The organism is Rhizobium sp. No.120 (assembly GCF_054558365.1).
In genome coordinates, this window is sequence record NZ_BAAJNQ010000004.1 from 519045 (window position 1) to 575685 (window position 56641).

At 58.7% G+C, this 56641-nt stretch carries 52 protein-coding genes (2 of these 52 only partly in view); 29 read left to right on the top strand and 23 right to left on the bottom strand.

Annotated elements, in window-relative coordinates; genetic code table 11:
• Nucleotides 1-1062, top strand: partial view of a cytochrome P450 gene (locus ACYJRZ_RS16270; RefSeq protein WP_459460474.1) — the 3' portion only. It extends 420 nt beyond the left edge of the window; 1062 of the gene's 1482 nt are visible here — the last part of the coding sequence; its start codon lies off the left edge, out of view; its stop codon occupies nt 1060-1062.
• A complete protein-coding gene (locus ACYJRZ_RS16275) occupies nt 1059-2054 on the top strand; it encodes a lysophospholipid acyltransferase family protein (RefSeq protein WP_459460476.1) in 996 nt (331 codons plus the stop codon). Before ACYJRZ_RS16270 ends, ACYJRZ_RS16275 begins: the two co-directional genes overlap by 4 nt.
• Nucleotides 2055-3130: 1076 nt before the next feature.
• Here ACYJRZ_RS16275 and ACYJRZ_RS16280 read toward each other — a convergent pair.
• From ACYJRZ_RS16280 to ACYJRZ_RS16310, 7 genes are all read right to left on the bottom strand, one after another.
• Nucleotides 3131-4873: a glycerol-3-phosphate dehydrogenase/oxidase gene (locus ACYJRZ_RS16280; protein WP_459460478.1), complete on the bottom strand. Its 1743-nt coding sequence runs from the start codon at nt 4871-4873 to the stop codon at nt 3131-3133.
• A 69-nt stretch (nt 4874-4942) separates the two neighbouring features.
• A complete protein-coding gene (locus ACYJRZ_RS16285; RefSeq protein WP_459460480.1) occupies nt 4943-6463 on the bottom strand; it encodes an FGGY-family carbohydrate kinase in 1521 nt (506 codons plus the stop codon).
• A 46-nt stretch (nt 6464-6509) separates the two neighbouring features.
• The gene (locus ACYJRZ_RS16290) at nt 6510-7358 is read right to left on the bottom strand and encodes a DeoR/GlpR family DNA-binding transcription regulator (protein ID WP_459460482.1); all 849 of its coding nucleotides are present in this window, start codon (nt 7356-7358) and stop codon (nt 6510-6512) included.
• Between the two features lie 183 nt (nt 7359-7541).
• A complete protein-coding gene (locus ACYJRZ_RS16295; RefSeq protein ID WP_015343135.1) occupies nt 7542-8489 on the bottom strand; it encodes a D-ribose ABC transporter substrate-binding protein in 948 nt (315 codons plus the stop codon).
• 102 nt (nt 8490-8591) lie between these two features.
• On the bottom strand, nt 8592-9644 hold the full coding sequence (locus ACYJRZ_RS16300) for an ABC transporter permease (RefSeq protein ID WP_459460484.1): 1053 nt from the start codon (nt 9642-9644) through the stop codon (nt 8592-8594).
• A gap of 22 nt (nt 9645-9666) precedes the next feature.
• Complete coding sequence (locus ACYJRZ_RS16305; RefSeq protein ID WP_459460486.1) at nt 9667-11211, bottom strand: sugar ABC transporter ATP-binding protein; 1545 nt, start codon at nt 11209-11211, stop codon at nt 9667-9669.
• A complete protein-coding gene (locus ACYJRZ_RS16310) occupies nt 11208-11864 on the bottom strand; it encodes a DUF2291 domain-containing protein (RefSeq protein WP_459460488.1) in 657 nt (218 codons plus the stop codon). The genes ACYJRZ_RS16305 and ACYJRZ_RS16310 overlap by 4 nt, the downstream gene beginning before the upstream one ends.
• Before the next feature lie 859 nt (nt 11865-12723).
• Between ACYJRZ_RS16310 and ACYJRZ_RS16315 the strand changes: the two genes are divergently transcribed.
• The 7 genes from ACYJRZ_RS16315 (at nt 12724) to derI (ending at nt 20019) form a co-directional block, all read left to right on the top strand.
• Complete coding sequence (locus tag ACYJRZ_RS16315; protein WP_459460490.1) at nt 12724-14274, top strand: FGGY family carbohydrate kinase; 1551 nt, start codon at nt 12724-12726, stop codon at nt 14272-14274.
• Between the two features lie 75 nt (nt 14275-14349).
• A complete protein-coding gene (locus ACYJRZ_RS16320; RefSeq protein WP_459460492.1) occupies nt 14350-15861 on the top strand; it encodes a glycerol-3-phosphate dehydrogenase in 1512 nt (503 codons plus the stop codon).
• A gap of 27 nt (nt 15862-15888) precedes the next feature.
• Complete coding sequence (locus ACYJRZ_RS16325; protein ID WP_459460494.1) at nt 15889-16821, top strand: sugar phosphate isomerase/epimerase family protein; 933 nt, start codon at nt 15889-15891, stop codon at nt 16819-16821.
• A gap of 127 nt (nt 16822-16948) precedes the next feature.
• A complete protein-coding gene (locus ACYJRZ_RS16330) occupies nt 16949-17893 on the top strand; it encodes a sugar-binding transcriptional regulator (RefSeq protein ID WP_459460496.1) in 945 nt (314 codons plus the stop codon).
• 116 nt (nt 17894-18009) lie between these two features.
• The gene (locus ACYJRZ_RS16335; protein WP_459460498.1) at nt 18010-18786 is read left to right on the top strand and encodes a DeoR/GlpR family DNA-binding transcription regulator; all 777 of its coding nucleotides are present in this window, start codon (nt 18010-18012) and stop codon (nt 18784-18786) included.
• Nucleotides 18783-19553, top strand: coding sequence for a triose-phosphate isomerase (locus tag ACYJRZ_RS16340; RefSeq protein ID WP_459460500.1), 771 nt, complete (start codon nt 18783-18785; stop codon nt 19551-19553). The genes ACYJRZ_RS16335 and ACYJRZ_RS16340 overlap by 4 nt, the downstream gene beginning before the upstream one ends.
• A gap of 10 nt (nt 19554-19563) precedes the next feature.
• On the top strand, nt 19564-20019 hold the full coding sequence (gene derI, locus ACYJRZ_RS16345; protein ID WP_069615612.1) for a D-erythrulose-4-phosphate isomerase: 456 nt from the start codon (nt 19564-19566) through the stop codon (nt 20017-20019).
• Nucleotides 20020-20372: 353 nt separating this feature from the next.
• On the opposite strand, the gene ACYJRZ_RS16350 is transcribed toward derI, so the two are convergent.
• Nucleotides 20373-21032 carry a cell envelope integrity TolA family protein gene (locus tag ACYJRZ_RS16350; RefSeq protein ID WP_459460503.1) on the bottom strand — a complete coding sequence of 220 codons (660 nt, stop codon included), beginning with the start codon at nt 21030-21032 and terminating at the stop codon, nt 20373-20375.
• A 252-nt stretch (nt 21033-21284) separates the two neighbouring features.
• Here ACYJRZ_RS16350 and ACYJRZ_RS16355 point away from each other — a divergent pair, with 252 nt between their 5' ends.
• Complete coding sequence (locus ACYJRZ_RS16355; protein ID WP_459460505.1) at nt 21285-22100, top strand: DUF4946 domain-containing protein; 816 nt, start codon at nt 21285-21287, stop codon at nt 22098-22100.
• A 127-nt stretch (nt 22101-22227) separates the two neighbouring features.
• Here ACYJRZ_RS16355 and ACYJRZ_RS16360 read toward each other — a convergent pair whose 3' ends face one another.
• From ACYJRZ_RS16360 to ACYJRZ_RS16370, 3 genes are all read right to left on the bottom strand, one after another.
• Nucleotides 22228-23241, bottom strand: coding sequence for a polysaccharide pyruvyl transferase family protein (locus ACYJRZ_RS16360; RefSeq protein WP_459460507.1), 1014 nt, complete (start codon nt 23239-23241; stop codon nt 22228-22230).
• Nucleotides 23242-23296: 55 nt separating this feature from the next.
• Complete coding sequence (locus ACYJRZ_RS16365; protein ID WP_459460509.1) at nt 23297-24781, bottom strand: lipopolysaccharide biosynthesis protein; 1485 nt, start codon at nt 24779-24781, stop codon at nt 23297-23299.
• A gap of 410 nt (nt 24782-25191) precedes the next feature.
• Entirely contained in the window at nt 25192-26064 is an 873-nt protein-coding gene (locus tag ACYJRZ_RS16370; protein WP_459460511.1) for a glycerophosphodiester phosphodiesterase family protein, read from the bottom strand.
• A 218-nt stretch (nt 26065-26282) separates the two neighbouring features.
• Between ACYJRZ_RS16370 and ACYJRZ_RS16375 the strand changes: the two genes are divergently transcribed.
• Both ACYJRZ_RS16375 and ACYJRZ_RS16380 read left to right on the top strand, forming a co-directional pair.
• On the top strand, nt 26283-27410 hold the full coding sequence (locus ACYJRZ_RS16375; RefSeq protein WP_459460513.1) for an ROK family protein: 1128 nt from the start codon (nt 26283-26285) through the stop codon (nt 27408-27410).
• Between the two features lie 126 nt (nt 27411-27536).
• A complete protein-coding gene (locus tag ACYJRZ_RS16380; protein WP_459460515.1) occupies nt 27537-28151 on the top strand; it encodes a hypothetical protein in 615 nt (204 codons plus the stop codon).
• Between the two features lie 35 nt (nt 28152-28186).
• Here ACYJRZ_RS16380 and ACYJRZ_RS16385 read toward each other — a convergent pair whose 3' ends face one another.
• A complete protein-coding gene (locus tag ACYJRZ_RS16385) occupies nt 28187-29164 on the bottom strand; it encodes a DUF1402 family protein (protein ID WP_459460517.1) in 978 nt (325 codons plus the stop codon).
• 202 nt (nt 29165-29366) lie between these two features.
• On the opposite strand from ACYJRZ_RS16385, the gene ACYJRZ_RS16390 reads away from it, so the two are divergent.
• Nucleotides 29367-29702 (top strand): hypothetical protein, encoded by a 336-nt coding sequence (locus ACYJRZ_RS16390; protein WP_459460519.1) that lies wholly within the window; start codon nt 29367-29369, stop codon nt 29700-29702.
• On the opposite strand, the gene ACYJRZ_RS16395 is transcribed toward ACYJRZ_RS16390, so the two are convergent.
• A complete protein-coding gene (locus tag ACYJRZ_RS16395; RefSeq protein ID WP_459460521.1) occupies nt 29690-30364 on the bottom strand; it encodes a transglutaminase-like cysteine peptidase in 675 nt (224 codons plus the stop codon). The two genes, ACYJRZ_RS16390 and ACYJRZ_RS16395, sit on opposite strands and share 13 nt — an antisense overlap.
• 325 nt (nt 30365-30689) lie before the next feature.
• Between ACYJRZ_RS16395 and ACYJRZ_RS16400 the strand changes: the two genes are divergently transcribed.
• Nucleotides 30690-33161, top strand: a complete 2472-nt coding sequence (locus ACYJRZ_RS16400; RefSeq protein ID WP_459460523.1) for a glycoside hydrolase family 3 C-terminal domain-containing protein — start codon at nt 30690-30692, stop codon at nt 33159-33161.
• Between the two features lie 102 nt (nt 33162-33263).
• Here the strand turns inward: ACYJRZ_RS16400 and ACYJRZ_RS16405 are convergent, their stop codons facing one another.
• A complete protein-coding gene (locus tag ACYJRZ_RS16405; protein WP_459460525.1) occupies nt 33264-35342 on the bottom strand; it encodes a putative bifunctional diguanylate cyclase/phosphodiesterase in 2079 nt (692 codons plus the stop codon).
• 479 nt (nt 35343-35821) lie between these two features.
• Here ACYJRZ_RS16405 and ACYJRZ_RS16410 point away from each other — a divergent pair, with 479 nt between their 5' ends.
• Nucleotides 35822-37114, top strand: coding sequence for a TadE/TadG family type IV pilus assembly protein (locus ACYJRZ_RS16410; RefSeq protein WP_459460624.1), 1293 nt, complete (start codon nt 35822-35824; stop codon nt 37112-37114).
• A 40-nt stretch (nt 37115-37154) separates the two neighbouring features.
• On the opposite strand, the gene ACYJRZ_RS16415 is transcribed toward ACYJRZ_RS16410, so the two are convergent.
• Both ACYJRZ_RS16415 and ACYJRZ_RS16420 read right to left on the bottom strand, forming a co-directional pair.
• A complete protein-coding gene (locus tag ACYJRZ_RS16415; protein WP_459460527.1) occupies nt 37155-37562 on the bottom strand; it encodes a helix-turn-helix domain-containing protein in 408 nt (135 codons plus the stop codon).
• A 242-nt stretch (nt 37563-37804) separates the two neighbouring features.
• Nucleotides 37805-38716 carry a LysR family transcriptional regulator gene (locus tag ACYJRZ_RS16420; RefSeq protein ID WP_459460529.1) on the bottom strand — a complete coding sequence of 304 codons (912 nt, stop codon included), beginning with the start codon at nt 38714-38716 and terminating at the stop codon, nt 37805-37807.
• Nucleotides 38717-38856: 140 nt separating this feature from the next.
• Here ACYJRZ_RS16420 and ACYJRZ_RS16425 point away from each other — a divergent pair, with 140 nt between their 5' ends.
• From ACYJRZ_RS16425 to queE, 4 genes are all read left to right on the top strand, one after another.
• Nucleotides 38857-39963 carry an aldo/keto reductase gene (locus ACYJRZ_RS16425; protein WP_459460530.1) on the top strand — a complete coding sequence of 369 codons (1107 nt, stop codon included), beginning with the start codon at nt 38857-38859 and terminating at the stop codon, nt 39961-39963.
• A gap of 165 nt (nt 39964-40128) precedes the next feature.
• Nucleotides 40129-40839 carry a 7-cyano-7-deazaguanine synthase QueC gene (queC, locus tag ACYJRZ_RS16430; protein WP_459460532.1) on the top strand — a complete coding sequence of 237 codons (711 nt, stop codon included), beginning with the start codon at nt 40129-40131 and terminating at the stop codon, nt 40837-40839.
• Nucleotides 40839-41195, top strand: coding sequence for a 6-carboxytetrahydropterin synthase QueD (gene queD, locus ACYJRZ_RS16435; protein WP_459460534.1), 357 nt, complete (start codon nt 40839-40841; stop codon nt 41193-41195). The genes queC and queD overlap by 1 nt, the downstream gene beginning before the upstream one ends.
• Nucleotides 41192-41920, top strand: a complete 729-nt coding sequence (gene queE, locus ACYJRZ_RS16440) for a 7-carboxy-7-deazaguanine synthase QueE (protein WP_459460536.1) — start codon at nt 41192-41194, stop codon at nt 41918-41920. Before queD ends, queE begins: the two co-directional genes overlap by 4 nt.
• 82 nt (nt 41921-42002) lie before the next feature.
• Here queE and nrcR read toward each other — a convergent pair whose 3' ends face one another.
• Nucleotides 42003-42362 (bottom strand): transcriptional regulator NrcR, encoded by a 360-nt coding sequence (gene nrcR, locus ACYJRZ_RS16445; RefSeq protein ID WP_459460538.1) that lies wholly within the window; start codon nt 42360-42362, stop codon nt 42003-42005.
• A gap of 327 nt (nt 42363-42689) precedes the next feature.
• On the opposite strand from nrcR, the gene ACYJRZ_RS16450 reads away from it, so the two are divergent.
• Nucleotides 42690-42893: a hypothetical protein gene (locus ACYJRZ_RS16450; RefSeq protein WP_459460540.1), complete on the top strand. Its 204-nt coding sequence runs from the start codon at nt 42690-42692 to the stop codon at nt 42891-42893.
• Between the two features lie 126 nt (nt 42894-43019).
• On the opposite strand, the gene ACYJRZ_RS16455 is transcribed toward ACYJRZ_RS16450, so the two are convergent.
• Nucleotides 43020-43910 carry an SMP-30/gluconolactonase/LRE family protein gene (locus ACYJRZ_RS16455; protein ID WP_459460542.1) on the bottom strand — a complete coding sequence of 297 codons (891 nt, stop codon included), beginning with the start codon at nt 43908-43910 and terminating at the stop codon, nt 43020-43022.
• Nucleotides 43911-43998: 88 nt separating this feature from the next.
• Between ACYJRZ_RS16455 and ACYJRZ_RS16460 the strand changes: the two genes are divergently transcribed.
• Nucleotides 43999-44418, top strand: coding sequence for a GlcG/HbpS family heme-binding protein (locus tag ACYJRZ_RS16460; RefSeq protein ID WP_459460544.1), 420 nt, complete (start codon nt 43999-44001; stop codon nt 44416-44418).
• Nucleotides 44419-44478: 60 nt separating this feature from the next.
• Here the strand turns inward: ACYJRZ_RS16460 and ACYJRZ_RS16465 are convergent, their stop codons facing one another.
• Both ACYJRZ_RS16465 and ACYJRZ_RS16470 read right to left on the bottom strand, forming a co-directional pair.
• A complete protein-coding gene (locus tag ACYJRZ_RS16465; protein ID WP_459460546.1) occupies nt 44479-45510 on the bottom strand; it encodes an L-idonate 5-dehydrogenase in 1032 nt (343 codons plus the stop codon).
• A gap of 10 nt (nt 45511-45520) precedes the next feature.
• Nucleotides 45521-46468, bottom strand: a complete 948-nt coding sequence (locus ACYJRZ_RS16470) for a 2-hydroxyacid dehydrogenase (protein WP_459460547.1) — start codon at nt 46466-46468, stop codon at nt 45521-45523.
• Between the two features lie 85 nt (nt 46469-46553).
• Here ACYJRZ_RS16470 and ACYJRZ_RS16475 point away from each other — a divergent pair, with 85 nt between their 5' ends.
• The 5 genes from ACYJRZ_RS16475 to ACYJRZ_RS16495 all read left to right on the top strand — a co-directional run bounded on the left by ACYJRZ_RS16475 (nt 46554) and on the right by ACYJRZ_RS16495 (nt 50190).
• Nucleotides 46554-47312 (top strand): SDR family oxidoreductase, encoded by a 759-nt coding sequence (locus ACYJRZ_RS16475; protein WP_459460549.1) that lies wholly within the window; start codon nt 46554-46556, stop codon nt 47310-47312.
• Nucleotides 47281-47823: a gluconokinase gene (locus ACYJRZ_RS16480; protein ID WP_459460551.1), complete on the top strand. Its 543-nt coding sequence runs from the start codon at nt 47281-47283 to the stop codon at nt 47821-47823. The genes ACYJRZ_RS16475 and ACYJRZ_RS16480 overlap by 32 nt, the downstream gene beginning before the upstream one ends.
• Nucleotides 47820-48707 (top strand): NAD(P)-dependent oxidoreductase, encoded by an 888-nt coding sequence (locus ACYJRZ_RS16485; protein ID WP_459460553.1) that lies wholly within the window; start codon nt 47820-47822, stop codon nt 48705-48707. Before ACYJRZ_RS16480 ends, ACYJRZ_RS16485 begins: the two co-directional genes overlap by 4 nt.
• Nucleotides 48704-49036, top strand: coding sequence for a hypothetical protein (locus ACYJRZ_RS16490; RefSeq protein WP_113332781.1), 333 nt, complete (start codon nt 48704-48706; stop codon nt 49034-49036). Before ACYJRZ_RS16485 ends, ACYJRZ_RS16490 begins: the two co-directional genes overlap by 4 nt.
• A 134-nt stretch (nt 49037-49170) precedes the next feature.
• On the top strand, nt 49171-50190 hold the full coding sequence (locus tag ACYJRZ_RS16495; protein WP_459460556.1) for a LacI family DNA-binding transcriptional regulator: 1020 nt from the start codon (nt 49171-49173) through the stop codon (nt 50188-50190).
• A 58-nt stretch (nt 50191-50248) separates the two neighbouring features.
• Here the strand turns inward: ACYJRZ_RS16495 and ACYJRZ_RS16500 are convergent, their stop codons facing one another.
• From ACYJRZ_RS16500 to ACYJRZ_RS16510, 3 genes are read right to left on the bottom strand one after another with little or no spacing between them, the layout of a single operon-like run.
• Nucleotides 50249-51343 carry an ABC transporter substrate-binding protein gene (locus tag ACYJRZ_RS16500; protein ID WP_459460558.1) on the bottom strand — a complete coding sequence of 365 codons (1095 nt, stop codon included), beginning with the start codon at nt 51341-51343 and terminating at the stop codon, nt 50249-50251.
• A gap of 40 nt (nt 51344-51383) precedes the next feature.
• The gene (locus ACYJRZ_RS16505) at nt 51384-52454 is read right to left on the bottom strand and encodes an ABC transporter permease (protein WP_459460560.1); all 1071 of its coding nucleotides are present in this window, start codon (nt 52452-52454) and stop codon (nt 51384-51386) included.
• A 16-nt stretch (nt 52455-52470) separates the two neighbouring features.
• The gene (locus ACYJRZ_RS16510) at nt 52471-53967 is read right to left on the bottom strand and encodes a sugar ABC transporter ATP-binding protein (RefSeq protein ID WP_459460562.1); all 1497 of its coding nucleotides are present in this window, start codon (nt 53965-53967) and stop codon (nt 52471-52473) included.
• Between the two features lie 437 nt (nt 53968-54404).
• On the opposite strand from ACYJRZ_RS16510, the gene ACYJRZ_RS16515 reads away from it, so the two are divergent.
• The 3 genes from ACYJRZ_RS16515 to ACYJRZ_RS16525 form a co-directional block, all read left to right on the top strand.
• Nucleotides 54405-55325 (top strand): AraC family transcriptional regulator, encoded by a 921-nt coding sequence (locus ACYJRZ_RS16515; protein ID WP_459460626.1) that lies wholly within the window; start codon nt 54405-54407, stop codon nt 55323-55325.
• 292 nt (nt 55326-55617) lie between these two features.
• Nucleotides 55618-56139 (top strand): NADPH-dependent FMN reductase, encoded by a 522-nt coding sequence (locus tag ACYJRZ_RS16520; RefSeq protein WP_459460564.1) that lies wholly within the window; start codon nt 55618-55620, stop codon nt 56137-56139.
• Nucleotides 56140-56258: 119 nt separating this feature from the next.
• Nucleotides 56259-56641, top strand: the 5' portion of a protein-coding gene (locus tag ACYJRZ_RS16525; RefSeq protein WP_459460566.1) for a FadR/GntR family transcriptional regulator. 334 nt of this gene lie beyond the right edge of the window; only the first 383 of its 717 coding nucleotides appear in the window; its start codon is at nt 56259-56261; the stop codon falls past the right edge of the window.

Below are 56641 nucleotides of genomic sequence, written 5' to 3' on the forward strand. Positions count from 1 at the left end.
CGCCGGCCGCTGGTATCCGATATCGTGCATAAAAATCGCGTGCCGGCTTTTGGCGCGATCATGCAGAGCACGGCGAGCGAGCTTGCCGACAGATGGGAGAGTCTGGGCGAGGGCGTCGAAGTCAATGCGTTGTTCGAGATGGCCGGACTGACGGCCGAGATCATTTCCCGCAGCGTCTTCGGCAATGATCTCGGCGAAGAAAGCGCCAACGCGGTGACCGAGGGGTTTGCGAGCTACCAGTCGCTGGTCGATTCCGTCAATTTCGGCTATTTCCTCGGCTTCGATGAGGGGCTGCCGATCCTCAGGACGCCGAGCTTGAGCCGGTCGGTGAAGCGCATTCACCGGATTATCGATCAGGTGATCGAAGATCATCTGGCCGGCAAGGGTGATAACAGTTCCATGGTCGAACTGCTGATCCGTCGGCAGCAGCGCAATCCCGAGCTGAAACTCGATGTCGTGGCGCTTCGCAATGAGGCCGCCACCATCTTCATGGCCGGCCACGAAACGACCGCAGCGACCCTGACCTGGGCCTGGTATCTGCTCGCAGGGGCACCATGGGTGGAAGAGGCGGTTCATGCGGAAATCGAGGCTGTCTGTGGCGATCGGGTTCCCTCGATCGATGATGTCGCGAAACTAGACTGGTGTCGTGCGGTTATCGAAGAGACGCTGCGCCTCTATCCCCCTGTGCCGATTTTGGCCAGGCAGGCGGCAGAGGCCGACCAGATCGGCGACGTGAAGGTGCGCAAGGCGGCATTGGTGCTGATCGTACCATGGATCCTGCATCGGACGGATTCGCTCTTCCCCGAGCCGCATCGCTTTCACCCAGAGCGTTTCCTCGGCGAAGCACGGCCGACGCCCTATAGCTATATTCCCTTCGCCGCCGGTCCTCGTGTCTGCCCCGGTCTGCAATTTGGCCTTACCGAGGCAATTCTCTGCCTCGCGATCCTGGCTCGGCGTTTTCGCGTTCGGATTAAGGATGGACACAAGGTCCAGCCACAATGCCGCCTGACGCTGCGCCCGCGAGGCGGCATGCCCGTGACATTGCATCGGCGGCGAGGATGATGGCAGGGGACGAAGGCGACGAAAGAGTTGTCGCGTCAAAGCGCAAGGCTTGGACCTATGAGCCCCCCAAGGCCCCGCCCTTGGCCGATTTCGCAGCCGGCGGTAACCGCCGCAAGGCATTTCTGCGCTACTGGGTCTTCGAGAACATCGACAATGCCGTCGATCTCTTCCTCTATTTTGCCTTCAAGCTGCTGCCGGCCAGCGTCTGCTCCGATCTTGGCGGCTGGCTCGGGCGCCTGCTGGCGCCGCGCTTTCACAAGGGTGCCTACGCGCGGGCGGCCGCCAATCTCAAGATGATAAGGCCCGAACTGACCGATATCGAGCTTCAGCAGCTTCTCGAGGCCTATGCCGATTCTCAAGGCCGGCAGATGGCGGAATATTCCGTCGTGCCGAGACTGGCGCGACGACGTGTCCGCATGATCGGCACCGAAGGACTGCTTGAACGTTGCAGCCAGGGGCCGGTGATCTTCATCGCTCCGCACATCAGCAACTGGGAGGTTCTCTGGCATTGTCTTCTCGACATGGGGCTTGATGTCACCATGAATTATGATCCGCCCAAACGCCGCTCACGCCACTACATCGTCAACCGCTTGCGCAAGGGAGCCGGCCTCGGAATCCTGAAGCCCGGGCGCAGCTTCGTTCGTCCGGCGCTGAGGATCCTGGAAAATGGCGGCAATCTGCTTATGTTCTGTGACGAGGGATTTAACGGACACATCCGAGCGCCATTTTTTGGTCGGCCAGCTCATTTGGAGGGCAACTATGTGGTTGTTGCTCGTATGGCGAGAAAGACGAATGCGTTGATCTATCCAATTTACATCGTTCGGGAGACGGGAGCGCGATTTGCGCTAACGGCTCTAAAGCCTTTCATGCTCCCGCAGAAATCCGGCGTTGAGCAACACCTTGTTCAGGACGTCGCACAATTGAATGCCGTGATAGAACCGATGGTGCGCTCGCATGCCGAGCAATGGTATTTTGTCGATAACCGGCTGTAACCGGGAGTGGTGATTTAATCTCAGTATTTCGCAGGTGGCCTACTCGCCGGCGGATCGGGAACACGGCTCTGCCCGCTGACACTTTAGCAGACGCCGAAACTTTTGGCTGACCGATTGGATTCGAAGGCCGCTCAGGCCGGGCCTTTGCGGTCTTGAGGCTGACGGAAGGCTTAACTTGTCCAACCCCATTGCCGCTTCACCCGCAGATCTTCGTTTAGGCTCAAGCAGACTTCTCATTCAGCGCAATCAGGAATAACGCATCGCGATCTGCCGGAGCGTGGTCATGTCCGATGCACTGCCTGCCTTATTCGCCCAATCCAGCAAGGCGGATGCGGCAGGCGACCTTTTCGGGGTGATGCTGGCTGATGTCGGAAAAGCGATGGTCAAGGAAAGGATTTAAGAAGCGATCGAGCGTCGCTGCGATATAGGCTTTTGCCTTTCCCCCATGTCGTTTGCGGCAAAGCCGGGCAGCACTTCGCTTCCTAGAGGGTGTCGAGCCTGGATCGCATGTCTTTGTCGGCCAGTATGGCGCGCACGGTTTCATCCGCCGGCCGATCTTCGCGCTGCCAGATTTCGGTAAGAAATGTATGTCCAAGGTTGGGTATATGCAGTTTCAAGCGCTCGTAGGGTTCGAGATCGTCGGTCAGTACAATGCGTGGCTGTTCGCATGGCGCTCTGACGCCGGGCGCGCGCTTGATCGCCCGTAGGGCATAAGGGTCGGTAACGGCGCCGATTGGCTCAATTGGCTCCGAAACAATGCGATCGACCAGGGTCTCTGCAAAAGCGACATGGCCGTCGAGCCAGTCATAAAAACCAGCCGCAACATGATTATCCAGCGCTGGCAGCCCTCCAAGCGCTCTTTAGTCATCCTTCCGTGCAAACTGATAACGGTAATGGCCGCGTTCTGAAACAGGCAGTCGTCGATTGCGCCAGGCTTGCCCGCATGGCTTCACTTGGAGCTTTAGAGGAATGCTCGGACAGCGGCTATGTTTCAGGCATTCGGCCGCTTTTCGTTGCAGATGGTGAAGAAGCGCCGGGGCTTGCCTGATCCGTTATTTTATTAAAGATGAGGATGATCAGCGCGCTGCAGTGCCTGCCGCCCCGCGCAGGCTTTCTTCGCTCAACGTCTGTCCGTGGAATTTCGACAGCGCCGCGATGACATCATCGATTTCCCTATTGAGCCGTTGTGTGTCCCATTGCAGGGCTGCGGCGGCAATGGCGCCGATTTCGCGCAGGCCTTGCGTCGTCAGCAGGCCTTCGATTGCCATAGTCGTGCGGCGGAAGACGATGTCGGAGAGATGCACGACCATCTCCTCGCGCGCGATCCAGTCGATCTCCAGCGCGCTGTGACGTGGTGCGCCGCTGATGCGTTGACTGTCGCTGTAGTCGCAACGGTGGGCAAGAATTTCCGCGGCGGTCGTGCCGTATCGGCCAAGCAACTCATCCACTCTGTGTGCCTCGACACCGGTCTTTGCCGCGACGGACCTGATCCAATTCGCCCGTTCATGGGAGGTGATCGGAAAATCCCGTCCGCCGCCGATCGCAAGTTGCTCGGTCGATGTCCTGCGTCTGCGTTGGAGGCGTGCGAGCACGGTATCGGTGACTTCCCCGGCAAAGCCGCGGAACGTGGTCCACTTGCCGCCAACGAGCGAGATGATCGGGAAGGGCCGTCCGGCCTGCGGTTCAAAGACGGGTGCGGAGTGATCGCGGCTGATGAGGCCCGGCGAGGAGGCATCCGAGGCGGGCAGGGGCCGGATGCCGCTATAGCTATAGGTCACCTGGTCGCGGTCGAAACGCAGGCTCGGCAGCAGCGACCTGACACTGTCGAGGAAGTACTCGATCTCCGGTTCTTCGCAGCGAACGTTGTCTGGATCGTCATAAGGAATATCGGTCGATCCTACAAGCGCCTGGCCGAGATAGCCGTAGACCAGACAAATGCGGCCGTCATCGGCTTCGAAATAGATCATGTGGCCGTTGAGGCTGCGCACCAGTTCTGGATGATCGAGCAGGATATGCGATCCCTTGGTGCCGCCGATCAGATGGGCGGGTGCCCCGAGAGCGGCGTTGACATGATCGATCCAGGGACCGGCGGCATTGACCACGAGCTTCGGCCTGACCGAAAAGGCATAGCCGTCCGAACGCTGGAAGGTCAGCAGGCCATCGGCTGACGAAACAAGTCTCGTCGCGTTTGCGGCAAGCGAACCCTTGTTCGCCCCCAGCCCGTCCTTGACCAGTTCAAAGACCAGTCGCTCCGGCCGGCTGATCTTGGCATCGTAATAGATGCCGCCAGCGACGATCTCGGGCGTGACATGCGGCATTTCCTTCAGAGCCCGGCGCTTCAAAAGGAACCGGTGGCGCGGCATGACACGGTTGCGCGAGCCGAAGAAGTCATAGAGCGCGAGCCCGATCTTGACGAGCAAGGCGCCGCGGCTACGGGGGGCGGTGGTCGAGCCCGTTAGCGTGCGAAGAGCCGCCCAGATGCCCCGAGTCCAGGAAAAGATCGGCACGAAGGTCGGCAAAGCCTCGACACAATGCGGCGCGTTCTTGAGCAGGAGGTTCCGCTCGAGCGCCGATTGGGCGACGAGCCGGAACTCGCCGGTTTCGAGATATTTAAGGCCGCCGTGGATCAGCCGCGATGGAGCGGCACTCGTTCCCGAGCCGAAATCGGACTTGTCGATAATCAGGCAGTTGACGCCCTGCAGTGATAGATCGCGGAAGAGGCCGGCACCATTGACGCCGGCGCCGAGGATGACGACATCGACATCTCCGTCTTGAAGTTGCAAGAAGCGTTGTTTCAAATCGGCGGCCATATCGGTCATAACATGATTGTCCTGGTGAACTGCCGCGATGGATCCTGTCATCGCGGCGCTAAATTCGGTCTAGCCTTGCTAGTGCTGGATTGCGAGATTGCCGATGCGCGGCCACAGCGGCGTCATTGCTTCGGCAATGTCGCAAAAGAGCTCATAGCGAATGCGGTAGTCTGCGCTGCGGGCGGGATCCGGATGATAGGTTCTCGTGATCTTGCCGACATCGCGCGGGTCGCTCTGCGGGCCTGCATAGACGCCAATGCCGGCACCGGCGCAAAGAGCGGCCCCCCAGGCAGCGGCTTCGTCGGTTTCCGTCACGGTAACGGGCATGGCGAGTACGTCGGCAAACATCTGCACGACGATCGGATTACGTGACACGCCGCCTGCCAGCCTTGCCTGATCGAAGGAAAAACCGTCACTTAGGGCGTCGACGTGAATCTTATGGTTGAAGGCGATGCCTTCCAGAACCGCGCGCAGCATGTCGCCGCGATCATGCCAGCCGCCGAGCCCGAAGAAGCTGGCTGTGGCCTCCGCACCATAGGGTGAACCGAAGAGATAGGGATGGAATAAGATGCTCGACGGTCGGTTGAACGCTGCCTCGATCTCGGGCCTGAGCACGGCATGAATGGATGTGCCGGCAGCTTCGGCGCTGGCAATGTCGCTGGCACAGAGCCTATCCAGGAACCATTCGTAATTCGCTGAGGATGCTGGCGAGATCGACATGTTGTTCCATTGACCAGGCGCAATGGCATTGCGACAGAACCAGCGGCGATCGACGCTCGGTTCCGACGACAGCGTCTCGTTGATCGAATAGGTGCCGGCAATGACGGCAACGACACCGGAAGCATAGCCGCCAGCGCCAAGGGCCGATGCAGTGACGTCGTGCAGGCCAGCAACGACGGGCGTACCTTCGGCAAGGCCGGTGCGTTTCGCTACGGCCTCAGTCACATATCCGACGAGCTCATCGGATCGCGAGACTGGCGGCAAAGCGCCTACCACCTCGGCAATGCCGAAAAGTTCCAGCGCATCCGAGGAGTAATCCTGGGTCGAAACATCGGTGAAGGAGGTGCTTGCCTCCGTCCTGTCCGTGCCGACAACGCCGGTTAGGCAGAAGCGCAGCCAGTCCTTGCAGCTCAAGATATGACCAATCCTGGCAAAGCGCTCCGCTTCATTGGCTTTGATCCAGGCTAGCAAGGCTGATGGCGCCGATACATGAGGCAACTGGCCGGTCAGCTTCAGGGATTCATCGGCAACGGGGCTCTTCAACCATTGTTCGACGATGGAGCCGGCGCGGCTGTCGAGCGAGAGAATGGCGCGTCCGAGCGGCCTGGCTGCCTTGTCGAGGAGATAGATGCCGTCGCCATGGGCGGCTGCGGCAATCGCCTGGATGTCGCTGGCCGGACGGTTGCTGAGCTTGATCGCCTCGGCAATAGCGTCGGCCGTCTGGCTCCAGAGTTCGTCCATGTCCCGCTCGACATGGCGGGCTTTCGGCATGAACTGGGTCACGCGGCGGCGGGCAACGGCAAGCGGCGTTCCGTCGATGTCGAAGATGACGGCCTTGGTGACGGTTAAGCCGCTGTCAATTCCGAGCAGACTCGGCATTCTGATTGCTCCTGATCGTAAACAAGGAGGCTAAGCCCTGACGGCCTCAGTCTCCGGATCGTTCCCTGCCGCCTTCCGCGACGACCACGTTAATATTCTTGCTACGCATGCGCTCCAGATGATCGGCAGGCGTCTTGCCGTCGACGATGACGACATCGAATTCGCTCAAATGCGCAAAACTGTGCAAAGCCCGCCGTTCGAATTTCGTATGATCCATCAGCAGGATTCGCTTGGCGGCGCTGTCGAACATCGCGCGCTTGATATCGACGATCTCAGGTGACTGGTGGAACACCACGTCGTCGATGATGGCCGACATGGAGATGAAGGCAGCATCGGCCCGCAAGCGGTTGATTTCGTTGATCGTCATCCGCCCCATGAAGGCGTTGCACCAATTATAATACTGCCCGCCGAGCGCCAGGAGCGTCACGTCATGCATATCCTTCAACGCATTCATCAGCGTCAGCGAATTGGTAATCGCCGTCAGCGGAACCTTGGCCGGCAACTGCGCTGCCATCTGCAGGACGGTGGTGGAATCATCGAGGAAGATCGCCTGGCCAGGCTCGATAAATTGCATGGCCGCCGCGGCGATCATCTTCTTTTCACTTGCCTGCCGGTTGGCGCGATAGACGTCGCTCGATTCGATCAGGCTGGTGGCTGCGGCCGATACGATGCCGCGCGTCTTGCGGAACAGGCCTCGGCTGACCAGCTCATCGACATCGCGATGGGCCGTCATCAGGCTGATGCCGAAACGCTCGGTCAGATCCTCGATGCGCATAGAGCCTTCCGCCATTACGGCCTGGGCAATCATCTGGCGCCTGGCGATCTGACGGGAATGGCGGCTGTCGCTCGGCAACTCGTCCTGCAGGAATGATACGGGGCTTATCTTGTCTATCACTTTGGCCTCTGACGCTGAGCCTTGCGTGGATTAACTTGCTGCAGCGGACATCACGCTATAGAAAAAATACATAAAGAACAGTTCGCTATCAGAGTTTCTGCAAGTTCTGTCTAATGTTGAGCCATGGTGCCGCCCGCTGCGGCCAAAGGATGGGGGCGCCGGTTTGCGGCACCCCCAATATCATTATTGGGCCAGAACGAAGGGGGCCGTATACTTGTCGACATTGTCCTTGGTGATCAGGATGCAATCGAAAAGCTGCTTTTCGCTCTTGGCACCGGTCTTGCCGGTCTTGATGAAGCTGTCGGCCTGCTTGACGGCTTCTTCGGAGAAGATGGCAACCGGCTGCAGGACGGTGTACTGAAGCTCGCCGGCCTTGATGGCGGCGACAGCGTCCGGGGAACCATCGAAGCCGCCAACCTTGACGTTGGCGAGCTTGCCGGCTTCCTTCAACGCAGCAATTGCGCCGAGCGCCATTTCGTCATTGCCGGAGATCACGCCGGTGATGTCGGGGTGCGCCTGCAGCATGGACTGCATCTTGTTGTGGCCCTGGGTGCGGTCCCAGTTGGCAACTTCCTTGGCAACCTTCTTCAGGTCGGGATATTGCGTCAGGACGGTTTCGTAGCCGTTCGAGCGCGTAGCGGCATTGTTGTCGGAGGGCGAGCCGAAGAGTTCGGCATAATTGCCCTTGTCGCCAACGGCTTCGACCCATTGCTGAGCGCCGATCGCAGCACCCTGAGCGTTATTGGAGACGAGCTGAGCCTTGGCAAGGCCTTCCTGGTTGATTTCGGCATTGACGAGGAAAACCGGAATGCCGGCTGCAACGGCCTTCTTGACTGCACCGACCGAGCCATCAGCATTGGCCGGATCGAGGATGATGGCGACCGACTTGTTGGTGATCGCCGTATCGATCAGGTTGCTTTCGGTGTTGGTATCGCCCTTGTGCGCACCGACCGTGGCGGTATAACCGAGCTTCTCGGCCGTTGCTTTGGCGATATTGCCTTCCGTCAGCCAATAGGGGTTGGATGGATCGTTGACGATGACAGTAATCTGGCCGGCGGCCCATGCGGCCCCAGTCAGAAGCGGTGCCACAGCAACTGCTGCCATGACGATACGCAAGCCTTTTTTGAACATTAGTCTCTCTCCCTTTGATGAGCTCTGGTGATGCCGGCGAACCGACGGTCCTTTCTCCGACCGATGCTTTTTCATCGGCCAGTGACAAGTTTCGATGCAACGTCAGCCGGATTTGGTCCGGCGTCCGTACTGGATGCTGTTCATGAGCACGGCGAGTACGATGACTGCGCCGGTAAAGACCGTCTGCCAGTAGGCCGAGACGCCGATGATGACGAGGCCATCCGCCAGGAAGCCGATGACGAAGGCACCCAGCATGGTGCCGCGCACCGTACCGCGGCCGCCAGTCAATGCGGCGCCGCCAATGACGACAGCGGCAATTGCGGTCAGCTCGTAGCTGGTGCCAGCGTTCGGACCGGCCGAGGTCAGCTGCGAGGACAGGACGAGGCCGGCAATGGCAGCGCAAATGCCCGAAAGCACGTAGACAGCGATCTTGACCTGCTTGACCGGAACGCCGGAAAGATCGGCGGCGCGCTCGTTGCCGCCGGACGCATAGAGCCAGCGGCCGAAGGCTGTGCGGCTGAGAACGATACCGCAGATGATCGCAAGCACGGCAAGGACGATGACGCCGATCGGGACGCCGGCGAGGCGGTTGAAGCCCAGCCAGTTGAAACCCGTGTTGCCGAGTTCAGGGCGTCCGCCGAGATTGTTGTAGGTAAGCCCGTTCGTCATCAGCAAGGCGATACCGCGGGCGACATAGAGGACGCCCAGCGAAGCCACGAAGGCCGGAACGCGCAGATAGGCGATGAGCACGCCGTTAACAGCACCAACCACGCCGCCGAGAATGCAGGTCAGCACGACGACAGCCCAGACCGGCGGGTAGAGGATGACGCCGAAGCTCGAAAGCGTGACGCCCTGCATCAGGAAACCGGCAACGCAGCCGGCAAGGCCAAGCGTGGAGCCGACGGAAAGATCGATGCCGCCGTTGAGGATGACCAGCAGCATGCCGATGGCGAGGATGCCGAAAATCGCGACATGCGAGGCCATGGTCAGGAAGTTGCTGAGCGAGAAGTAATAGGGCGACAGGAAGGAGAAGACCGCGATGATGACGATCAGCGCAAAGAAGGCGCGTCCTTCCAGGATCAGCCGCACGAGACTGAAATTCCGCCGCTGTCCGTTGGATACTGGTTTTTTATCTGTGATATTCGTGACTGACATAATCAGTGCTCCATGAATGCGGCTAGTGCGCGACCACTGCTTCGCCCGAGGCGGCCATGATCTTTTCCTTGGTGACATCAGGACCGAATTCGGCAGAAATCTTGCCGCGGTGCATGACGATAATGCGATGGGCGATGCTCAGGCATTCGGCGACTTCCGAGGTCGAATAGATCACCGCCAGACCCTCTTTGGCGCGCTCGGCGAGCAGCTTGAAGACCTCAGCCTTCGCGCCGATGTCGATGCCGCGGCTCGGTTCGTCGAGCAGGATCACGCGCGGATTCGTCGCCAGCATCTTGCCGATGACGACCTTCTGCTGGTTGCCGCCCGATAGCGAACCGATTGCAGCCTCGCCGCCGTCGGTCTTGATGTGAACCTTGCGGATGGACTCGTTGACCAGCGTCCGCTCGCGGCCGCCCGAGGTAAAAAGACCCTTGGTAAAGGCGCCGATGCTGGCAAGCGACAGGTTCGAGCCGACGCTCATCGTCTGAACAAGGCCGTCGCGCTGGCGGTCTTCCGGCACGAGCACCAGTCCCTGTGCAATGCGGCCGGCAATGGAGAGTCCGCCGACATCCGTATCGCCGAGGAGCACGTGGCCGCCGCTTGAGCGCAGCCGTCCCGCCACGCATTCGAGCAACTCCGTACGTCCGGCGCCCATCAGGCCATAGATGCAGACGATTTCGCCGGCGCGAACCGCGAGCGACAAACGATCGACGGCGTTATAGGCGGCGCCCGAAGGGCCTGGAACCGTGAGATTGTCGATCGTCAGCGCCACGTCGCCCATTTTATGGCCGGCCGGCGGGCTGCCAAGGTCGAAATTGTCGCCGACCATGTTGCGCACGATCCATTCGAGATCGATGTCCTTGCGCTCGGCATAGGCGGTCATGTTGCCATCGCGCAGAACAACAGCGTGATGGGTGATTTGTAGCGCCTCTTCCAGATGATGCGAAATATAGACGATCGACACGCCGCGGCTCGTCAAATCGCGAATGACCTTGAAGAGAACTTCGACTTCGCTGGCGCTGAGTGCCGAAGTCGGCTCGTCCATGATCAAGATGCGGGAATTGACGGAAAGCGCGCGAGCGATCTCGACGATCTGCTGCTGGCCGAGGCGCAGATCCTCGACGGGTGTCATCGGATCGATGTTTTCTTCCAGCTCCTCCATGAGCGCCCGGGTCTGGCGCTCCTCCTCGGCAAAATCGACCACGCCGCCCTTCATGATCTCGCGACCCATGAAGATGTTGTCGCGGACGCTGAGGTTCGGCGCCAGGCTCAATTCCTGGTGAATGATGGAAATGCCGCAGGCGCGCGCATGCGTGGAGGAGGTAAAGGAGATCGGCGCGCCATCGAGAATGATCTCACCCGATGTCGGCTGGATGACGCCGGAGAGAATCTTCATCAGGGTCGATTTGCCAGCGCCGTTTTCACCAAAGAGGGTGGTGACTTCGCCGCGGCGAATATCGAAATTGACGCCCTTCAGCGCATGGACACTGCCATAGGATTTGGCGACATTGCGGGCCGCAAGAACGACTTCGCCCGTGGTGGCGCCATTGTGCTGGACCTGACTCATTTCACATCGACCTTTACCGGGGTGACAAGCCAGTTCTTCGGATTGATGAGCTTGAAAACGCCGATAACCGTTGCTGTTTTGCCAGCCAGCTTTTCCGGGTCCAAGCCGCCAAGGGTCGCCTTCTTCATCTCGTTGTTGATGGCGGAGCCGGCATCCTGATATTCGATCTGGTTGGTGAACTGGCCGAATTCGATCTTGCCAGTCGCATCGCGAAGGTCAGTGCCGTTGATGGCAGGGCCTGTCTGGACGCGGACGGTGATGCCTTCAGGTACGCCGTCGACCTTGAATTCGTTGAGGTTGGCCTTGCGCTCACCGAAAGTGCCGGTCAGGGAGACGGGAAGAACGGGGCCGGTCGTGGTGGCAACGCCATATTTCTCGCCAGCCGCCTTCTTGTCGGCCAGAACCGCATTGGCGAGCGTCACCGCATCGACGGCGCGCTTTTCGACATCGGCCTGCACCTTCGGGAATTCGGTAGCGCCAAAGGTTTCCGGTTGGAAACCTTGTTCTCGCACGTCGTGTTCGGAGCCGATCTTGACCACCTTGGTATCGGCGGCAATGGCGCCGATCACGATCACAAAGGCGGCTATGCCGGCGACGATCTTCGTCTTGGAGCCGGTCGGCTTGGCAGTTGCGTATTGAGCTTGCGTATTCATGTTCAAACGACCTTGGGCATGTCAGTCGGATTGCCTGATGGAGAAAGGGAGAAAAGTGCCGCGATCCGGCTTAACGGAAGTCGGACTTCCGCACATGGCGCGCGGCGCATCGGCTTCGGGCTGCGCCGTCACCGGAAAGGAAATTCAACATCAGGAGCCTCCTCAGCATACAGGCGACGGTCTCCTCCAATCGCCCTCTTCACAGCTTCCGCATCTATGCGATATTTGTGATATAAGTATGTTAATAACTGCACTTCATATGTTATAAATCCTCAAGGCTGTCAACCGTGATTTCATGCGCTTTGTATTCGATGGGCCTCTATGGGTTTCAGTGTTCCCTGTTTTTTGCGCGCTTAAGTTTGTTGCTCTATTGGCGCTGTACGGGCGTCCGGTGATCGGTGCCGCTTTAGCCGCCTTAACTACAGGGTCGCTGTTTAAGTAATTAAAATGGCTCGTGAATATGGAAGCGCTGCATGCATATTTTGCAATGTCGTGCTAACTCCTTCTGAAGAGCTCTATCCGTTATGGCAATTTTCTTCGATTGCAGTCGCCGATCCTGCTTGCAGCAGCGCGGCGTTCATCTCCATCTATTTTATATGAAAAAAATTACAACACCAGAAAAATATTACTGCATCCGCGATATCTTTGTGTTATGAGAACGGCATCTGGATGAATCGTGGATCCATTGCCTGTTAGGTGGTGCTTCATTCGTCATTCTGTCTGTGGAGTGGCAAACATAGCGACGACGAATGCGGACAGGCATAGCTTATGCCCTTGGTCGTAAGGGGAGGAATGAAAATGTTTGTGATGTTTGCTTGCGCTCGTTTTGCAAGACGCGGGTTGGTGGGGTCGGCGTCCGATGCCTAAGGGTGATGGGATCATCATCGGAATCGATGCGGGTACCTCCGTTTTGAAGGCGGTTGCCTTTGAGCTGTCTGGGAAGCAGATCGCTTCCGCTTCGGCGCGAAATCGCTACCGGACGGGTGAAGACGGATCGGTCACACAGTCGCTCAGCCAGACCTGGGCGGATTGTGTCGCCGCATTGCGCGGTCTTGGAGAGAAAGTCGAGAATCTTGCCGCCCGGACGGCTGCAATCGCCGTTACGGGGCAGGGAGACGGCACTTGGCTTGTCGGTTCAGGCGATGTACCCGTCGGTGATGCCTGGCTGTGGCTTGACGCCCGCGCGGCATCGACCGTCACCCGCCTAAGCGCCACGGCCGACAACCGCGCCCGCTTCGAGGCGACGGGCACGGGGCTCAACACCTGCCAGCAGGGTGCTCAGCTTGCCCATATGGATCGCTTCATGCCCGAAATTCTCGATCGGGCGGAGACAGCGCTGCATTGCAAGGACTGGCTCTATCTCAATCTGACAGGCATTCGCGCGACCGATCCATCAGAGGCGAGCTTCACCTTCGGCAATTTCCGCAATCGCCAATATGATCCGGTTGTCATCGATGCCCTCGGCCTTGTCCGTCGGCGCTCGCTTCTGCCCGAGATTGTCGACGGAACCGAGATAAGCCATCCTCTGACGGAGGTCGCCGCCAAGGCTGCCGGTCTGCTGGCCGGAACGCCAGTATGTCTCGGCTATGTCGACATGGTGATGACGGCACTTGGCGCCGGTGTTCGCACCGGCGGCCAGAACGCGGCCTGCTCGACGATCGGATCGACGGGCGTGCATATGCGCGCCAAGGCCGTGCCGGATGTCCAGCTCAATGACGAGGGGACCGGCTATGTGATCGCCCTGCCGATCCCTGGTATCGTTACCCAAGTTCAGACCAATATGGGTGCCACCATTAACATCGACTGGATTCTGAAGATCGCAGCCGATCTGATGTCCGCAAGCGGGAGCGAGATTTCCTATTCTGACCTCATTCCGCGTATCGACGCCTGGTTTGCCGAAGCGCGGCCGGCAAACCTTCTTTATCACCCCTATATTTCCGAAGCCGGCGAGCGCGGTCCCTTCGTCAATGCCCATGCGCGTGCTGGCTTTACCGGCCTTTCGACGCGGCACGGCTTTGCCGACATGTTGAGGGCTGTCGTCGAAGGGCTCGGCATGGCCACGCGCGATTGTTATGCGGCCATGGGCGACATGCCTTCGGAGCTGCGTATCACTGGAGGAGCTGCCCGCTCGCGCGCACTGCGAGGTTCGCTATCGGCCGCCGTCAAGGCGCCTGTGCGGATTTCGGATCGCGAAGAGGCGGGGGCCGCGGGTGTCGCGATGATGGCCGCCGTCGCGATCGGCGCCTATCCGGACATGGACAGCTGCATTGCCGACTGGGTGACGCCCTTGCTCGGCGAGGCCGAGGCGCCCGATCCGGCAAATGTCGAGCGTTATGATCGCCTGTTCGATGCCTATAAGGATGTGCGTCAGGCAATTGCACCGACTTGGGACAAGCTGACCCAGTACTAGCCAATGACGAAGCCGGCGAGGGCTCGGCCTTAGAAGATTGAATTGATGATGCCACGGCATCCTTAGGAGCATGACATGATGGAACCGGAAATCTATGATCTTTTCGTGATCGGCGGAGGCATCAATGGTGCCGGTATTGCACGCGATGCAGCCGGCCGCGGCCTTTCGGTTATCATGTGCGAAAAGGGCGATCTCGCGGAGGGGACGTCCTCGCGCTCCGGCAAACTCGTGCATGGCGGCTTGCGTTACCTGGAATATTATGAGTTCCGGCTGGTGCGCGAGGCGCTGATCGAACGCGAGGTGCTGTTGAACTCCGCAAGCCACATCATCTGGCCGATGCGCTTCGTTCTGCCCCATAGCCCGACAGATCGTCCGGCCTGGCTGGTTCGCCTCGGCCTCTTTCTCTACGATCATCTCGGCGGCCGCAAGAAACTGCCAGGCACTCGTTCCCTTGATCTGCATCGCGACCCGGAAGGAGCGCCGATCCTGGATCAATATTCGAAGGGTTTTGAATATTCCGACTGTTGGGTCGATGACGCCCGGCTCGTTGTTCTGAATGCGCTCGATGCCTCTGCCAAGGGTGCTAAGATCCTGACACGGACGGCTTGCGTCAGCGCCCGGCGCGAGCAGGGGAACTGGCTCATTCAGATGCGTGACGAGCGTTCCGGCGAGGTGCGGACGGTACGCGCCCGCGTGCTGGTGAATGCCGCTGGCCCTTGGGTCAACGACATTATCGGTCGCGTCGTCGGCTCGAACAGCCAGCGCAGCGTCCGGCTCGTCAAGGGCAGCCACATCATCGTGCCGAAATTCTGGGCCGGCCAGCAAGCCTATCTCGTCCAGAACCATGACAAGCGCGTGATCTTCATAAACCCCTATGAGGGCGACAAGGCGCTGATCGGCACGACCGATATTCCCTATGAAGGCAAGCCGGAAGAGGTGAAGGCCGACGAGAAGGAAATCGATTATCTAATTGCGGCCGTCAATCGCTACTTCAAGGAGAAGCTGCGCCGCTCCGATGTGCTCGAAAGCTTCTCCGGCGTGCGCCCGCTGTTCGACGATGGCAAGGGCAACCCGTCTGCCGTCACGCGCGATTACGTCTTCGATCTCGACGAGACCGGCGGTGCGCCGCTCCTGAGCGTCTTCGGCGGAAAGATCACGACATTCCGCAAGCTTTCCGAGCACGCCATGCAGCGGCTTTCGAAATTCTTCCCGAAGATGGGCAGCGACTGGACGCGGGATGCGGTTTTACCGGGCGGCGAAATCCCCAATGCCGATTATGTCGCCTTTGCCGATACGCTGCGTGCGGCCTATCCCTGGATGCCGCGTGCTCTCGTCAATCACTACGGTCATCTCTATGGCGCCCGCACCAGGCAGATTGTCGGCAAGGCCGCGTCGCTGACTGACCTTGGGCGCCATTTCGGCGGCAATCTCTATGAGGCCGAAGTCCGCTATCTCGTCACTTCCGAATGGGCTCAGACGCCCGACGACGTGCTGATGCGACGCACCAAGGAAGGTCTGCGCATGACGGCTGAGGAAAAGGCGGCTTTCGCCGCCTGGTTCGATGCCGAACTGGCGCTGGCCGCCTGAACCATCAGATCTTGCCGGAGAATACGCATGCCCTTGACGCTTTCACTCAACACCAACCCGCTTGTCAATCGCTTTGCCGAGCCGGCCGACCTGATCGAGACGGTTGCGCGCGATCTGCGCATCCGCGACCTGCAGCTCACCCATGAATTCATCAATCCGAGCTGGCAGGCGCCGGTCATCCATCGTCTGACACGGGATATGCAGGCGGCATTGAAGCGAACCGGCGTTCGCGTCACGTCGGGCATGACAGGCCCTTATGGCCGCCTCAACCATTTCGGCCATCCGGACAAGGACGTGCGCCGGTATTATGTCGACTGGTTCAAGACCTTTGCCGATATCACCGCCGATCTCGGCGGTCATTCGGTCGGCACGCAGTTCGCGATCTTTACCTACAAGGATTATGACAATCCGGTCCGCCGCGAGGAATTGATCGAGATCGCAATCGATTGCTGGGGCGAGGTGGCCGAACATGCGCTGGCTGCTGGCCTCTCCTACATCTTCTGGGAGCCGATGAGCATCGGCCGCGAGTTCGGCGAGACGATCGATGCCTGCCTTTCCCTGCAGGACAGACTGACGAAGGCGCCGTTCGCCATTCCGATGTGGATGATGGCCGATATCGATCATGGCGATGTCACCTCGTCCAATCCCGACGATTATGATCCCTATGCCTGGGCGCGTGCCGTGCCGAAGGTGTCTCCGATCATTCACATCAAGCAGAGCCTAATGGATAAGGGTGGGCATCGTCCCTTCACGGCGGAATTCAACGCCAAGGGTCGTATCCAGCCCGAACCTTTGCTCAAGGCTTTTGGCGAAGGAGGCGCCAAGGACAACGAAATCTGCCTGGAATTGTCGTTCAAGGAGCGCGAGCCGAACGATCGTCAGGTCATCGCGCAGATTGCCGAAAGCATTGCCTTCTGGGCGCCTCATATCGACACGGGCGCTGGTGACTTGCATATCTAGCCGGTGAGGCGGCCGTGTCCCGATTCCCTGAACACCAAATCCTTTCGAGGAGGTAACAGGATCGGGGCGCTATGGCCGGAGAGAACAGGCGAGGGACTATGCGGAGCGAATTGAAAGGGAACGGACGATGACGGATGCTGATGCTTCGCTCGCCGTGCGGGCGGCCTGGTTGCACTATGCCGGCGGGTTAACACAGTCCGAAGTGGCGAAACGTCTCGGCGTTCCCTCGGTGAAGGCGCACAGGCTCATTGCCCGCGCAGTTGCCGAAGGCGTCGTCAAGGTGACGATCGACGGCGATATTGTCGAATGCGTCGAGTTGGAATCCAAACTTTCGGCTCGCTTCGGGCTGCAATATTGTGAAGTCGCACCCGATCTTGGCGAGGAAGGCTTCGAGTTTCGCGCGCTCGGGCAGGCAGGAGCCGGCTTTCTGCGACGCGAAATCGAGAGCGGCAACAATAAGGTCATCGGCCTCGGCCATGGGCGCACGCTCTCTTCCGCAGTCCATCACCTATCACGCGTCAGCGCCAAGAATTTGCGCTTCGTCTCGCTGCTAGGCGGCTTGACGAGAAACTATGCGGCCAACCCGTATGACGTGATGCATCGCATCGCGGAGAAGACCGGCATGCAGTCGCATGTTATGCCGGTGCCCTTCTTCGCCAATACGCGCGAGGACCGCGACGTGCTGCTTGCCCAGCGCGGCGTGAAGGAAGTCTTCGACCTTGCAAACAGCGCCGATCTCAAGCTTGTCGGTCTCGGTACCGTCGATACCGATGCGCAGCTCGTCTTGTCGGGCATGGTGGAACCGAAAGAGATCAAGGAGATCACGGCCGCCGGCGGCGTCGGCGAAATTCTCGGCCATTTCTTCGATGCATCGGGCAATATCCTCGAGACGACTTTGACCTCGCGCACATTGTCCGCCTCCTTGCCGCGCGTGAAGGGCGAGCGGCTGGTTGCGCTGTCAGGCGGATTGCCGAAGGTCGAGGCCATCCGCGCCGTCCTCAAAAGCCGCTGTCTTTATGGTCTGATAACGGATGAGAAAACGGCACGCGCCCTCCTGAAGGATGAGGTGTGATGTTGGTGATACGAAACATAAATTTATCTCAATATAACAACAGAAATGTTGATTTGTGATATATCGATGTTATATCTCTCGTGGGTTCCATTTCGGGCCACAGGCCGGAGCGCAAGGTGAAACGCGAAGAACGCCAACAAGCGATCATCAATCTGCTCGTCGAGCATAAGACCGTCGATCTCGATGATCTCGCCGACCGCTTTGTCGTGTCCAGGATGACGATCCATCGAGATCTCGACGATCTCGAGCAGGCCGGCGTGCTGCGCAAGGTTCGCGGCGGCGCGACGATCGATGCCGGCACGCAGTTCGAAAGCGATTTCCGCTTCCGCGAGCGCCAGGGCCATGACCAAAAGCTCGCCATGGCGCGCGCTGCGTTGGAACTGGTCGAGCCCGGCATGACCGTCATGATCAATGATGGGTCTATGGCCGCCGTTTTAGGCGAGATGCTGCTGCAGAAGCGGCCGTTGACGCTGATAACGAACAATGCCGCGATCATCGATCGGATGAAGAGCGAAAGCGGCATCACCGTGATTGCGCTCGGCGGGGTCTATTCCGCAAAGTTCAACGCCTTTCTCGGCGTTGTTACCGAGGAAGCGCTTTCGCGGCTGCGGGCCGATATCGCCTTCCTCTCGACGCCGGCCGTTTCCGGCAGGCTCGCCTATCATATGGACGATAACGTCGTGCGCACGAAGCGGGCGATGCTTGCATCGGCGACCAAGAGCTGTCTGCTCGTCAGCCACCAACGCATCGGACATACGGCCCTGCATGTGATGGCCGATCTTACCGATTTTGATGCCGTAATTACCGATCACGCGCCTGATGCCGCCATTGTCGAGCAATTTCGCCGCGACGGCATCGCCCTTACCATCGCCTCGAACCAGGATATGACATGACAGAGAAGCCTCAATATTGGATCGGCACGAGCTGGAAGATGAACAAGACGCTTGCCGAGGCGCGCGCTTTCGCCGAGACCCTGCGTGACGCCGATGCTCTTCGAGACCCTCGCATCCAGCGCTTTGTCATCCCACCCTTCACGGTCGTGCGCGAAGTCAAATCGATCCTGTCGGAAAGCTCCGTCAAGGTGGGCGCCCAGAACATGCATTGGGCCGATCAAGGGGCCTGGACGGGGGAGATCTCCCCGTTGATGCTGAAGGATTGCAATCTGGATATCGTCGAGCTCGGCCATTCTGAACGCCGCGAGTATTTTGGCGAGACCAATGAAACTGTCGGCCTCAAGACCGAGGCGGCAGTCCGTCACGGCTTGATCCCGTTGATCTGCATCGGCGAGACGCTGGCCGATCGTGAGAGCGGCCGTGCAACGGAGATCCTGAGCGAGCAGGTTATCGGCGCTCTGTCGAAGCTCTCGGGGGTGCAGAAGCAAGCCGAGATCTTGCTCGCCTACGAGCCCGTCTGGGCGATCGGGGAAAAGGGCATTCCGGCAGAACCCTCCTATGCCGACGAGCGCCAGTCCGAGATTATCGCGGTCGCGCAAGACGTACTCGGCCGAAAGATTCCATGTCTCTACGGCGGATCCGTCAATCCGCAAAATTGCGAAGAACTCATATCCTGCCCGAACGTAGACGGGCTTTTCATTGGCCGCTCGGCCTGGAACGTCGAAGGCTATCTCGACATCCTCGCCAAGTGCGCCGCCAAACTCTGAGGAGACTATCATGAAGCTTGCTATTGCTGGAGACAGCGCCGGCGAAGGCCTCGCCAAGGTTCTTGCCGATCATCTGAAGGACCGTTTCGAGGTGAGCGAAGTCTCGCGCACTGATGAAGGCCCCGATGCCTTCTACGCCAATCTCGCCGACCGCGTCGCTTCCGGCGTTATCGACGGCACCTATGACAAGGCAATCCTCGTCTGCGGCACCGGTATCGGCGTCTGCATCTCGGCCAATAAGGTGCCGGGCATCCGCGCGGCGCTGACCCACGACACCTATTCGGCAGAGCGTGCAGCTCTTTCGAATAACGCCCAGATAATCACCATGGGTGCCCGCGTCATTGGCACTGAGCTTGCCAAGGCGATTGCTGACGCCTTCCTCGCGCAGACCTTTGATGAGAACGGTCGCTCGGCCGGCAACGTCAAGGCCATCAACGAGGTCGATGCGAAGTACAACGCCCGTTAAGAACAGTCTTGGTCTGAAGCCGTGAAATCGAGTGGCGTAGCGCACTTTTACTGCGTGGCGCCTCTCGGTGGCTGGTTGCCTCAAACGGAATCAGCCTTCCGAAAAACGGACGCAATCGCCAAAGGCGATTGCGTCCGACATCGTGTCGCGGTCTTGCCAGGATCAGGGATCGACAACGAGCTGACAGCCGTGCTCAAGCAACGGTTATTGCCGGACCAAAGCACATTTCGCCGATACCGTCGAGAAAGCTCGTTCAATGACTTTACCTTGGAGGCTTCACCCATGTTTGGAAGCCAACCAAATTATGGATTCCTCCTGGCATAGAAGCAACTTATGAGGCCGGCATGCTCGCCTCAATCTGCCTGAAAAGTGATAAATACTTCGCGCCACTGATCGTAAAGATCCTGATAGCGGGCTAAATCGTTAAACGGCTGACAGCGTTGAACCGCCTTGACGGCACTTTCTGCAAAGGGAGCGAAACGCGGATCGTCGGAAGAATTAACGACAATGGGATTCAACAGGAGCGAACCGTCGCGGCGCAGGATGAGTTTCAACCTCGGCTTTTCGGAGGGAGCGGCATCGGGCCGGATCCAACAACTCGCGATATTGGCCATCAGGTCTTTCCGGATGACGGTCTGCATGTCGGGTGAAGCAGGCGACTTTGGCTGTTTCTCAGCCTCCTTGCTATCCGTCATTGACCCGAAAACCAATTGGTCGCTCTGCATGTTTCGTTCCCCGAGCGCGATGCGGGATCTCGCGCCGATGGCCTGCAAGGCAAGTACAACCAAGAGGATCATCGCGAATGTGATTGCAATGCGCAAAAATGACCAGGTTTTTGCAGACTTGCTTGCCCAAAAGCCGGTGCAAACTGCAGGGACAGCGACTGTAAAAAGCAATCGGCCAAGTGCTTCGCCCGCGTAAGGCCCGGGTAACCCCAAAACGCCCAGGAGGCCTGCCAAGAAGAGCGTGAATGCTATACCGGCACAAACGAACGCCTGCGCGAAAGGACCCATCGGTAATATCCAATCACTGGAATGGTTACGAACGATTACGAGTGGCCGTTGTCAGCATCGCTTCACATAGCAGTCGATGACCAAAATCACATGTAACGTAGCGGTCATGAATTGCCCAGATCCAGGCTCTCGAAGGCGCTTAAGTGGTTGATGATATCGCCACCTTATTGATTCATTGCAACCTCGATGATAGCCGCATGTGTATCTTTTTATATGCCGGACTTCACCTTACACATTTGGGCTTGCCGAAATATGGATATTGTCGACAAAGAGCGCCCAGACTTTAAGAAATTGAGATGGTGGCAGTGGCTTGTATTGGCTCTCATGGCCATCGTCAGCACAATATTAAAAAGCCTATCGGTTGTAGACGCCGCGTCGCCGGAGCTCGCCGCGCAACAAGGCGGCGCTTTGCTGGGTACCTTTATCGGCGCGATCATAATTCCCTACGGCCTCGCCTATCTTATTGGGCGGTTGGCTCGGCGGTCGCGAACTGCTTTCCTTTTGAGCTTGTGGGGGCTGGCCGTGCTTATATTGGCAGCGCAAGTCGGCCAATTGACGAAGACGTCTACCGCTGCGAATTCAGATGGAGCAAATGCCAGCAATGTGCCCATTACCTGGCCTGCAGGATACAGTGTCACCAATACCTCAATTCCCGTCGAGAATTTTGGCGGACCGTTTCCGGGATTGTCGCAAACCGGGATTAAATCGAACCCAGACGGCTCTCCGCTCGCCGCGATAATCCTGACCAGCTTGCCGCACAAAGAAAGCGAGAAATTAAAGCTCGATGATCAGACCCGCAATATGATTGCAACCGTGCGCAATTCATACGAAGCCCAAGGCATGCAAGCGACCTGCGACACGCCTGTAGGGCAGATGCTCGGAGGGATTCCTGCGCTGCAAACGACCTGTACAGGAGCCGAGAATGAAGCTCCTTCCGTCAAGCAAGTTATTCTCGTCGCGATCGGCAAGAGACAAGTCTATTCCCTGAGCTACACTGCACGGCCGGCAGATTTTGTAGACCATGAAAACGAATTCACGATGGTACGCGATAGTCTGCACTTTCAATGAGCAGCTGCTGGCTTCAATCAAAGCGAAGCCCACAAGACAAGCTCATGGGCCGTTGTTCTTCACTGGTTTCCATAAAATGATGTCTTGCGGGCGCAGCCCGGTCGTGTGATGCGACCGAAAATACATGTCAGGCGGCTGGCGCCAATGATTGCGTAGCCGCCTGGTGGCGCGCCCAGGCGATACCATCATCCAGCGAGGTCGCCCGATAGGCGAGATCGGTACCGCCGGAAAATGCAGCCATGAATCGGCGTATCTTGCCATAGCTATTGTCCAGCACCGCGTGCGGCCGCCCAAGCAGGATCGAGCAGATGTGAACATGCAGCCTGTCCGTGACGATCGCCTGGCCGCGGGAAATCTGGCGGATGCCGCGACGGAATCGGTTATGAGCCGCCGCGTCGAGCTTGCGCAGCCTAATTTCAGCGGGCTTGAGAGCCAGGAGTGCCGTCGCCGCGCCGAACGCCTTGGAGGAGCGCACGCTTCTGGCGGATTCGGTGGTCCAATCCTCCTTTGGAATATCGGGATGGGCGGAAAGATCGGCATTTCCAACCTTTTCCAGATCGGACCTCAGCATGGCCAGAACAGGGAATTCCGGCGCCTCCGGCGCGATCGGGCCGATGGAGAAGGCCATATCGGGGCACAGGCGCACTTCGCAATCGAAATGCTTCGAGGCAAATTCTTTCGATTCCTCATCGCGCACCAGCAGTATAAAGTTCTTGTGGCGCCCGATGATGCGAGCGCTTTCATCCAGGCGCGCCTGAGATTTGTAGTGGATGGACTGCGGGAACTGAATGACCTGACGATTGGGAAATCGTTGCAGCACCTGTTCGCGGAACTCCTGATGACCTTCCCAAACGTCGCCAAAGTTGCCGCCGCCGTGAATGAAGATCGGGCCGGTCGGCATGGTTCGCTCCAATTGTTCGGGCGAGAAATCATGGATCCGCGACACATAGCTCGGCCGCTTGCCATACCTATTCTTCAGATAGGCCATTTCGCCGAGCCAGATGGCCGAGTCGCCGCAATTGCGGATGTCGGGAAAGTCGAGGATCGCCAAAGGCTCGTCATTGCTGATGTAATCCTTCAGGCAATCGTGGATCATATTGTCCAGTTTGGCGATCAGCTGTTGATTTGATGGTAATGTCATTTCCCCATTCCCCCATTCAGATGACAATCAGTCCGGCCGACGTCGGCCGCGCGTTTCAGGCAGGCCGAAGTCTCGGCAGCACCTTGCCGAGTATGTTTCGAACCTCCGTTTCCGGGCCGGCCGGCCGCTTCATCAGCGTCCAAAGCAGGAGCGTCGAACCGCAGTAGAGCAGGCCGCCGAGCAGGATCAGGATTGCGAGATGCGTGATGAGCACGAGCTTGTCGTCCGTGTAGGCAAGATGGCTCGAGGCGAAAGAGACGCCCGCCGCCATAATGGCGACGCTTGCGAGTGCCCGAAGGTTTACCGACAATTGTTTTGCAACAGTGATGCCGGTGAAGCGGCGCACGAGCATCATGTTGACGGCCGTGCTGAAGAGGCCGGTGAAGACGCGGCCGGCAATGACCCCCGGTAGGCCGTAGAGCAGTAGGCCGCCGATCATGATCGGCACACGCAGGCAAAACATCTGCGTATCCCGGACGAAAAGCACGCGCGTCTCGCCCTTTGCCATGCCGAGCGGCTGTACGAGCGAGCCCAGCGTCTGCAATGCAAAGACCGAAGCAAGCGACTGGATGATGAAGATGACTGGCGCCCATTTGTCGCCGAGCGCCAGCATGACCAGCGGATCGGCCGTCACGGCAACGCCGATCCCCGCAGGAAGGGCGACGGCCGCGACCAGCGCCTGCACCCGCTGATAGGCGGCGGCAAGCCGGCCGGGATCGTTGTGAATACCGGCAAAAGCCGGGTAGATCGTCTGCGTGAGTGGGGCGGTCGCCTCCCGCGTCGGCATCATGGCGAGATTGCTGCCGACTGAGTAATAGCCGAGCTGGACGCCGCCGAGCATCTTGCCGACAAGCAGATAGTCGAAACGCCAGTTGAGCGTGCTGACGATCTGGCCGGCGGTGAGCCAAGCGGAGAAGGAGAAGAACTCCCGCATGTGCTGGAAGGTGATTCTAGGGCGGAAGGGCAGCACGAGATAGGAGACGATGACATTCGTCGCCTGGCTGATCAGCGTGCCGACGATCAGCGCCCAATAGCTTTGATAGATGATGGCGATTGCAACGGAGGCGACGAAGCCGGCGAATTTCTGCGAGACCGCAAGCACGAACTCCTGCCAGAAGATCAAATCGCGCTGCAGCATGATGCGGCGCGGATTCGTCAGACCACCCAAAAGCATGCTGACGCCGAGAGCGAACATGACGCCCGCCAGTCTCGGTTCATTGAAAAGGGCGGCCGCCGGATAGGCAAAAACTGCAAACAGGATGCAGATCGCCAGCCCGCGCGCTGCATTCAGCGTCCAGGCGGCGCTGAAATGGGATTCGTCCGGGGCGGCGTGACGGATCAGCGCCTCGGAGAGGGAAAGTTCGGTAATGGTCGTGACGATCATTAAGATCGTCATGCCGAGGGCGACGACGCCAAAATCCGCAGGCGCCAGATAGCGGGCCAATACGAAAGTGCTGAGCGTTGCAAGCCCGTTCACGATGGTCCGGGACAGGCTTAACCACATGCTTCCTTTGACGAGCCGTCCCGTGATGCTGCTCATGCGATACTGAAGTCCCACTGCGCTATGAGGCGACCTCTAAACCGCACGAGTATCCCTTGCCGTAACAATGGGTTAACCGCTGCTACGGGTGCACGGAATTATGCAGGATCATATGGTCGCTGTGGATGGGGCGGACCCCGGCGTATGAGCGGGAACTAGTTCAGCGATTCCTTAAGTCAACATTCAAAATTCATTTTCAAATCAGTTTTATTTCATTTTCGCATCATTTCCTTTGCGACGCAGCATTTTCCCTTCAGATGACTAAAATTGGTAAGGTTGCGGCTGAGAAACGCCCTCTTCGCAGGCGCGAAGACTTCGGTTTAGATTGCTACCAGCCCGGGGGGACGCGAAAGCCCGGGCGACGGGAGGTCGCCCGGGCTTTTTTGTCTGCGCGTTAACCCGAAGGGCCTTTATTTGCTGCGTCTGGTCGCGAGCCACCGCTTGAATTCGACATTCGTATCAGTCTGGATGGCACCGACGCCGGCGTCAACAAGCGTTCCCCATACGCCTTCCGGATCGCCAAGCGCTCGGCTATCGTTGAAATCGAGATTGTAGGAGACATCGAGCGTGTTGATCCAGAGCCGGATATTTTGGCGTTCCAGTTCCTCGCGCCCAGCGGCGAGATCGGCAATGTCGGTGAATTTCACCTCGATCATCGGCGCCTTGAGCGGTTCGATCATTCGAAGGTCCTCCGAGAATTTTCCGGGCCGGACGCGAAACATCGGCATATGTGGGAGCGAGCCGAACCAATCGGCGTCCAGCACCGGGAAATGGCCGCTTTGCGGCTCGACATCAGACTTGATGATGACGTGATCCTCGACACCCAGCCGCCGCACTGCGGCAATGACCTGCGGCAGTTCGCGGGGGAATTTCGTGTCGATATTGACGAAGACGCGCCCGCGCGCTTCCTCAAGCGCCTCTTCGAGCGTGGGGACACGCTCCTCCGTCAACGCAGCTGTCTCTCCGCCGGCGCCAGCGCGCAGCCGGGCCTCGCGGATTGTGGCAAAGCTGGTCGTTCCGATCACACCTTTAGCCGACGTGGTGCGGTCCAGCGTCTTGTCGTGAATGACGACGAGATGGCCATCAGCAGTTGCCTGCGTATCGATTTCGACGAATTCCACACCAAGCTCGGCTGCTGCACGGATTGCCGCCAATGAATTTTCGGGAGCTGCCGACCAAAGCCCACGATGGGCAATCGTCAGAATGTCCGGGTTGGCCCGTGAAATAAGGTCGTAGATATAGGCAGGGCGGCGTAAGGGCGGGGCGACAGTTTGATTGTGCATGGAACAGAGCTTTCGTGCGATGCCGGTTCGGGTGGCTGGAGTAATCGAATGCGGACGGGAATAAATGCGGCCAGCGCCATGCCGGGCCTGGCTGCAGGTAAGGCTATTAATACGCGTAAAGTGTAGTATTTATGACGTTACACCGAAAATATGTGCATGTTGATCGTGCACAGCCAGATGAGCCGTTAAGGCGGGATGACAGGATAAGGATTGGGGTCATGACAGCGCTTCAAAAACTCCCACTGGCAAGCGAGAACGAGCGCCTCATCCTCGACATTGTCCGACGTCACGAGCCGATCTCGCGCGCATCGATTACGGCCCATACAAACTTGACGCAGCAATCCGTGCATCGCCTCGCTGAGGCATTGATGGCTCGCGGTCTGCTTCGCGCGGGAACGCCGCTCAAGGGATCTCGGGGCCAGCCGAGCCCGACCATCGAACTGGAGCGGCAGGCGGTCTATTCGATCGGCATTTCGGTCAACACCGATGCCGTGACGCTGTCGCTTGCCGATTTCGGCTGCGGCATTGTCGATCAGGAAGTACTCAGTGGCGGGATTGCCGATCGCAGGGCAACGCTGGCGGCTCTTGCCGAAAAACTGAACTCGATCTTGCAACGCCATGAAATATCGCGCGAAAATATTATCGGGCTCGGCTTTGCCATGTCCGGTTTCTTCGTTGGCGATGATCGTCGCTTCAATGCTCCGGAGCCGCTGCGCGACTGGTCTTTGGTCGATCTGCAGCCGGAACTCGAGCAAGTCTTCGCATTGCCGGTATGGCTGGAAAACAATGCAACGACGGGCGCCATAGGCGAGAGCCTGAGTGGAGTCGGGCGCTGGTGCCAAACCTTCGCATATCTTTCCTTCAATTATGGATTTGGCGGCGGCCTCATCCTCGAGGGAAGGCCTTATCTGGGTTTCCACGGCAATGCCGGAGAATTCAGCGTCATCTATGATGCTGAGGAGAAGCCGCGTCGACCGGCTCTGCAATATCTGATCGGTACATTGCGGGAGAACGGTGTCGATATAGGCTCTATTCAGGAGCTGAAGCAGGATTTCGACCCTTCCTGGCCGGGCGTGGAGAGCTGGCTTTCCGAAACCATGCCAATGCTCGAGCGTCTGATTGCCGCTCTTGTAGCTGTCGTCGATCCGCAGGCCGTTGTCTTCGGCGGGCAGCTGCCGCTCGAACTTGGACGAATGATGATCGCGCGTGCCCGTCTGCCGTCGCAACGGCCGCACCGCTATGGTGCCGCACCGCCGGGACCTCGGCTGGTTCTCAGCGAAACCAAAGGGGATGCCAGCGCGATCGGCGCGGCTCTGCTGCCGTTGAAATTCCGCTATTTCCTTTAGCGCTCCATTTGCCTTGCGCTGGTGCCACTGCGTCAAGGGGATTTCAGTTCCGCATCATCGATGTTTCAGTGTGCTGTCAGAACCTGTTGCTAATGCACCGCTCGTATTTTCTGGACAACCGTATTGGTGCGCAAGACAGCAATTATCGTCGGCAATGGACGGCTGGACCACGACATCTCCGATCTTGTGGATGGCGCGCACTTCGTCATGCGCTTCAACGAACCGAACCTTGCCGGTGACATGAGCGGCGAGCGCACCGACATGATCATGCTGGCCGCGTCGAGCAAGGTTCTGTATCGGCGGCTTCTCGCCCCTGATTTCATGGACAATGCAGCGATTAGGGCCACGCAGGTTTTCATGCTGGCCTATCATCCGGAAATCATCCGCCAATATCACCCTCGGCCCAACATCTTCCAGCGTCTGCGGGGCAGAAGGGGAGATTGGACGATGCAGGCAATTGAGCTGCTGGGCAGGGCCGGCAAGGAGATCCGCATCTTGCCACCACAGACCTACCTCGACGGCTGCAATGAGCTCGGTATAGCGGGTGCTCGACTGCGCAAGGTCTTTCCCAGCACCGGCTTTCTTGGCATCTGTTATGCGCTCGCAAGGTTTCCCGCCTCCGAATGGGAGATCAAGCTATGCGGCTTCAGCTGGGAGGGGTGGAAGCGGCATGATTGGCAGGCCGAGCGTAGCTGGGTCAAAAACAAGATTGCCAATGATCGCGTCAGCCTTATCGCCTGATTAGGCCGATGGTCTTCATTGGCGAAGTTCTGCGACTATTGACTATTGTCGCTGCCGAGCAACCCGCGCAGCTCTGGCAGTTTATCATTCACTAGCCAGCCGTAATAATTTTCTTCCGGCAGTTTCTTCCCACCCGAAACGTCCGTTGCTTGCCGCAGGGCGGCCGCACGGCGGCGCGGCTGGCCGACATTGTAAAGCGTTGCCGTCAGGCCGGGATTGTCGGTAATGTCAAAACCCTCCGCGCGATAGGCGTCAATGGCATCCTTCACGATGGCGGCGATATAGATCACGCTGCGATCGGGATCCATGATATCGCGGTAGATCGCCTGCGGATCGTCGACGGAAAGTTTCGGCAGGCCGCTGGTCGCATGCACGAGATCGGTGACTTCAAGCGCCGTCAAAGGGCTGATCTGGCCAAGGCCGAAGGTCTGGCCCGCAAAGAAGGGCTGAAAGAAGGCGCGCTGGAACGTCATGTTTTCGTAGGTGACGCCGTCGATGACCTTGCCTCGGAAACTCTTGTCCCAGGTCTCATCACGGCATTCCCACAATTCGGCGCTGCCGGTGAAGGCATTGCAATGGGCGAATTCCGGTTTCTTCAGGAAGGTCTGGACCGTCACGTCCTTATAGGCGAACTTGAAATCGGACTGCGAATAGGCGAGTGCCTTGACGTAGTAGGACTTTACCCTGTTGACGATCGTGATGTTGTAGGTGTGTTCGCCGACAAGGGCGCCAACGATATGGATGGGGTCGATCTGATAGGCCTGTCCCGCCTTCCTGATCGAGGCCATCAAGTCCTTATCGTCGCGAAGCACGCCGATGATCTTCTGGTATTTTTCGTCGTAGGTGGTGTTGAAGGCCTTGGCCCGCAGCACCGAGGTATTGGGTATGGGGGGCTGAACGCTGTTGCGATTGCCCGGCGGCACGCGCACGAGCTCACGTGCGGAAGCGGCATTCGTCAATGCAAGGATAAAAAGGAGACCGAGTGCCGGGAGTATCGACAGGCGTGTTCGCATTCGTAAGCTGACTTTCCAAAATATACCCCAGCGCGGGGACGATCTTGATACGCGATCATTACTCGAAGGCAAGAGCGCAAGCTTCTTCCGCCTCGCGAATCACAATAAACTTCGTTCAAAAGCAGCTTTCAGCTGAAGAGGCATGGGGCACATAGCCGTCCAGGGTTGCGCTCTCGTGGTCCAGGCTTTCGAAAGGATGCCGATGCAACATCTCGTGATCGCAGGGAGCATCTTGCTTGCCGCTGCTCCCGGCGAAGCCTTGCCGACCATGGCGGATGTGCCGGCGCTGACCAAGGCTGCGGTCGCGCGGCGCATAGAGGTGCCGCCTTCTGCCATTCATATTTTGGAGGTCAAGCCGAGCGAACGAATGCCGGGCTTCGTGGTTTGCGGTCGTGTCGATGCGGCAGGTGCAAATGGCAGCGCCGGTGCGGAAGGCGCAGAACGCTTCTTCGTCGTCATTCCCGGCAATTTTGCGATCCTGGATCAAGACGGCAAGGGCCTGGTCGACAGCTATTGGGCTGCCAATCACTGTGAATGAGAAGCCAGCGCCTTGCTGATCATGGCGAGCTCTTCGGGCGTGCGGCCGGATTCCAGCCGAACCCAGTTGTTCGGATTATCCGCCGTCTGACGCTTGATGAAGGTATAGCCCGTTCCACTCCAGTTTTTGACCGCATCGGTGAGATTGTCGAGGATGAGATCGCCGTCGGTCGTGCGCGCCATGAGAACAAGATGTCCCTCATTATGGGTGTCTAGGACCACTGTCAGCAGCAGGGCGGACCGTGGCCAGCCTGCTTCGACGAGCAACTTCTTCTTCAAGAGAACGTAGTCGTTGCAGTTGCCGGCGCCGTCATCGGGATATGTCCACCAGTTGAGGATGCCGAGCTTGTAGATGCCGTAATGATCGTTATCGCCGATGCCCTCGATCTCGTGATTGACGAGGCTGTTGATTTGCTGCAGCTGAGTCCAATGGTCGCGATCCAGATTGACGAATTCCGTGCTCTTTTGACCGGCAACGCATTCGGCTGGCTGCGCTTTGCAGAAGCCGGTCCAGCCGACGGGTACGCTCGCATCGGTCACCTCGCGCGCAAACTGATGCGCATGCGCCGCGGCGGTATTGGCCACGGGTTTTGCCGTTGTAGCCGTCGAAAACAGCAGACCGGCGACGAAGAGAAAGCTTGCAGCGGCTAGAAGTGAACGCATACTCGGCTCCATGAGTTGGGCTCATGAAATCCGACGCGGTCAAATTTATTCGGAAAAAGATTATTCGCATTTTATCGAAACGGCGCTTTTAGTTGGCCTGTCATCGCAGGTGTCGATGCGAGCGCCGAATTTATGATTTCCGATCGGTTACTATGCATGTCGTGCAGCGGACAAGATCCATACATCGGTGAAAAACATGTGTTATTTCATAGATATATCGGATTATCTGAAGAACATCTGGCGCGCTTATGATTTGTTGGTCTTAAATGCGAATCGCCACCGCGAATGGACGGTGGAATAGTCAAGGAATTGCTCGGGAGGCCCAATGATCGACGATATTCTCGACCGGATGACGCTTGAAGAGCAGGTTTCGCTACTGTCCGGCGCTGATTTCTGGACCACGGTGCCGGTCGAGCGCCTTGGCGTTCCGAAGATCAAGGTTACGGATGGGCCAAACGGGGCCCGCGGTGCCGGCTCGCTGGTTGCTGGCGTGAATGCCGCCTGCTTTCCCGTCGCCATCGCCCTCGGCGCGACATGGAACCCGGCCCTTGTCGAACGCATGGGCGTGGCGCTTGCCGGCCAGGCCAAAAGCAAGGGCGCCTCGGTACTGTTGGCGCCGACGGTCAATATTCACCGCTCCGGCCTCAATGGCCGCAATTTCGAATGCTATTCTGAAGATCCCATACTGACGGCCGAGCTTGCCGTCGCCTATATCCAGGGCGTGCAGAGCCAGGGCATTGCCGCTACGATCAAGCATTTTGCAGGCAATGAGTCCGAGATCGAGCGTCAGACCATGTCGTCGGATATCGATGAGCGTGCTCTTCGCGAAATCTATCTGCCTCCGTTCGAGCGGGCCGTGAAGAAGGCCGGCGTCATGGCCGTCATGTCCTCCTATAACCGGCTGAACGGCACCTATACGAGCGAGCATCCCTGGCTGCTGACCAAAGTCTTGCGACAGGAGTGGGGGTTCGACGGCATCGTCATGTCGGACTGGTTCGGCTCGCATTCGACAGCGGCGACCGTCAATGCCGGGCTCGATCTCGAAATGCCTGGTCCGACGCGCGACCGTGGCGAAAAGCTGGTGGCGGCGGTCCGCAACGGCGAGGTCGAGGCGGAAACGGTGCGCGAAGCCGCCCGCCGCATTCTGACATTGCTTGAGCGGGTGGGCGCCTTCGAGAAGGTACCCGATTTGAGCGAACACGCGCTTGATCTGCCTGAGGATCATGCGCTGATCCGCAAGCTCGGAGCCGAGGGTGCCGTGCTCTTGAAGAACGACGGCATTCTGCCGCTGCAGAAGGCAGGGCTCGGGCATGTGGCGGTTATCGGGCCGAATGCCGCCGAAGCGCGGGTCATGGGTGGCGGCAGCGCCCAGATTGCCGCCCACTATAGGGTCAGCCCATTGGAGGGCATCCGGCAGGCACTGTCGAATGCCAACAGCATTCACCATGCCCCCGGCTGCCGCAACAATCGCCTTATCAATGTCTTCTCCGGTGAGATGCGGGTGGACTATTTTAAAGGCCGCGACCTTGCCGGACCGGTGATCGCCACCGAAACGGCAAGCAAGGGCGAGTTCTTCTGGTTCGATCTGCCGTCTTCGGAACTCGATCCTAATGAGTTCTCCGCCCGCATGACGGCCTCCTATGTGCCGACGGAGAGCGGCGAGCATGTATTCGGCATGACGAATGCGGGTCTCGCCAGGCTCTTTGTCGACGGCAAGCTCGTCGTGAATGGCTATGACGGCTGGGCTCGCGGCGACAATTATTTCGGAACGGCCAATGTCGAACAGCGGCAGGGCATCCATCTGGAAGCCGGACAGAGCTACAAGGTGGTGGTCGAATATTGTTCCTCGGCGACGACCGAGGAGGGGATCAATCTGACGGCGGTACGCTTCGGCGTGGAGAAGCCGCTTGGCGAAGAGGCGATGCTCGATGCCGTTCAAAAGGCAAGCGATGCAGATGTCGTTCTGCTCTTCGTCGGCCGCGACGGCGAGTGGGACACGGAAGGCCTCGATCTGCCCGACATGCGCCTGCCTGGCCGACAGGAAGAACTGATAGACCGGGTGGCCGCCGCCAACGCCAATACGATTGTCGTGTTGCAGACCGGTGGCCCCATCGAGATGCCGTGGCTCGGCAAGGTTCGGGCCGTGTTGCAGATGTGGTATCCCGGCCAGGAACTGGGACATGCCGTTGCCGATGTGCTCTTCGGCGATGTCGAGCCCGGCGGACGCCTGCCGCAAACCTTCCCGAAGCGCTTGTCGGATAATTCCGCGATGGTTGGCGACGCATCCATCTATCCCGGCAAGGATGGGCATGTACGCTACGCCGAGGGCGTCTTTGTGGGATATCGCCATTACGATACGCGCGATATTGAGCCCTTATTCCCCTTCGGCTTCGGTCTTGGTTATACGCGATTTTCCTGGGGCGAAGCGCAGGCTTCGGCAACAAGAATGGGCGCGGATGGCATCACAGTCACGGTCGATGTCACCAATACCGGCGACAGAACCGGTTCGGAGCTTGTACAGCTTTATGTGCGAGCGCCTGTTTCGACAGTCGAACGGCCGGACAAGGAGCTGCGCGCTTTTGCCAAGCTTCAGCTGATGCCGGGCGAAAAAGGTACGGCCGCACTTGTGGTTCGTCCGCGCGATTTGAGCTATTTCGATGAGCAGACCGGAACATTTCGCGCTATCGCCGGTCGCTATGAGCTTCTCGTAGCGGCTAACGCCATGGATATCCGCTCCGCCGTTGCGATCGAGCTTGTAAGCGAATGGATTGGCGAGGTTTCGGACCGTTCGATCTGATATCGCAGGCAACTGGCGCCGGCAAATCCGCTCGGATGAAGGGGCGGGCGGATCCGCGCCCCGGAATTGCTGCGGCTATCGCATCGACGTGTGTGGAACTTCCTAGCGACGTCGCATCCGATGGGGCGGCAACCGCCCGGAAAATGCCGATGCCTCGTCTTCCCCGACGGCTGTCTCCATTTGGAAGATTTGCCCGACGGGCTTTGGCCGGCCGAGGAAGAAGCCTTGTGCCTCGTCACAACCCTCGGCGCGCAGGATTTCGAGCTGATGGTCGGTCTCTACGCCTTCCGCCAGAACAGGGATATCCAGGCTCTTGCCAAGCGTAAGTACTGCGCGAATGATTGCTTTTGCCTGAATGCTGTGATCCACCTCGTTCATGAAGGAGCGATCGAGTTTGATCTTGTCAAAGGGGAAGGAACGCAACGTATCGAGCGAGGAATATCCAGTGCCGAAGTCATCGATGGCAACGGTCACGCCGAGAGCCCGGATCTGCCGCAGGACATGCAACGTCCGGCTCTTGTCGGCAATGATCGTGGATTCGGTAATTTCAAGCTCCAGTCGCGATGGCGCAAGGCCGGTTTCAAGAAGGATCGCATGAACAAGCTTTGCAAGATCCGCGTGAGCAAACTGTACGGGCGAGAGGTTGACGGCGATCTTGTAGGGCTGCTCCCATGACGCGGCCTCTTTGCAGGCCGTGCGCAAAACCCATTCGCCGATGATCAGGATGGTGCCGCTTTCTTCCGCGATCGGAATGAATTCCGAAGGCGGCACCGCGCCGCGCTCGGGATGATGCCAGCGGACGAGGACCTCGTAGCCGCAAACCTGCCCCGTGCTAACTGACGTCTGTACCTGATAGTGGAGGTCGAGCTGATCCAATTCGACTGCGCGGCGCAGATCCTGCGCCAGCGTATGACGAGCGCGGGCGGCTTCATCCATCTTGGATTCATAGAAGCAGACCACGCGGCCGATATCGGCCTTGGCGCGATACATTGCGAGATCAGCGTTGCTGACGAGGCGCTCCTGGTCGACGCCATCGTCCGGATAGACCGCGACGCCGATGCTGGCCCCCGTCGCTGTCTCGAAATCGTCGATCCGGATGGGCTCGAACAGGACCTTCTCCAGTCGGGCCACGAAATCCAGCAGTTCGCTTTGCTCCCGGAAGCGCTTTGCGGCTGCAAATTCGTCGCCACCAACCCGGGCGACGAACTCGCCGTCCCTGACCATGCGCAGCAGCCTGCGTCCGATCGCCTTGAGTGCCTGGTCTCCAGCCTTATGCCCACGCAGGTCGTTGATTTCCTTGAAGCGATCGAGGTCGATGCCGATGACTGCGAGCTTTACACCATCTTCCCTTGCATGGCCGATCTCGCGCTGCAGATGGTCGGCAAAACTGCTTCGGTTGGGCAGGCCCGTCAGCAGGTCGTTGAGTGCCATATGCTGCAGCTTCTCGATGGATTCGCGTGAAGCCCGCTCGTCGATCATGTAACTTGCAACGCCTGTACCGATGATAAGCAATCCGCCGCCGGCAACGGCAACCGCCATGGCCTGAAGTGCATAGGAGTCCGCGATCGCAGCGCCGGTTGCAAGCGGCGTAACCGAGACGGCTGTCATTGCCGTAAAGTGAAGCGAAACCACGGCGATGACGAAGAGAGCGAGGCCAGCGATCGGGGAGAACTGCCAAGGCCGGCGCATCGCCTGATTGATTGCCAGTGCTGCAAAAATTACCGAAAGGGCGACAGAGCCGGTAACATAGCCCTGAATCCACTCAACGATGCCATCGACGTGGTAGGCCAACATGCCCGTATAATGCATGGCGGTGATGGCCAGACCGACGACGCCTCCCCCGAATTCCGGCGCAATGCGCGGCAGGCGCGACAAGGCAATCGCAAAGCCACCGGCGCAGCCGATGCAGGCCAAAAGAAAGGAGGCCATCGTCAGGATGGGATCGAAGGTGACAGGTGCGCCGACCTCATAGGCAAGCATAGCTATGAAATGCGTGCACCAGATCGATGAGCCGGCAGCTACGGCGGTCAGGAAAATCCAACCGCCACGTTGAAGGTCTCGCGTCGTTTCGGCACGCCGTAGCAGGTTGAGTGTGATCCATCCGCCGCTGACACAGACGAATGCCGCCAGAAGAACGAGCCACAGATTGTGTTCCGTGAAGATGCAGGAAAGAACACGCACGCAAAGATCCCAACTATAACTATGACGGCAATGAGCTGTCTCAACGGGCAGCTGAACCTGAAATCAACAGGCGTTGCCTTCACACGCAAACACTGAAAATCGAGTAAAGATACTTTGCGTGAAATTGAAAATTTCCGCAACTTTCGATCTCGTGTCTGGCGCACGATTTCGCTTCTAAATAACTGATTTCATTTTGTTTTATTGCTTGAAACGCAAGAGTTGGCAGTATTCAATTTCATCCGCCCGCTTGCATTGCCGACAACTATATCGCGGAATCTTGGTAAATTTCTCCTAAATTTCTGAAGTATAATTCAGAAACTCTCGCTTATCGGAATCTAAATATTTTCCGATTATAATAAATATAAGTATATTTGAAAGTAATAATACTTTCATTTGGCGAATGTTTTGATGCTGCAACTTATAATGTAGAAAGTTTGCTTGTGAAGAGATTTAAGATCTACCCAAAGTCGCTGGATGTCATACGCAAGCTCTCGGGACGGCTGTTTCTGGATCGATCGGGCAATTTCGCGATCACTACAGCATTGGTTGCCGTTCCATTGATCGCAGCGGGTGGCCTCGCGCTCGATGTCACCAATGCGATGCTTGTGCGGACGGAGTTGCAGAATGCTGCCGATGCGGCCGCGGTCGGCGCAATCGCGGATTCGTCGCCGGCGGTCGCGGCCGCCATGGCCATGACAAGCGACGGCACCGTTACCATCGGTCAGAGCGATGCCAACAAGCTCTTCTACGGCCAGGCGTCCAGCGATCTTCAGAATATACCGGTCAGCGTCAGTGCGGCGGTAACGCGCACGGGGAACATCGTCTCATCGACGGTCAATTTTTCGGCAAACGTGCCGACGACGCTGAGCCAGATTATCGGCAAGACATCCATTCCCGTCAGCGGTTCGGCATCTGCGCAGTATCAGACGGCGAATTTCATGGATTTCTACATGTTGCTGGACAATACGCCATCCATGGGGATCGGCGCTACGCTCAACGATATCAATACGATGGTGGCGCATACGCGAGATAGTTGCGCGTTTGCGTGCCATGACAAGAACGATCCAAACAATTACTACAATCTTGCAAAGAGCCTTGGCGTCCAGACCCGCATCGCTGTCGTCGGGCTGGCGACACAGTCGCTTACGAATACTGCTAAGACGAACCGGGTAACACCCGATCAGTACAGAATGGCCGTCTATACATTTGGTGCTGACACCAAGACAATTGGCTTGACCAACGTATCGCCGCTGTCATCCGATATGGCGCAGGTCAGCGATGCTATCAGCAAGAACGTGGACCTGATGGCTGTTTATGGACAGAACGACAACAAGGATGAGGATACAAGTTTCGATACGATGTTGACGCAGCTCGCGCCGATCATCGGCACCGGCGGCAGCGGAAATACCAGCTCCGACCGTCAGAAGGTTCTCTTCCTTGTCACTGACGGCGTAGGCGACAGCTATAAGCCCAACACCTGCACAAAGCCGACGACGGGCGGGCGTTGCCAGGAACCGCTCGACACTGCTTTCTGTAAACCATTGAAAAACCAAAACATCAAGATCGCTATCCTCTACACGACCTATTTTCCCCTGCCGACAAACAGCTGGTACAACCAATGGATCGCGCCGTTCCAATCGCAAATCGGCACCGATTTGCAGACCTGCGCCTCACCCGGTCTCTATTTCGAGGTGAGTCCAACGCAAGGCATCTCGGATGCGATGAATGCCCTGTTCCTCAAGGTCATTCGTACGCCACGCATCACGAGTTGACGCTGAACCCCAAGCAGCGTGCCCGGCTCGAACGGGGGAGTTAGGCGAAGGCCAACGATTTCAGCAGGTTGACGATCTTCTGACGCGTCCTGGCATCCTTGATTTTCGTAAAGGCCCGATTGAGCTCTAGGCCCTCTTCGGACGATAGGAAGCTGACGAGGTCGTTGCGGATCACGTGTGGCGCGTCGGTTGAAACAGAATTGTCAAAGGCTGCATTATCGAAGAAATGCGAGATCGGGACGCCGAGGCTGTCAGCAACACATTGCAGACGACTTGCGCCGACGCGGTTGACGCCTTTTTCATATTTCTGGACCTGCTGAAAGGTAAGGTCCAGTTTCTCGGCGAGCGCCGATTGGCTCATGCCAAGCAGGCGCCGTTGCGCGCGGATACGTTTGCCGACTTCGACATCGATCGGGCTCGGCGCCTTCTTTGCTGCGATTTCCTGCATCGGTTCCTCCTCTTGGCGCTTATCGATCTGGGGGGGGGCGAAGGCTGATGGTGGATGCCGCAGCACTCCCGAACTCCTCCATTGACGAAGCATTTGTGCTATGACTGCCGGGAGTTACGGGAGTGGGCAATCGCGATTCATTGCGGATTGCAACGAGCTTTCCGTTTCCTGCGCATTCGGGACTGGTCCCGCGCAATTTGTCCATTCGTGAGCGTATCGCTCGCAGCTGATGGAGTTGGCTCCTAGCCGGCGGCAGCTTCGCGATTGACCTGCCGTGCAGTGTCGATGAAAGCTCTGAGCTTTGGTGCCAGCTCGGCGCGACGCGGAAAATAGAGGAAAAGGCCGGCTTCGGTCACCGCATAATCGCCCAGGACCTGAACAAGCCTGCCTGATGCGATTTCCGCCCGAACGAGCGGTTCGAACACATAGGCCAATCCCACGCCCGCCAGCGCAAGCTCGACGGCCGAATGCGCTTCGGTGACGATCGCCTGACCGCTGACGGTTACGGCGACATCGCGCCTGTCTTCGACAAACTCCCATTGGTAAAGGCCGCCTGAGCGGATCAGGCGATAGCCGATGCATTTGTGTCCTGCGAGATCGGCCAGCGCCTTCGGCCGTCCGAACCGTCCGATATAATCGGGGGATGCGACCACAATGGCACGAAAAGGTGGGGTCAGGCGGACCGCCACCATATCCTGAGCGATCATCTCGCCGACGCGGACACCGGCATCGAAGCCCTCGGAAATGATATCGGTCAACCGCTCATCGGAGAATATCTCGATCTCGACCTCCGGATAGCGCTCCGCCATAGCGCTGATGACGCGGGTTATCGCAAGCGGCAGGCTGATGCGGGAGGCATTAATGCGTAACAGGCCGCTCGGCCGTCCCTTGATGGCCTTGATGCGCTCGATGCGCTCGTGAATGTCCCGCAGCGCTGGGTTAATCGTTCCGATCAGGCTTTTTCCGGCTTCAGTCAGCGCAACACTGCGGGTCGTTCTGGCAAAGAGCGGCTGTCCAAGTCGCTCCTCGACCAACCGAACGGCATGGCTGACGGCCGACGGGCTCATGCCCAATTCGCTGGCGGCTGCGGCAAATCCTCCGCGGCGGGCGACAGCGGCGACGATGGGTAGATGTGTCAAGAGATCGCGATCCATTGCTGAACAGTATCGCATAATGAATGCGAATTAAATGACCTTATCGAATGGATGGGAAACAGCGAAGTTATAAACACTGAATTGCTGCCGGCCAGTCTCGATCATCGGGCCGGTTTGATGCGCCATAGAGGAGAATAGCAATGAGCATGGAATTCTACACGCTGGGCAATAGCGGGCTGAAGGTAACAAGGCTGGCTCTTGGCACCATGACCTTCGGCACGGAATGGGGATGGGGTGCCGACAAGGAAGCGGCACGAGCGATCTTCAACGCCTATGTCGATGCCGGCGGCAATTTCTTCGATACCGCCGATGCCTATACCGGCGGCACGTCGGAAACCTGGCTTGGTGAGTTCATCGCAGAGCGCGGCCTGCGCGACGACGCCGTCATTGCCACCAAATTCACTATGAACCTTGCGGCACAGACGCCGAATGCGGCCGGCAACGGCCGCAAAAATATCCTGCGGTCGGTCGAAGGGTCGCTGAAGCGGCTCAACACGGACTATATCGACCTCTACCTCATGCATTGCTGGGATCGCCTGACGCCACCGGAAGAGGTGATGCGTACTTTTGACGACCTGGTGGGCTCGGGTAAGGTGCGGCATGTCGGCCTGTCCGATGTTCCGGCTTGGTATGCGAGTCGCGCCCAGGCCATTGCCGAACATCGCGGATATGAGCCGATCTCGGCGCTTCAGCTTGAATATTCTCTGGCCGAGCGCAATATCGAAAACGAATTCGTGCCGTTCGGTACGCGTTATGGCGCCGGCATCATGGCCTGGAGCCCGCTTGCGAGCGGCCTGCTCAGCGGCAAATATCGCCCGAGCAGCCGGGGAGAAACAGCCGGCCGGCTCGAAACCGTACGCGGCACGACCAATCCCGGTTTTCAGAAATTCAACGAGCGCAACTGGGCAATCGTCGCCGAGTTGGAAAAGGTGGCGGGCGAGCTCGGCCGCAGCATGGCGCAGGTGGCGGTCAACTGGGCGATGACGCAGCCCGGCATTGCCTCGATCATCGTCGGTGCGACGAAACTCGAGCAGCTGAGCGATAATCTCGGCGCGCTGGAGTTCACGATACCGCCCGAGTTGCGTCAGCGCCTCGACGATGCGAGTGCCTTGCCTTCGACCTTCCCTTATTCCTTCTTCGGGTCGGAGATCCAGGGCAGCCTGACCGCTGGCCAGACTGTCGGCGGCAAGCCTGTGGGGTACTATCCGGATCTCAACATCTCAGGGAAGTTTGCCGGCGTCAGCTAAGGACGTCTGCCATCGCAGCGCGCCGGCAAGCACTGGCGCGTTGCGATGAAAAGAAGCGGATCGCCTTGTTTCCTCCGATTTCTGCTGCTAGAGACCCGCCCGTGGCTTCGAAAAGCCATGAAATCCGGTCGCAGCCCACCCGGTCAAAACAAGGGATCCTGAATTATGAAGACTATCGTAATCTGCTCCGGCGGATTGGACTCCGTTTCGCTCGCCCATAAGGTCGCAGCCGAACATCAGCTTATCGGCCTCGTCTCCTTCGATTACGGCCAAAGGCACCGCAAGGAACTGGAATTCGCAAGCGCTTGCGCCAAGCGTCTCGGCGTGCCGCATGAGATCATCGACATCACCGCCATCGGCCGGCATCTCACCGGATCGGCTCTGACCGACGATGTCGAGGTACCGGACGGGCACTACGCCGAGGAAACCATGAAGGCGACGGTCGTGCCCAACCGCAATGCGATCATGCTCGCGATCGCCTTCGGGCTTGCGGCGGCGCAGAAGGCGGACGCCGTGGCCGTTGCGGTTCATGGCGGCGACCATTTCATCTATCCCGATTGCCGTCCGGGTTTCATCGACGCCTTTCAGCAGATGCAGAACCATGCGCTCGACGGCTATGCTAACGTTTCGCTTTACGCGCCCTATGTGACCATTTCCAAGGCGGATATCGTTGCGGATGGCGCTAGGCATAAGACCCCCTTTGCCGAAACCTGGTCCTGCTATAAGGGCGGCGAGCGTCATTGCGGCCGCTGCGGCACCTGTGTGGAGCGGCGCGAAGCCTTCCATCTCGCCGGTGTCGCGGATCCCACGACATATGACGATGCCGATTTCTGGGTTGCCGCGACATCGGGCTTTTCGGCCGAGGAGGTGAAGTGATGTACCGCATCACTAAAGAGTTTCATTTCTCCGCCTCGCATCAGCTCTCGCATCTTCCTGCCGATCACCAATGCGCGCGCCTGCACGGGCACAATTACATCGTCGTCGTCGAGCTTTCGGCCGGCGAATTGGACGAGAACGGGTTCGTGCGGGACTATCATGAGCTGCAGCCGCTGAAGCGTTATATCGACGAAGCGTTCGATCATCGCCATCTCAATGATGTCTTTGGACATGACCGGGTGACCTCGGAATGTCTCGCCAAGCATTTCTATGACTGGTGCAAGGAGCGCTTGCCGCAGACATCGGCCGTGCGGGTCAGCGAAACGCCGAAGACCTGGGCGGAATATCGGCCATGAGCGAAGCGCCCATTCGCGTCAGCGAGATTTTCGGGCCGACGATCCAGGGCGAGGGGATCCTGATCGGTCTTCCCACCATCTTCGTGCGCACCGGTGGCTGCGATTATCGCTGCTCCTGGTGCGATACGCTGCATGCCGTCGACAGCGACTATCGCGATCAATGGCAACCGATGGCGGTCGATGAGATCTGGCAGAAGGTGGCGCAGCTTTCGGGCGGCAAACCGCTGACCATCTCGCTCTCCGGCGGCAATCCCGCGATCCAGCCGCTTGGCCCGCTGATCGAGTGTGGCCATGCGGAAGGTTATCGCTTTGCGCTGGAAACCCAAGGGAGCTTGGCCAGGGAATGGTTCGCCGAGCTCGATGTGCTGGTGCTCAGCCCGAAGCCGCCATCCAGTGGCATGACGACGGACTGGGCCACCTTTGACGACTGTCTTCGCATGGCGGGCGAGGGACCGCAGATCGCCTTGAAGATCGTCATATTCGACGATCTCGACTATGAGTATGCGCGCGACGCGGCTGCTCGCTATCCGCAACTACCCCTCTATCTGCAACCCGGCAATCACACGCCGCCGCCGCCCGATGCGGACGATGCCATCGTCGATATTGACGGCATCGTCGAGCGGATGCGCTGGCTCGTGGAAAAGGTCGGCAATGATCGATGGTTCGAGGCGAGGGTGCTGCCCCAACTGCACGTGATCATCTGGGGAAACAGGCGCGGCGTTTGATCGATTGTAATCGGGCCAATTGCATGGCCCGTTCGAAATTTACATTTGGCAGCCGAACCAGCAGAGTCGCGGCGGCGCTGCATCACGATTTCTTGTCGCGTTTGTCATTCTCGAAAGCATTCGGCATAGCTGGGTTGAACTCAGAATCGAAAATCTCGGCAAGTGTCTTCAGGATCTGCAGGACACCCGGATGATCGCAGGTATAGTATCTGAACTGCGCCTGACGACGTACTTTTACGATGCCGGAATGATGCAGGCGAGTGAGATGCTGGCTGAGCGCTGATTGCGATATCCCAAGCTTCTTGGCCAGGCTATTTACATCTTCCTCACGGCCGGACAGATGCATACAGACCTCAAGGCGTTTGGGATTTGAAAGCTGGCTGAGAAGATCTGCATGATAGATGAGGCGATCATCTTCTGTGGTCTGATCTGAGGAATACATAGCGTGGCCAATCGTCGATAGTTAATCTTAAAACCCCCTGCCGTGCGCGATGATAAACGCAAAAGTTGCAAAATTATGGTTTGGATATTCCAAAGCGTCACACCCTCGCGGAGCAGGCGGCTCCTCCCAGTTCGGCCGATTTCTAGGAAATCAACCTCTGCCAAGCCGTCAACTAGGGTCCTATTGTAATTTTGGAATATGTTCCGCTCTGGGTTTTGCAATTATTCTGTAACAAAATAGGACAAATTGCCTTGTTTTTGTCCGGGTTCTGACATCGCACTGCTAATAAAGCGGCTTATCTTCTGCTCGAACGAACAGGAGGTAACCATGACCCATAGGGACTTGACGATCGCCGAAGTTCTTAAAGATCCGCTGATCCGCCAGGTCATGCGCGCGGATCGCATCTCTGTGACTGGTATGGCAAGCCTACTGCAGGATGCCGCGCGCCGGCAGGAACGTGCCTTGTCCGCAAATCTCTCGCCGATCGCGCACGCTGCTTCTCGCTCCATGCCGCAGGCCGATTTGCGCTGACATTTTCTTTCAGTTGGACGGCATTGCCTCATGGCGAGTGATTTGCCGTCACCTCAGATTTCAGCGCAGGCGGTCTCGTACATAATTTAAGGCCGCCTCATTTAGCTCCAAGCCTTGCCGCCGAAGTCACGCTGCACCGCTTCGGTTGAGTGAGATCGAATAGACGCTTGTCGTCGCCGTTATGAAAAGCCTGTGCTTGCCGCGACCGCCGAAGCAAAGATTGGAAACAGTTTCAGGCACGAGGATCTTCCCCATGAGATGGCCGTCAGGCGCGATACAATGGACGCCGTCGGCGGCCGACGACCAGAGATTGCCGTCGCTGTCGAGGCGCATGCCATCAGCGCAGCCCGGCGAAATCGCGTGGAATACCTCACCGCCGGACAGTCGCCAATTTTCGCCGACGTTGAAGACCCGGATATGTTGCGGATCGTTGCCATGCATGCGACCGGTATCGGCAACATAAAGCTTCTTTTCGTCCGGGCTAAGGGCAAGTCCATTCGGGCATTTGAAATCCGTCAGCACGGCCTCTATCGAGCCGGCGGGATCGACCCGGTAGACATTGCAGGGCAGCTCCTGCTCGCTCCTATATCCTTCGTAATCCGTCGCAATGCCGTAATGCGGATCGGTGAACCAAACGGCGCCGTCAGAAGCGACGATGACGTCGTTGGGTGAATTCAGGCGTTTGCCCTGATAGCGGTCGGCGACGACCGTGATCGAGCCGTCATATTCGGTCCGCGTGACGCGTCGGCCGCCATGCTCGCAGCTGACGAGCCGGCCCTGCCGATCGCGCGTATGGCCGTTCGAAAAATTCGAAGGTTCGCGAAAAACGCTGGTGCCGAGCCCTGGCATCCATCGCATGATGCGATTGTTTGGAATATCCGAAAAGAGCAAGCAGTTCAGATCTCCGAACCAGACAGGGCCTTCCACCCAATCGAAACCAGTGGCGATCTGCTTGACGGGAGCATTGCCAAGAACGAATTTCCCGAAGGCCGGGTCGATGATTTCGAAGAACGACATTGTGACAATACCTCCCATAATGTTAGATCGTAGATCGATCTGTTATCGATAACATATCTCGATGAGTCCGCAATGAGGAGGATAGTGCATGAGCCACGTTCTGACGTCGAGCGTCTTGAGTGACGAAGGGGTGATGACCTTGTTGAACGCTGCCATTTCCGCCGCGACCGCGATGGGCCAACCACAATGCATCGTTATCGTCGATCAATCCGGCGTGACGCTCGGCTCCTTCCGTATGCGCGGTTCGCGTTTTCAGTCGCTGAAAAGTGCTACCGCGAAAGCGCAGACGGCCGCTTCCATCGGCGCGCCCAGCCATTCGCTGCCGGACCATGCGCGAGTGCCGTTGGCAATCGCGACCCATGGCGGGATGACGGGATTGCGCGGCGGATTGCCGATCGGCGTCGGCGGGGCGCTTCTCGGCGGTATCGGCGTCGGTTCGGGTTCCGGTGAGCAGGACGAAGAGGTCGCCCGCGCCGCGCTCAAGGCGATCGGCGCCGATCTCGATTGAACGTGCGAGCGCGAAATCCCTTTTCGGCTTCAATCGCGTAGATTTCGCGCCGCTTCGCGTTCAACTGAAGGCGATTTGCGCCTTCATGGCCTGGCTTCGATCCGAAGCGATCTCAAAGGCGCTGATCGCGTCGGCAAGCGGTACCGTGTGGGTGATGAGCGGCCGCACATCGATGAGATGCTTGCGCATCAGATCGACGCCGACGGCAAACTCCTCATGAAAGCGGAAGGAGCCGCGCAGCTCCAGTTCCTTGGCCGTGATTGCCAGCATCGGCAGGCTCATGTCGCCTCCGATACCAAGCTGTACGATGATCCCGCGGGGTCTCAGTGCCGTAATACCCCCGGCGAGGGCAGCGGCAGCGCCGGAGCATTCGTAGAGCACATCGAACGTGCCCTTGTCTGCGGAATAGGCGGCAAGCGCGTCGGGCTCGTTCTTCGTATTGATGACCCTGTCGGCGCCCGCTTGCCTGGCAAGCGACAAGGTGAAATCCGAAAGATCGGTTGCCACGATCTCGACGGCACCGGCACGGCGTGCGGCCAGGATCGAGAGAACGCCGATCGGACCACAGCCGGTCACGAGAACGCGTTTGCCGAGCATTTCGCCTGCGCGCCGCGTGGCATGCAAGGTCACGGCCAAAGGTTCCGCCATGGCCGCCTCACCCGGTGTTAGACCATCGGCCGGCACGCATTGGATGGCATCGGCCACCAGCGTCTCGCGGAACGCACCCTGGATATGCGGGAAGGGCATGGCGCTGCCGTAGAAGCGCATGTTGAGGCATTGATTGGGCAAACCCTGCAGGCAGTAGCGGCAATTCCGGCATGGGCGGGAGGGGGAGACGGCAACAAGTTGACCGATCTCAAGGCCCACTACGCCGGCGCCGAGCGCGGTGACGGTCGCGCTGACCTCGTGCCCAAGGATCATCGGCTCCTTCAGGCGCACGGTGCCGAAGCCGCCGTGATGGTAGTAGTGCAGGTCGCTGCCGCAGACGCCGCCGGTTGCGAGCTTCAGCTTGACCTCTCCCGCACCCGGTTCCTCCTCCGGATAATCCTCGATGCGCACATCCTTGGCGGCGTGGGCGATGATGGCCTTCATATCTTTCTCCTCAAAGAACGGGTGTCGGCAGCGCCTGGCCAGCGAAGTGGGCGGCGAGATTGTCGCGCACCAGCTGACCCATGGCCTTGCGCGTCTCGATCGTGCCCGAGGCATGGTGAGGCTGCAGCAGCACATTGTTCAGAGCCAGGAAGCGCGGATTGAGTTTCGGCTCGCCTTCAAAGACGTCGAGGGCCGCCGATCCGAGCCTGCCGTTTTCCAACGCGTCGAGCAGTGCCTCCTCGTCTATGTTGGACGCGCGGGAGATGTTGATCAACATCCCTTCCGGCCCGAGCGCTTCGATCACCTTTTGGCCGACAATATGCCGCGTTGCTGCCGAAGCGGCGAGCGTGACGAAGAGGAAATCCGATCGTTTCGCAAGCTCGATCGGATCGGCGACAAAGATCATATCGGACGCGTAAGATTTCGCTTCGACGTCCGAATAGGCCATCTGCATGTCGAAGCCCTTCAGGCGCTTGGCAACTTCGAAGCCTATGCGGCCGAGGCCGAGCACGCCCGCGCGCCGCCCCCAGACCCGCCGCTTGAGGGGATAAAGCCCCTTCTCCGCCCAGCTGCCGTCACGCACCCATGTCTCCGCACCGATCATACCGCGCGACAGGCAGAGCATCATGGCAACTCCGAGGTCGGCCACATCATTGGTCAGAACGTCAGGCGTATTGGTGACGCGAATGCCGCGCTCGCGGCAAGCCGGCAGGTCGACCGCATCGAAGCCCACGCCATAGACCGAAATGACCTCGAGCTTCGGGCAGGCTTCGATCATAGCGCGATTGGCGCCGAGCTCACCGCGAGTGGCGATGGCCCTGATCGATGGTCCGATCTCGGCAAGCAGTTGTTCCTTATCGGCAGCCTCGAAATAGCGATGAACCTCGAACGCTGCGTCGAGCGGCTCTTGATCCCATGGCGGGTAGGGGCCAATCTGCAGGATTGGTGGCTTGCTCATAGTGTAAGTCCTCCCTTGACATCAAATGTTATCGATAACATAAACAGGGGAGGCGACCATTGTCGAGATAAAAACGGAGGAAACGATGTCTGCTGGTCTTTTCGATCTGAAGGGGCGGCGCGCCCTGGTGACAGGTTCTTCCCAAGGCATTGGGCTTGCGCTCGCCAAGGGCCTGGCGGCTGCTGGCGCCGAACTGGTGCTCAACGGCCGCGACAAGGAAAAGCTTGCCAAGGCGGCTGAAGACTTTGCAGGTAAGGTGCATGTGCTGCCATTCGATGCCACCGATCAAGAGGCCGCGCGTCGAGCCGTCGATGCGTTCGAAGCCGAGACGGGGGCGATCGACATTCTCGTCAACAATGCCGGTATGCAGTTTCGCGCGCCGCTGGAGGATTTTCCCGCCGACGCCTTCGAGCGGCTGCTGCGGGCGAATATATCGAGCGTCTTCAATGTCGGCCAGGCCGTCGCCCGTCACATGATCAAGCGCGGTGCAGGAAAGATCATCAATATCGCCAGCGTGCAGACGGCGCTGGCGCGCCCATCGATCGCGCCATACACGGCAACCAAGGGCGCCGTCGGCAATCTCACCAAGGGCATGGCGACGGATTGGGCGAAGTACGGGCTGCAATGCAATGCCATCGCGCCCGGTTATTTCGATACGCCGTTGAACGCAGCTCTCGTTGCCGATGCCGATTTCTCGGCATGGCTCGAAAAGCGCACGCCGGCCGGCCGCTGGGGCCGTGTCGAGGAATTGGTCGGCGCCTGTATCTTCCTTGCTTCCGATGCCTCCTCCTTCGTCAACGGTCATGTACTCTATGTCGACGGCGGCATCACAGCTTCGCTTTGATGGCGCTGCGCTGCGCCGCTTCGTCATTATGGGCGTCAGCGGCTGCGGCAAGTCGTCCGTTGGCTCGGCGCTCGCAGCGCGCGTTGGCGGCATCTATGTCGATGGCGATGATCTTCATCCCGCGGCCAACGTCGCCAAGATGAGCGCCGGCATTCCGCTGACTGACGCCGATCGATGGCCTTGGCTCGACAAGGTCGGTCAACACTTGGCCTTGGCCGAGGATACGAGGTTTATCGGGTGCTCTGCATTGGAACGCATCTATCGCGACCGGATCCGCGCGGTTGTCGGAGCACCACTTTGCTTCGTTCATCTTGCCGGGACGAGGCAGACTATTCTTCGACGCATGCAGGCAAGACGGGATCATTTCATGCCGCCGGCATTGCTCGACAGTCAATTTGCCGCGCTCGAGCCGCCGGGCGCCGATGAAGGGGCAATCACTGTCGACATCGGTCAGCCGCTGGATCAAGTCGTCGCGGCCATCATAATCGCACTGGAGGAGACGCAATCATGAGCAACAAGGTGGCGCTGATCGGCGCCGGCGCTATGGGCGGAGCGATCGGTGCCCGCTTGGCAGAAACCGGCAATCAATTGACGGTCTTCGATCTCGATAAGGAGAAGGTTGCAGCGCTGACCGCAAAAGGCGCCACGGCAGCCGCCAGCGCAGCCGCAGCGGCTGCCGTTTCCGATTTCGTCGTCCTCAGCCTCAATTCGCCGAAGATCGTCCACGCCGCTGTTTTCGGACCCGAAGGTGTTGCCGCAGGTGCCAAGCCGGGCACGCTGATCATCGATATGTCGTCGATCGATCCCGATGCGACAAAGGCTCTTGCCGCAGAGGCTGCGGAAAAGGGATTGCGTTGGGTGGACAGCCCGCTCTCCGGTGGAGCGCCAAAGGCCCTGATCGGGCAACTGACCCTAATGGCCGGCGGCAGCGCGCAAGATGTCGCGGATGCGCATCAAGTCCTACAGCATGTGGCCTCGAACTACACGCATATGGGTCCCGTCGGTGCGGGACAGACGACGAAGCTTATCAATCAGGTTCTCTGCGCATTGAATTTTCTCGCAGTTGCGGAAGCGACGCAACTGGCGCTCGATGCCGGTGTCGATGCTGCGAAAATCCCGCAGGCACTGAAGGGCGGGCGGGCCGACAGCGCCATCCTGCAGGAATATATGCCGCGCTACGTTGCCAAGGATTATCGCCGCACCGGCCGCATCGACAACATGGTCAAGGATCTGAACGGCGCTCAGGATCTCGCCCGCCGGACCAATACTGCCATGCCGCTGACGGCGGTCTGTGCCGAGATACACCGCATGCTGACGGCTTCCGGGCTTGGCGGTGAGGATCAGGCGGCGCTGATGGAATTCTTCAAGGGACCGAACAAGGAGATCGCCGGATGATTACCCGATATGCATTATTCGAAGGCAAGGTCAAAGACGGAGAGGCAGAGGCGTTTCGAACGGCCGTCATGGAAACCATCCTGCCGAAGTGGAAGCAGTTTCCCGGCGCTCTCGACGTGCGGGTTACTTTTGCCGAAGCGCGCGATGAAGGCGCCCCGGAGTTCCCGATGATTTTGGCCGTGAACTATCCGGATATGGCTGCCGTGGAAAAGGCACTTGCGAGCCCCGTGCGCACCGAAGCGCGCGCGGCGACGGAAGCGGTTCTCTCGCGCTTTTTCGAAGGACGCATCCATCATCATGTCACGCTGGCGCATGAGTTCCAGCTCTAGTCCGGCTGCGACAACCCGTTTCTGACCCGGCACCCCCCAGCGGGTTTGCTCGCTTTGCGGGATAGGTGAAAGCGCCTCTTGCCATTCTGGGAAGAGGCATATTACTCTGATGGTAACGATAACATAGGCCATGGATGAGTAACGAACGCAAAGCGCCAACGATGGCGGACATAGCCCGCGTCATGGGAGTTTCCCCCATGACCGTATCGCGCGCCTTCAAGGCCGATAGCCTGGTCAGCCCGGAGACGCGCGAGGCGATCCTGCGAACGGCCGAGGAGCTGGGCTATGTCTTCGACAGCACGGCTTCCAACCTGCGTTCGCAAAAGTCCGGCTTTGTCGCCGTCACCATTCCTTCCATCAACAATGCCAACTTCGCCGATACGGTCGGTGGCCTCTCGGATACTTTGTCCAAGCGTGACATGCAGATCCTGCTTGGTTATACGAACTACAATGTCGAAGAAGAGGAGCGGTTGATCGAACAACTGCTCCGCCGAAAGCCACAGGCGATTGTTGTCACAGGCGGCACCCATACCGATCGCGCCCGCAAACTTCTGCAGACCGTTGCGATCCCCGTAATCGAGACCTGGGATATCCCGACCGATCCGATCGGCCATTATGTCGGCTTTTCCAACCGAGCCGTCATGCGCGATATGGTCGATCATTTCGTCGCACTCGGCTGTCGCCGCATCGCCTTTATCGGTGGTGACGTCCAGCGGGATTCACGCGGCAGCGAACGCAGGCTCGGCTTCATTGCTGCCATGCAGGCGCATGGGCTCGACGCCACGAGGCTGATCGCGGCGGGATCACCGCCGATCTCGATGCGGGAGGGCGCCAATGCCATGGCGAAGCTGATCGAGCTCTATCCCGATACGGAAGCCGTCGTCTGCGTCTCGGATCTTGCCGCCTACGGTGCACTCACCGAATGTCGTCGGCTCGGAATTCCGGTGCCCGAGCGCTTCTCCATCGGCGGCTTTGGCAATTACGAGATCGGCGAGGTCTGCGTGCCGACTTTGACGACGATCAACGCCTTTGCGCGCGAAATCGGCGAACGGACGGCAGCGTTGATCCTCGATATTCTTGATGGCACGCAGCCGGTCGCCGACGTCAGGATTTCGCCGGAACTGATTGCACGGGATAGCAGCCGCCAAGTTTAGCCCGTTCGGCGAATGAGGCAGCGCGGCTTGTCGACCGCGCCACCTCTTTTGGCCGGAATCACTTACCCCAGATCTTCTTGTATTGGTCCTTATAGCCATTGTCCGGATCGAAGGTGTTCTTCGGACCACCATCGGATTGGATATTGTCTGCCGTCACGACATGCAGCGGCGAGAGATAGCCGGACCATTTTTCTCCGGCGAAAGCGCGATTGAGTTCGTCGACCAGTTGCCAGCCCTGGAGATTAAGAGGTTCGGCCACGGTGACCTTCTGAAACTGTCCGGCACGGATACGCTCATAGGCCGATTGCGAGCCATCGCCGGCAGCGACGTTGATCGGCGCGTCGGTGCCGCTCTTGCCGGCGGAGGCGAGCGAGGGACCCATGAAGTCGAAATAAAGGTCGTTGATGGCAAGCGAATGGGTCCAGCTGTCACCATATTTCTGAAGAAGGGATGTCGTGAGCTGCGGCATGCGCTGCGATGTCTCGGCAATCGGCGTATCAACATATTCGAGCACCTTGCCGCCCAACCTTTCGATCTCCTGCTTCATCTTGTCCGCCTTGGCGATGGCGATTGCATAGGTGGAGTCCGTGAAGATGATGACGCCGGGCTTACCCTTGGCATCGACGAAGGCCCAATCTGCGGCAGCCTTCGAGACTTCCATGGCATCGGTGCTGACATTGGCAAAGAGCCCATTCTTGTCATCGGGGCCGATCACCGGGCCGGCATGCCAGGCGACCAAAGGGATTTTGGCGGCCTTTGCCTGCTCCAGTGCCGGAGCCTGTTCGACGGCATCGAAGCCATCGATGATGATGCCGGCGGGCTGCAGCGCCATGGCCTGACCGAAGGCGGCCGTGCGCCCGCCAATGGAGCCTGCGCCGTCTAGAACCTTCACTTCCCACCCAATCGCCTTTGCCGCCTCCTCGACACCGTTGCTCACGCCGAGAATGCCGCCATTCTTGAGATCGCCGGCGAGCACGACAATGGTCTTGCCGGCCTGCGCCTTCGGGCCCGTCGTCGGGCCGTCCCATTTGGTGACAGGCGTCGCATATTTGTCGACGACAGCCTTTGCATCCGCTAACGGATCGGCATAGGCTTGGCCGGCGCACAGCACCAAAACGGCAGTAGTCGCCTGCAGGAATTGTCTACGGTTCATGTCTTCTCCTCCCTTTGGACATTCGAACTTCGGATGATCTTCATTTCTCCGCCGGCTTGGCGGAAAGTTGCGGTGCCTGGGCCGGGGCCATGCGGCTAGCATGGCTGCGGCGGCGCTGGGCGTAACCGGCAATACCGATCGCGACGAGCAGGGTGACGCCGTTGAACAGGGGCTCGACATAGAAGGAGCCACCGAACTGCTGAATGCCGGCAATGCCGACTGCCAGAATGATGACGCCGATCATCGTGCCCCAGACGTTGACGCGACCGGGTTTGATCGTTGTCGAGCCGAGGAATGCGCCAACCAATGCGGGCAGCAGATATTCGAGCCCGACGCTCGCTTGGCCGATGCGCAGCTTGGATGCCAACAGGACGCCGGCAATGGCAGCAAGCGTTCCCGAGGTGACGAAGGCGCCAATGACGAACCGGCGGACGGGAATGCCATTGAGCGCGGCCGCCTTTGGATTGGCGCCGATCGCATAGATGTAACGGCCGATCGGCAGGTATTCGAGGACGATCCACATGACGAAGGCAAGGGCAAGGACATAGATGCCGGTGATCGGCAGGCCGAAGACCATCGTGCCGTTCAGCGCATAAAATCCTTGCGGCAGCATGCCCACGACCTGCCGCCCGCCCGTATGCCAGAGTGCGATCGCATAAAGGACCGTGCCGGTGCCAAGCGTGGCGATGAAGCTGTCGATCTTTGCAATCTCCACCAAGAGACCATTCAGAAAGCCGGTCAGCGCACCAAGGGCAATAACGATCAGGACGGCAACTGGCCAAGGCAGCTCGAACATCGTCTGAAGGCTGATAGCCAGTACATGCCAGAGTACGATGCCATAGCCGATGGTCAGATCGATGCGCCCCGCCGCCATCGGGATCATCGCGGCCAGTGACAGGATGGCGATGATCGTTTTGTCCGAAATGATCGAACGCAGGTTGAGCATCGTCGGGAACGTCTGCGGCAGCAGAATGGAGAAAAGCAGGATCAGGAAGACCGTCAGGATGACGAGACCATAGACAGGCAGCAGGCGCTGGATCTTCTGGCCGAGGCTCATGGCCGAAAGCTCGGCGCGGGTCGGCTCAAGCGCGTTGGATTCGATCGATTGCATGGTGTTCTCCTCCGGTTCAGGCCGCTTCGGATGCAGATGCGGCGGCGATGACCGCCGGCGTTGTGAGGTCCGCACCGCTGAGTTCGCGCACGATCCTCCCGCGCGAAAACACCAGGGCACGATGGCAGATATGAGCGATTTCCTCGAAATCGGTGGAGACGACGAGAACGGCGAGGCCCGCCTCGACCGCCTCGGCGATCAGCCGATAGATGTCAGCCTTGGCGCCGACGTCGACGCCTGCAGTCGGATCCTCGGCGATCAGCAATTTGCGGCCTGTCGCCAGCCATCGTCCCACGACCACCTTCTGCTGATTGCCGCCGGATAGGGCTTCGATGGCAAGGCTCTGATCGTTGGGCCGGAGACCGACGCGGCTGCCGAGGGAATAGGCCGCTTCGGCTTCGCGGCGCGGGGACAGAAATGAAAACAAACTGCGCCCAGATGCGCCTGGATTAAGGAAAGTATTTTCGCGCAGGCTGAGCGACATGGCGACGGACTCTTCCGTCCGGTCCCGGGCGATCAGCCCGATGCCGGAAGCCATTGCCGCTACGGTGCTGGAAAGGTCGGGTGTTGCGCCATTCAAGCGAACGCTGCCCTGCGATGGCTCGCAGCCGAACAGTGCCCGTCCGATCAGCTCCTGGCCGGCGCCGCGCAGGCCGACGAGACCGAGCAATTCGCCCTGGCGGATATCGAAGGACACGGGTCCTGCACCGCGGCAGGAAAGCTCTTTCACGGAAACGATCGCAGGACCTGCGCTTCTTTCCGCCTTGACGAAAAGTTGGTCCGCCTTGCGTCCGACGATCATGCGGATGAGTTCATCCGGCGTGGTCTCGGAGACTGGCTTCTGGCCCACCAGCTGACCGTCACGCAGTACTGCAACCCGGTCTGCAATGCGGAAGATCTCGTCGAGACGATGCGACACATAGATCATGGCCACGCCGCGCTCTTTCAGCGGGCGGATCGCGGCAAAGAGCTTCTCGACCTCATCGGCGGGCAAGCTGGCCGTGGGTTCATCAAGCACGAGCACGTCGGCTTCGACGGCAAGTGCGCGAGCGATGGCGACTAACGATTTTTCCGTACGGGTCAGCTCCTGGACGCGTGTCGACGGATCGAAATCACAACCGACGAGCTTCAGGGCTTCCGCAGTACGCCGCTCCGTCGCGCGCCAGTCGATCAATTTGCCCCGCAGGGAATAGCCCTGCGCAAGCCCGACATTTTCACCCACTGTCATCCATTCGATCAATCCGAGATCCTGGTGAATGAAGGCGACCGGCTGGCGCTGGTTCGGCTTGGGCGGGCGATGATGATAGGGTTTGCCGCGAAACAGGATCTGGCCGCCATCCGGTTTGTAAATGCCTGCCAAGGTCTTGATAAGCGTCGATTTGCCGGCGCCGTTCTCCCCAAGAAGTGCGAGGATTTCGCCACGGGCGAGGTCGAGCGACACATTCGACAGAGCACGGGTTCCGCCGAATTCCTTGGTGATGTCGGAAAATGCAAGCAGCTTTCCGTCGTCCATCCTGCTCCTCCCAAAGCTTCGATGGGACGAGGCTATGTTATCGATAACATTCCGTCAAGGGGCTGAGATGGCTGCCTGTATATTCCGGCATTATGTGCGGCTAGTAGGGAGCGCTTAGTGTATTAAAGGAAAAAATTCTTTAGACATAAAATATATCCAAAAGCATCAGATCATATTATGAAACAATATAAGCACGAAGAAGATATATGCTTGCGTTACGGTACATCCGTATGGTTGTAATTATCATACTTATTCGATGACTCATTGATTTTTCTAGTTTTATAGCGTTATTTCATCCTGGGGCGTAGGCAGGATGTATTTTCAAGGCAGATGACCGAAGGCTAAAAAGGTAATCGGCAAACGCAGCATAATGAGGGGATCATTTGACTTACGCGACGTGCTCGGTGTCCCAAATCGAGAAGGCCGATGCAGAGGAGATGACCGCGCATTACGCGCGAACCCTGTTTCCCGCGATTGTCGAACCCCTCCATCGCCGCGGTACGATTTCGGTCGAAGACCGCCACTATACGATCGGCTCCTGCAGCGTCTGGCGCGGCAAATGTCATTCCGGCATGAGCGTTATGTTGCCCGGTGGCCCCGATGCTTACGGCGTCTATCTGCCGACAGCCGGCAAGATGCTTGTCGATGCCGCTGGGCAGCAACTGGAATCGGAGCCGGGCCGGGGACTGGTGGCCGACATGTCTTCTTTCAAGCGGCTCACATTTTTTGAGCAGCGTAGCCATATGGGCATCGCCTTCGAAAAGTCGGCCATGATACGGCAACTCAGCACGTTGCTGGACGCACCGGTGCGCACTGATCTGGAATTTGCCGGGCCGGTCGATCTGACGTCTGGGCGAGGGATGCAGATTGCCGCGCTTGGGAACTTGATCTGGCACGACCTCGCCGCGGCCGGCCAAGAAAAATCCTCCACTTCATTCAGCGAATGTCTTTTGCAGGCAATGATGATTGCTCTGCTTGAAACCGTGCCGCACAACTATACGCCGCAGTTGCAAGGACCGGCATCGCCAGCTATCCCGAGGCAGTTGAAGCGCGCGATCGAATATATGCACGCCAATGCAAGTGCGGACATCAAGATAGCCGATGTCGCGCGCGAGAGCGGAACAAGCGTGCGGTCCTTACAGGCAGCATTTCAGCAGTTCAAGAACACGACGCCCCTTGGTTATCTGCGCGAGATACGCCTGCAAGGCGCGCGCAAGGCCTTGATGGAATCGAACCGTTCGCGAGTTGTGGCCGACATAGCGCGCGATTGGGGATTTACCCATATGGGGCGCTTCGCAGCGCTATATCATCAATCCTTCGGAGAGATGCCCTCCGAGACGGCCAGGCTGGCTCGGTAGGGGACGACCACGCGGCAATCCGCGAACACGATGAAATCGCCCTGCTAGATCCCAGATCTGTTCATCAACTTCGGTCACCATGCGGCTGCCCGAATTGCCGCAATGACGGGCGGTGCATTGCCATTTTCAGGATCCTGTTCATAGGCTGCCTAGCCAGTGGGATTTGGGTTACGGGTGGCTGTACTAAGCGTTCTTCTTCTCACAACGATGATGTTGGAGTGAATAGGCAATGGATTCTCTGAAGATCACCGTCCTTTCATGCAGCCTTGATCCGCAAAGCCGGAGCCGCCGAATGGCTCGCGAGGCTGAAAGCTTGTTGCGCGGGAGGCGATGCGAAGTCGAATTTATCGATCTTCAGCATCTCGATTTGCCCGCGTTCGATAATTTAAACTGCTATGAGCATCCTGTGTACGACAGGCTGTACCGCGCAATTCGTGATGCAGATGGCGTGCTACTCGCCGTTCCCGTTTACAATTGGTCGGTGGGTAGCGCTGCCAAGAGCCTGATCGAGCTTACCGGTGCGACGGGTAATGGCGGACGAAAATCGGCGTGGTTCGACCAGATCGTCACTTTCATCTGCTCCGGTGGCCTCCCTCACAGCTATATGGCCTATGGCAGCCTCGCCATGTCGCTGATGCTCGATTTCAAATGCGTGATCAATCCCTATGTCGTTTACGCCACCGAGAGGGATTGGATAAACGGCACCAACTTGTCCGATACCCTTGCGGCAAGGCTGCAAAAGACGATCGAGGTCAAGCTGGAACTCTCGTCTCGATTGAGATCCCGGACATACAGCTCCGACTGGGAAATCTGATCGCCTTGCCTGCTCCGATTGCATTCGACGCATCTGATGTTAAGACTATTCGTACTATGACTTGCTGAGGGCGAGAAGCGGCCGCGGTTGGAGGCCAACAGAAGGGTCGGGAATTGGGAATGACGACAAATGCCCGGACACGGCAAAGGCTGGCACAAAGAGTCATTGATGAATTACGCTTGCAGATCGAGAGCGGCAAGCTCCGGGTCGGCGAACAGCTTCCGACCGAGCCGCAGCTTGAGGCGGCATTCGAGGTCAGCCGGACCGTCGTGCGCGAGGCGATTGCAGATCTTCGTGCGGCAGGTCTCGTCAGACCCGTTCAAGGTAAGGGCGTATTTGTTTCCGATACGCCGACGAAATCTGGTCTGCAGCTGACGCCCGTTGAGATCAAGAGCATCCCCGAGACGCTGGAGTTGCTGGAATTCCGCATGGCGGCGGAAGGCGAGGCGGCAGCTATCGCCGCCTATCGCAGGACAGCGGAACAGGAGGCTGCGATTGCGAC

What these genes read in the sequence shown, in the direction of transcription:
- ACYJRZ_RS16275 (WP_459460476.1), top strand. Translation starts at nt 1,059, where the DNA reads ATGATGGCAGGGGACGAAGGCGACGAAAGAGTTGTCGCGTCAAAGCGC.
- ACYJRZ_RS16280 (WP_459460478.1), bottom strand. Translation starts at nt 4,873, where the DNA reads ATGACCGATATGGCCGCCGATTTGAAACAACGCTTCTTGCAACTTCAA.
- ACYJRZ_RS16285 (WP_459460480.1), bottom strand. Translation starts at nt 6,463, where the DNA reads ATGCCGAGTCTGCTCGGAATTGACAGCGGCTTAACCGTCACCAAGGCC.
- ACYJRZ_RS16295 (WP_015343135.1), bottom strand. Translation starts at nt 8,489, where the DNA reads ATGTTCAAAAAAGGCTTGCGTATCGTCATGGCAGCAGTTGCTGTGGCA.
- ACYJRZ_RS16300 (WP_459460484.1), bottom strand. Translation starts at nt 9,644, where the DNA reads ATGTCAGTCACGAATATCACAGATAAAAAACCAGTATCCAACGGACAG.
- ACYJRZ_RS16305 (WP_459460486.1), bottom strand. Translation starts at nt 11,211, where the DNA reads ATGAGTCAGGTCCAGCACAATGGCGCCACCACGGGCGAAGTCGTTCTT.
- ACYJRZ_RS16310 (WP_459460488.1), bottom strand. Translation starts at nt 11,864, where the DNA reads ATGAATACGCAAGCTCAATACGCAACTGCCAAGCCGACCGGCTCCAAG.
- ACYJRZ_RS16315 (WP_459460490.1), top strand. Translation starts at nt 12,724, where the DNA reads ATGCCTAAGGGTGATGGGATCATCATCGGAATCGATGCGGGTACCTCC.
- ACYJRZ_RS16320 (WP_459460492.1), top strand. Translation starts at nt 14,350, where the DNA reads ATGATGGAACCGGAAATCTATGATCTTTTCGTGATCGGCGGAGGCATC.
- ACYJRZ_RS16325 (WP_459460494.1), top strand. Translation starts at nt 15,889, where the DNA reads ATGCCCTTGACGCTTTCACTCAACACCAACCCGCTTGTCAATCGCTTT.
- ACYJRZ_RS16330 (WP_459460496.1), top strand. Translation starts at nt 16,949, where the DNA reads ATGACGGATGCTGATGCTTCGCTCGCCGTGCGGGCGGCCTGGTTGCAC.
- ACYJRZ_RS16340 (WP_459460500.1), top strand. Translation starts at nt 18,783, where the DNA reads ATGACAGAGAAGCCTCAATATTGGATCGGCACGAGCTGGAAGATGAAC.
- derI (WP_069615612.1), top strand. Translation starts at nt 19,564, where the DNA reads ATGAAGCTTGCTATTGCTGGAGACAGCGCCGGCGAAGGCCTCGCCAAG.
- ACYJRZ_RS16350 (WP_459460503.1), bottom strand. Translation starts at nt 21,032, where the DNA reads ATGGGTCCTTTCGCGCAGGCGTTCGTTTGTGCCGGTATAGCATTCACG.
- ACYJRZ_RS16355 (WP_459460505.1), top strand. Translation starts at nt 21,285, where the DNA reads ATGGATATTGTCGACAAAGAGCGCCCAGACTTTAAGAAATTGAGATGG.
- ACYJRZ_RS16360 (WP_459460507.1), bottom strand. Translation starts at nt 23,241, where the DNA reads ATGACATTACCATCAAATCAACAGCTGATCGCCAAACTGGACAATATG.
- ACYJRZ_RS16365 (WP_459460509.1), bottom strand. Translation starts at nt 24,781, where the DNA reads ATGAGCAGCATCACGGGACGGCTCGTCAAAGGAAGCATGTGGTTAAGC.
- ACYJRZ_RS16370 (WP_459460511.1), bottom strand. Translation starts at nt 26,064, where the DNA reads ATGCACAATCAAACTGTCGCCCCGCCCTTACGCCGCCCTGCCTATATC.
- ACYJRZ_RS16375 (WP_459460513.1), top strand. Translation starts at nt 26,283, where the DNA reads ATGACAGCGCTTCAAAAACTCCCACTGGCAAGCGAGAACGAGCGCCTC.
- ACYJRZ_RS16385 (WP_459460517.1), bottom strand. Translation starts at nt 29,164, where the DNA reads ATGCGAACACGCCTGTCGATACTCCCGGCACTCGGTCTCCTTTTTATC.
- ACYJRZ_RS16390 (WP_459460519.1), top strand. Translation starts at nt 29,367, where the DNA reads ATGCAACATCTCGTGATCGCAGGGAGCATCTTGCTTGCCGCTGCTCCC.
- ACYJRZ_RS16395 (WP_459460521.1), bottom strand. Translation starts at nt 30,364, where the DNA reads ATGCGTTCACTTCTAGCCGCTGCAAGCTTTCTCTTCGTCGCCGGTCTG.
- ACYJRZ_RS16400 (WP_459460523.1), top strand. Translation starts at nt 30,690, where the DNA reads ATGATCGACGATATTCTCGACCGGATGACGCTTGAAGAGCAGGTTTCG.
- ACYJRZ_RS16415 (WP_459460527.1), bottom strand. Translation starts at nt 37,562, where the DNA reads ATGCAGGAAATCGCAGCAAAGAAGGCGCCGAGCCCGATCGATGTCGAA.
- ACYJRZ_RS16420 (WP_459460529.1), bottom strand. Translation starts at nt 38,716, where the DNA reads ATGGATCGCGATCTCTTGACACATCTACCCATCGTCGCCGCTGTCGCC.
- ACYJRZ_RS16425 (WP_459460530.1), top strand. Translation starts at nt 38,857, where the DNA reads ATGAGCATGGAATTCTACACGCTGGGCAATAGCGGGCTGAAGGTAACA.
- queC (WP_459460532.1), top strand. Translation starts at nt 40,129, where the DNA reads ATGAAGACTATCGTAATCTGCTCCGGCGGATTGGACTCCGTTTCGCTC.
- queD (WP_459460534.1), top strand. Translation starts at nt 40,839, where the DNA reads ATGTACCGCATCACTAAAGAGTTTCATTTCTCCGCCTCGCATCAGCTC.
- queE (WP_459460536.1), top strand. Translation starts at nt 41,192, where the DNA reads ATGAGCGAAGCGCCCATTCGCGTCAGCGAGATTTTCGGGCCGACGATC.
- nrcR (WP_459460538.1), bottom strand. Translation starts at nt 42,362, where the DNA reads ATGTATTCCTCAGATCAGACCACAGAAGATGATCGCCTCATCTATCAT.
- ACYJRZ_RS16450 (WP_459460540.1), top strand. Translation starts at nt 42,690, where the DNA reads ATGACCCATAGGGACTTGACGATCGCCGAAGTTCTTAAAGATCCGCTG.
- ACYJRZ_RS16455 (WP_459460542.1), bottom strand. Translation starts at nt 43,910, where the DNA reads ATGTCGTTCTTCGAAATCATCGACCCGGCCTTCGGGAAATTCGTTCTT.
- ACYJRZ_RS16460 (WP_459460544.1), top strand. Translation starts at nt 43,999, where the DNA reads ATGAGCCACGTTCTGACGTCGAGCGTCTTGAGTGACGAAGGGGTGATG.
- ACYJRZ_RS16465 (WP_459460546.1), bottom strand. Translation starts at nt 45,510, where the DNA reads ATGAAGGCCATCATCGCCCACGCCGCCAAGGATGTGCGCATCGAGGAT.
- ACYJRZ_RS16470 (WP_459460547.1), bottom strand. Translation starts at nt 46,468, where the DNA reads ATGAGCAAGCCACCAATCCTGCAGATTGGCCCCTACCCGCCATGGGAT.
- ACYJRZ_RS16475 (WP_459460549.1), top strand. Translation starts at nt 46,554, where the DNA reads ATGTCTGCTGGTCTTTTCGATCTGAAGGGGCGGCGCGCCCTGGTGACA.
- ACYJRZ_RS16480 (WP_459460551.1), top strand. Translation starts at nt 47,281, where the DNA reads ATGTCGACGGCGGCATCACAGCTTCGCTTTGATGGCGCTGCGCTGCGC.
- ACYJRZ_RS16485 (WP_459460553.1), top strand. Translation starts at nt 47,820, where the DNA reads ATGAGCAACAAGGTGGCGCTGATCGGCGCCGGCGCTATGGGCGGAGCG.
- ACYJRZ_RS16490 (WP_113332781.1), top strand. Translation starts at nt 48,704, where the DNA reads ATGATTACCCGATATGCATTATTCGAAGGCAAGGTCAAAGACGGAGAG.
- ACYJRZ_RS16495 (WP_459460556.1), top strand. Translation starts at nt 49,171, where the DNA reads ATGAGTAACGAACGCAAAGCGCCAACGATGGCGGACATAGCCCGCGTC.
- ACYJRZ_RS16500 (WP_459460558.1), bottom strand. Translation starts at nt 51,343, where the DNA reads ATGAACCGTAGACAATTCCTGCAGGCGACTACTGCCGTTTTGGTGCTG.
- ACYJRZ_RS16505 (WP_459460560.1), bottom strand. Translation starts at nt 52,454, where the DNA reads ATGCAATCGATCGAATCCAACGCGCTTGAGCCGACCCGCGCCGAGCTT.
- ACYJRZ_RS16510 (WP_459460562.1), bottom strand. Translation starts at nt 53,967, where the DNA reads ATGGACGACGGAAAGCTGCTTGCATTTTCCGACATCACCAAGGAATTC.
- ACYJRZ_RS16515 (WP_459460626.1), top strand. Translation starts at nt 54,405, where the DNA reads ATGACCGCGCATTACGCGCGAACCCTGTTTCCCGCGATTGTCGAACCC.
- ACYJRZ_RS16520 (WP_459460564.1), top strand. Translation starts at nt 55,618, where the DNA reads ATGGCTCGCGAGGCTGAAAGCTTGTTGCGCGGGAGGCGATGCGAAGTC.